Consider the following 57671-nt stretch of genomic DNA (forward strand, 5'->3'; position numbering starts at 1 on the left):
GTATCCGTCTGATTTCAGGAAACGGCAGATATAGGGCAGGTACTTGTCATCGGTCCCGAAGTAGGTGTACGAGTCAATGACCAGCACCACATCAAAGTATTCCTCGGGGAAAGGCAGGGAGCGGGCATCGGCCTGGAGCGGAAACACTTGGTCTTCCAGGTTTTCTTCCTGTACCCGTTTGTAGTTGGCCGTGGCCGTGATGGCTTCATCCACGGCCCAGACCTGCACCCCAAACTCTTTGGCCAGGAAAATGGAGCTGGCCGCCTTGCCGCAGCCCAGGTCCAGCACGCGCATGCCTTTCTGCAATGGAATGAGCGAGGTGATGCTTTCCAGGTTGAAGAGCACGTTCTCGCCCATGGAATGCTCGCGCACCCATGTGGGGTCATATTGGGTACTGCGGGGGAAATGGTGTTGTATCTGGTGTTGGGCGGCGTCCATGGAACAGGGAATTGGTTCTGCAGACTTTACGCGCAGCCAAGTTCTAATGTTGAGTAATTGCTTTTCATGGGAACTTGACAAGCCATTTCAAAGTCTGTTCCCCTTCAAATTAATTACTTGAAGGCAAAAAGATAAGTCCTTGGCTTATGGAGCCAAGGACTTATAGATGTTCATGAATCAGAAGGAGTAACCAAACCTACCTCTTCATGACCCTTAGGGTTTGCACCCCTTGTTTAGACTCCAGGCGTACAAAATACAAACCTGCTGCCGTCTGCTTATCTACCCATTTAACCTGCATGATTGATTTAGCCTTTGCTTTACCTGTGGTGAGCGTTTTAACCAAGGTGCCGTTGGCACTATAGATCTTTACACTATATTCTTCATCCTGGGCAAAAGCAAATTCAATCGTAGCGTCATCAGTGAATGGGTTAGGATATACCCGTAAAGTATTGCCGGATCCACTTTGTAATCCCGCTTCACTTACTGCCGAGTTGATAGCGGAAACCGTAGGAGTAGTGGGGGTGTTAATGGTGATGGTGTAATCTTCGGCCTCGCCATAAGAGATAGAACTACAGGCATCGGTGCTGGCCAGGATGGCGTTGTAGCGGCTTCTAACCCGCATTTGCCTTGGACCTGCTACGGCGGTGGTTGGAATGGTGATGGTGGCCGTTAAAAGGCTTGTTGTTGCGGAAGAGGATTTGTACACAAACTCGCCCGCATCATTGAAATCCCTGTCGCCATTGTAATCTATCCAGACGCCTAGTCCCTGCGGATAAGCCGCCCCTGACTGTACTTTAAGCGTGTAGGCTTGCCCCGGCGTAACGGCGGTAGTATAAGTTCCTGAAGCAGGGTAGATGGTGTATCCTGTTGCAGTTCCGCCGCCGCAGCCTGAGTTGTCGTTCACTAGGGTGTTAAAGCTGAAGTTGTTGATGAAATCCCCGTCTGAGCAGCCCATGGTATAAGTAGGGGCACAGCTGGTAATTGTAACCGAAACAACGGCTGAAGTGGTCACCTTGCCCAGGTTATCAGTTGCTTTGGCTGTAAGGGAATAGGTGCCCATGGCTACTCCAGACCAACTGTAGGAATAAGGGGCGGTAAGGTCTTCGCGCAGTTTGGTGGTTCCAACATAGAATTCCACCTTTGACACTGTTCCATCTGGATCTGTGGCGTTAGCCGTGATGTTGATGGTGGCTTGTGCAGAGAAGGTAGCTCCGGCGGTAGGTGAGGTGATTGATACAATAGGGCCCGCATTTCCGGCAACGGTAATAGATCTGGCAGAAGAAGTAGTAGCCTTCCCTTGATTGTCTATTGCTTTGGCGGTGATGGAGTAGGTGCCAGCCGCAGCCCCGGTCCAGCTGTAGGAGTAGGGGGCAATCAAATCCTCGCCCACCTTGGTAGATCCAGCATAGAACTCCACTTTGGCTACCGTGCCGTCAGGGTCTGCGGCGTTGGCGGAGATGGTAACAGTTGCCGGAATGGTGAAAATGGCTCCGGCAGCTGGCGCAGTCAAACTGACAGTAGGAGCGGCATTGTCTGTAACTATTATAGATACGGCAGCTGAAGTAGCAGTTGCTCCTATGTTATCAATGGCCTTGGCGGTGAGGGAATAGGTGCCAACAGTTGCTCCCGTCCAGGTGTAGGAGTACGGTGCTGTCAAATCCTCGCCCAGCTTGGTTGTCCCGCGATAGAACTCCACTTTGGCTATGGTCCCATCAGTGTCTGCGGCGTTGGCATTAATGGTGATGGTAGCAGGAACGGAGAAAGTTGATCCCGCTATGGGAGAAGTCAGGCTTACGGTAGGAGGAGTTGTGGTCTTCACCGTGATTGATTTGGAAGATGAAGTAGTAAACTTGCCTTGATTATCTGTCACCCTGGCGGTGAGGGAGTAGGTGCCAGCGGCAGCTCCGGCCCAGCTGTAGGAGTAGGGGGCCGTGAGGTCTTCACCCAGTTTAATAGTTCCTGCAAAGAATTCCACCTTGGCTACCGTACCATCTGGGTCTGCAGCGTTGGCGGTGATATTGATTGCGGCCGGGTTAATGAAAACAGCTCCTGCTGCCGGTGCGGTAAGGCTTACGGTAGGAGAGGTATTAAAGCTTATTGAAATGGTGTAATCCTCAGCCTCACCATAAGCAAATGAACTACAGGCTTCGGTGCTGGTGAGGGTGGCATTGTACCGGCTTCTTACCCGCATCCGGGTTGTACCTGGGGTTGCCGTAGTGGGGATGGTGACGTTAGTGGTTAAAAGACTGGTAGTGGCTGAGGGTGAGCCGTATATAAACTCGCCCGCATCATCAAAGTCCTTGTCTTGGTTATAATCAATCCAGACGCCAAACCCCTGAGGGTAAGATGTTCCAGACTGTAGTTTAAGGCTATAAGCTACGCCTTTGTTTACAGCGGTGGTAAAAGTGCCGCTAGGGGCGTAGTTAGTGTATCCGGTTGCGGTTCCGCTGCCACAGCCAGAGTTGTTGTTTACCAAGGTATTGAAGCTAAAGTTGTTTATGAAATCCAGACTAGAACAACTTGTGGCATATAGAGGAATGCAGTAGCTGGAGGAGGCGATGGAGTAGGAACCCAGAGAGCCATAGTCAGAGTTGGCGCCCAATGATCCGGTGCCTCCATCAATGGATAGGTAATAGGTTCCGGCTGCTAAGGTCGTACTCAGGGATGCTGCAAGGGTAGAAGGATCGGCAGTTGCTACTACTGTGCCGGCAGAGTTACGGAGCGTAAGTGAGATGTCCAGGTTAGGGTGGCTGGGATCAGGACTCACGGTAAGGGCTGTCAATCCACCAGGAGAAGTAAAGGAAAAGACATCCACATCGGTGCGGGTGGAAATGACTCCTTTGTTATTATCCGCAAAAACATCTCCGTTGGTTCCTACAACCAACGGGGTAGCTGTTGTAGAGGTGTTGCCATGGTCATCTAGGCGGTAGCCAAAACCATTTAGGGTAGATATTTTAGATAAGTCATCTTCTGTGTTGTTGGCATAGGGGTATTCGCCTTTGCTCCACTGCACTACTGGTACATAGTACCCTGCCCCCATCACGGGCGCCCAGGAGCCTTGTCCCTCAAAATAACCTTCAACCGGGTTGGTTCGGCCATCATGTGATAACTGAAGCGTATGTCCGGCTTCATGGGTACCTGCCTCTCCGGCCCCCTTTATGCTAGTATTCCACACAAAGCAAGGTGTTTCACCGTAGGAGGTGCCTGCCCAGGTAAACGAACCAACGTAAGCCGCGCCTCCCGCATTAGGGTAAAAATAGTTTGTAGGGGTGAAGATCACCCGCATGCGGCGATTAGCGGGAACGCTATTGAAAACGGCTTCACTAGTGGTCACATTGAGGGCGAAGGGACGGAAATCTTCACTGATCAGTTTCCATGCCTCAGTTATTTCAGCTTCGCTCAGGGTAGAAGGCGCTGCCACAATGGGGTTGCCGCTGTTGAAGTTTGAGTTCCATAGGGTGTTGGAAACGGTTTGGCCATCAAAGTCAAGGTACAGCACTGCTCCGGCTCCAGGCAGACTTTGAAGGATGGGAACGGCGGTTGCAACCGTGGGTGCTTGGGCTGGTTCAACCCGCCCCTTTTCCTTTCTTTTCTCATCTTTGGGTATGCCCACACAGAGCACCTTGTCTATGTCTTCTTCTGTCAGGTAAACTGATCCATCTGGAGTGGAAGAATAACGGAAAAGCCTTTTTTCCTCCCTCATGATGATGGAACCAGAAACGTTGCGACCGCTCACGGCCAGGTTGAAACTACTGTATCTTGAGTCAGAGACTTCTCCGTAAAATAAGGAGGCAACCCCTTCCAACTTACTTGATTTCAATTTAAGTGTTAGAGGTTTGCCCCCTGGAAGTAGGTGGCTAACCTGGGCGCCAGGTGTCCCTGAGGTATTGGCTTGTTGCGCCTTTGTCTTATAAGTTGCAGCTATATCTTTTAATTTTCCGATATAGATGGGCGCCTGAGCGAAGGCAGAACTTGTGACCCATGTAAATAGCAAAGTTGATAGAAATAGATAGAATTTTTTCATAAATATTTAGTTTAATTAAAAAGGGGATTGTTTATTATTTTAGGTAATTCTATTCAGTGCTAAATAAATGAGTATGTGGTGAGATGTTTTATGATTGTATGTTAACTATTGCTGTTTTTGTTTTGAGGTAAAGGTTATAATGGTGTAGTAAATTGAGTCTATGTGAATAGACTTATGTTGATGTTTTTTTGTAAGAGTTGCTTTATTAAATAAGGTAATAGTGAGATTTGTAATTAGGAATGTAGTTCTAATTGAGTGTGTTGATTTTGTTTGTTGAATTGTAAGGATCTTATTATGAAAAGGTATAAGACTGTATTGTATTCTTTGATTGGCTATTATGTGCTCATTTCTTTAAGCTGTACTGCCTCTGATAGTGCAAGTGTTTCCAAAGCGAATGAGCCAAAAACCGCCTCCCTTATGGGTACTTGGGTGGTGATAGAACAAGCAAATACCCCGCTGTCTATCTTGCCTCTCTGTAAGTCTATTAAACAAGGGGCTATTTTTAAGTTTTCTCAAGACAAACTTGAGGTATATGTTTCTGGTTCAGGAAATCCCTGTGATGTTTTCCCATTCAGAGTTAGTGGTAATACCATCAGTTACTTTAAAAATGATATGGTTTGGGTGTGTACCTATCAGTTAAGTTCAGATAGTTTAAAGTTGATTTCTAATAATTTTATAACTCCTGATAATCCAAAAGAAAAATCATCAGATGCTCTGTCTGAAATTGCGGTGGTTCTTAAAAGAAAATGAAAATCGACTTTGGTTAGGTGATGCTTTGATTGTTTGTGTTTGTCCTGAAGGTTTGTAGTTTAATTGTTTTTAAAAGGTAAGTTAGGTGTTGATAAAATTTATTAATTAAGTGGATTTTTGGATGAATAATGTTGTAAGATGAAAATAAGAATTGTTGTATTGTTTTTGTAAACAGCGGCGCTAATGAAGGTTTTCATTCTTGTAAATAGTGTTGCTAATAGTGAATAAAATTGTTGTAAGCGGCTTTGTTAATATCAAATAAAATATGTATCTGTGTTGAAGTGTTTTAATACTTGTTCCGTAAAAGGCAAAAGGATTCAAGGGTTACTTAGATGTAGTAACCTTTCTGGATGCTCTAGCAAAATTATAAATGTTATTGATAATGGGTCAAATTTATCTTGATAAAGTATAATATACAATACTTACTTCTTTGTATATTGTAGGTTATCACTTACCTAACTCTAGCAAAGGAACTTTACAAATGATCCTAAGATTGATTTTCTGACAGTTCAGTTCCCAAGAAGATTTAAGAAGAGGGAGAAATGCTTGTCCCAATATCTTGGAGTTAAAGGCTGTTTAAACAGGGTTTCTAGCAGTTTTTGTAAACGGCTTTCCACGATTTATGACAGGGGCTTTGATTCTCTGGATTTAGGGGAGTAGAGAAGATATCTAAGTTTTGCTCTGTGAATGTCTATTCTTTATTCCCTCAGTTTTGTGCCTGTATTCTGGAAAACAGACGCAAAACGCTTCCGCTAAAGGAGCAAACAACCATTAATAATCAGCAATCAGTTTCAGGCGTACCGCTGCATCTGCTCAGAAGGGTGGACCAGCACCCCGCCGCCGTCTTGTTTAGCGGCCTCCAGCATGGCTTTGGCTACAGTCTGGGCGTGGATAGCTTTGTACTTGCGCAGCGGGCCATTGAACAGGAAACCCGCTCCCTTCATGAAAACTTCGGCGGCTTTCTCGCCCAGCCTTAATTCCTGCCGCTCGCCTAAGAGCAATGAGGGTTGAAAGATGTGCACGGCAGTAAAAGGCAGCTTTTTCACATCCTCTTCCATCTCACCTTTCACCCGGTTGTAGAAGATACGGGAATGGGCATCTGCACCCAGCGCGGAGACTACCAGAAATTGGGTGGCGAAGTGGGAGGAGGTGATTTTGGCCAGGTTCACCACGTAGGTGTAGTCTACCTGCCGGAACTTCTCTTTTGAGCCTGCTTTTTTAATAGTAGTGCCTAAACAGCAATATACGTCATCGGCGATGAGGCTGTGACGGTGCTTCTCCAGATTGTCAAAATCCACGATGATCTGCTGCAGTTTGGGGTGCTCTACGTCCAGTTTCTTGCGGCCCACGGAGATTACCTTGTTGTAACGTGGGCTTTGCAGCAGCAGTTTGAGGCAGTGACTGCCTACCAGGCCGCTGGCACCAGCAATAAGAGCAGCTTTGGCAGATACCATATCTCCGGGTTAGGTTTTAAGGGCTCTTCTGAGCACTTGGTAGTCAAGGTAATATAGCACCTTAACGGAGAAACTATTCAATTGTTTAGCGTGCAGGGTGTTCCTGAGGTTCAGGAAGTAATCGGGGCGGTCTGGCACCGTGCTGTCATAGATGGCGTTTTTCCAGACCACGCTCACTTCACTGCCCGGGGCAAAACGCCAACTGTAGACCAGGTCAATGTTGAAGGCGTTGAAGTTACGGGCATTGGCAGAGGGAGAGGCCGGGCGGTAATCCAGCGGGCGGCCATTGCCGTCTTCCTGCAGCAGGTAATACTTGTCAAATGTGGCGTTAGACCAGTAATGGCGCATGTTGAGGTTAAGGGCGGTGCGGGCGTTGAAAATGTAGGTGCCCGTAAGGGTGTTGCTTACGGTTCTCACCTTGCGGCGACCAAAGAAAATGCTGTCCTGTACCCCGTTGCCGGCAAACCCGAACCCGCGTGGGGTGTCATTGTAGCGGACGCCGTACACTAACTGCAAGTGGTCATTGACCCGTACCCGGGGGCTGATGCCAAGCCATCTGTCCATTTCGCTGTACTCAGGAGCCCAATAGAAACCAAAGTCCAGGTCTACGGCCAACTTCTTGCGGTAGTCGCTGGAGATGTATGAATTTACCTCCCACCCGGCAGGTTTGCGCCATTTCTGATCAGGAACCCCGTCTTTGTAAGAGCGGGGCTCAAAGTAGTCGTAGCCGTCTTTGGGCAGCCAGACAATGGTGTACCCAAACGAGATGAAATTTTTGGTGGTGGCATTGGTCTCCAGGAAATACGCTAGCTGGGTGAAGGCAGCCGGCTTGTAGAGCATGCGGTGCTGCACCCCCAGCGCGTTGTAGGCGTTGTTCAGCTTCCAGAAGGGCTTGTAGAAATTGTAGGCCACTAAAGCCTGTGACTCGCGGGAGTTGTTGTTGTCAAGGTAACCCAGGTCGTTGATGTCATAGGTGTGGTTCTCGGCGATATGCCTTAGTCTGAACTGGAAATTTCCGCTGGTCTTGCCAAAGGTGGCCGAGTAGGCGTGACCCAGTTCCACCTTGTCGGTGCCTACGGGGAGTTCTCCTTTGTTGTAGTGCTGACTCAGGTTCCCCGATAGGTTAAGGGTGTAGGAGTTCTTCTTGTTCGTGAGCTTGGTCATGAGGCCCGTCACGTTGGCGTTGTAAAAACCACTTCCGCGGGTCACGTTGGTGTTGGTGAACGTCACAAAGGAACTGTTCTTCAGGCTTTGGTCCAGCACCAGCACGTTGTAGTTCGTCACCGGATCGGTGAGTACCCTGAACTCCTCATTCGTCAGCCCGCTTCTGAGGGTGGCGTAAGTGTTGCGGGTCACGGCGTTGAACAAGCCAATCCCCAGGCCTTTGTTTGTTCTGCCGGATATTTTGGTGGCGTTGACCAGGCTGGTTCTCTCGGGGTTTTCCACTACTTCCACCTGTTCGCCGTAGCGCTCCTTGTCATAGGAGAGGTTGTAATAATTCATGGGCTGGGCCCCTATGCGGCGCGAGTAGAAAAGCCCGGCTTTGTTGAAGAGCTCGGTGCCCTCGGTGAAAAACTGCCGGTTTTCGTTAAAACGCACCTCAAACGGAGATAAGTTGAGCACCTGCGCATCTGACTGGGTCTGCCCGAAATCCGGTACCAGGGTCATGTCCAGGGTAAAGGCGTCGTTGATCCCGTATTTGATGTCCATGCCGCCATTGACGGTGGTTTTGAGGTCTTTTTTGCCGGGCTGGTCCTCCGGAAAATGGTCTACGTAGCCTGACAGATACGGCATCAGGGACAAGCGCAAAGGAGCCTTGAGGCCGGTGATACCGTGCGCCTCGCCAAACTGGTTTATCCAACCCTGAATAGAGCTGTCCACGAAATTCCAGAAGGCTTCTTCTTTATACCTACGGGTAGAGCGCCAGAAGTTAATGCCCCAGGTCTGCACGTCTTTTTTAGGGAAACGGATGGCTGAATACGGAATGCGCAGCTCCACGCTCCAACCCTGCGGATGGCGCGCCACGGCGCTCTGCCAGACGGCGTCCCAGGAGGTTTCGTTCCCGTTGCTGGTGGCCTTGAAATCGGTCTGCACGCCGGCGGTGGAAACCTCAAACCCAAAGGCGTTCTGCTTGTCCAGGTAGGTGTCAAAGTACACGCCAAACATATCAGCGTTCACCTGGCCGCCATCGCGCTGGCTCAGCTGGGAAAGGATGGAGTCTGGGGCGGTGTCAAAGAGGATGGCACCCACGTACACGGCCTCATCGTCATACAGCACCCGCACCTCGGTCTGCTGTTTGGCAGGTGAGCCGTTGGCGGGGGCCATCTGGGTGAAGCCGGTGGCGGGTTCTGTCTGTTTCCAGATTTCTTCGTCTGGAAGGCCGTCTAATTTGGGTGGGGTAGCAGTTCTGACTGCGGTGATTTGCTTTGTGACTTTTGGAGCCTGGGCATAGGTGAAGAAGGTGCTGCAAAGACAAAGCAAAAGCAGACAGACGTATTTCATGGTTTTATGTGAGACAGGTTGTAGAAAGACAGATCAGGAACTAACCAAAAGACTAATGCCATCTGGCAATAGTTGCACCTCGCCACGTTTATATAAGGCACCAATGGCTTTTTTGAAGGTTTTTTTGCTCATGCCCAGTGTCTGGTAGATGAGCTCCGGGCTGCTTTTGTCAGTGAGCGGAAGGCGGCCGTTCTCGGCGCGCAGACGGGCCAGGATGACCTCAGAAGCTTCCCGCACTTCGTCATAGCCTTGCTTCTGCAGGCTCACGTCTAGCTTGTTGTCTTCGCGCACTTTCTTGAGGTAGCCCTGGGTGTACTCGCCGGGCGTGAGGCTGCGGAAAACCTCGTTGCGGTACAGCATGCCCAGGTATTTGTTGTTCACGATAACCTGGAAGCCCAGCGCCTTTTCCGGCCCGATGAGCAGCTGCACCTCGTCGCCTTCTTCCAACTCAATGGGGTCATAGTTCAGGAAAGGGCCCAACTTGGTGGAGCCCACCAAGCGGTCTGAGTTCTCGTCAAGGTACACGTACACCAAGGCCCACTGACCCACGTGCAGATCCTCGTGCTGGTTGCGGTAAGGCACAAACAGGTCCTTCTCCAGGCCCCATTCCATGAACGCCCCGAAGTTACTCACGTCCCGCACCTGCAGGCAGGCAAACTGGTCTACTTTGGCTTTCGGTTCCAGGGTGGTGGCAATAAGGCGGTCCTCCGAGTCGCGGTACACGAACACCGAAATCATGTCGCCTACCTGCGCGTCTTCTGGTACGTACTTGCGGGGTAGCAGCACATCGCCGTCCTCAGAACCTAAATACATGCCGTGTTCTAATTCGCGGAGGATCTCCAGAAAGTTATAATCGCCTAAATGCAGCATACCAGAAGTGGGTTAAAACTTGAAACAAAGGTAGAAAATCTATACGGCACCTATCAAGCGTTAGCAAAACTTTGTCTCGGGAAATCCGTTTAGGGGCAGTTTCGTTAAAAACAGGCTAAAAGCAGGTGGAGTTTAATGGAGGAATATGGCTAGCAGATGATAACGCTCTGGCCTTTGGCGGATGCAGGGGCACCTCTTGTGGGTGCCTTTTCTTTGTAGTTTCAGCTTATTGGGGAGGACACGCGGGAGACAAGGCGGTGCCTGGTCTCTACATCTGTAAATACATCTTCTCTGGTTCAAGTTTTCAACTTGGGCCCATCATGGGCTGGAGTTTGCAAATTCAGGGAGGCGATAGCCTCAAACCGGGTACCCCGATTCAGAAGTTCCAGGCGTCATTCCACAAGGAACCCACCCCTGCCCCTCCTAGGAGGGAAATCCTGGATATCGTCGTTGTTAGTATTAGCACCAACGACCAATATTCTTCAGAATGCCTTTTTGCCGTTTAGAGCCCGATTTTACAAAACCAAGCCCAAAACAGATTACCAGTACTGCGACGGGGAGTAAATGCTGCGGCGGTTGCGGAGCATGAGGCCCAGCACCAGTTCATGAGATCCATAGCTCACTTGACTCAGCCCTGAGGTGGTAAGGTCATAGGCGTAGCCCAGGTGAAATTTGTGCTTGTACTGGAAGCCGGCCGTGAGCACCGCCGCATCCTGCAACCGGTAAGAGCCACCCACCCAAAACTGATCTCGCCAGAAGACCTTCGTGTTCAGATCCACGGATAGCGGACTAGGAGATGCGTATTTTACCACCACTGAGGGGGTCACGCTCAGGAAACTGCTCACGGCCAGCCGGTATCCGGTATGCCCGAAGAAATGCCGCTGCTGTCTCGCTGGTACGGTAGACCGCGTCTCCCGGAAACTGAAGGGGGTGGGTAGAATCTGGGCCACGGAAGCGCCCAGGTAAAAACGGGAGCTGTAGAGCAGCGCGCCCACCCCAATGCTGGGCAGCAGGCGGTTGTACTCATCGGCGTTCATGACCGGGTCTCCGGCGGTGCCGAAGGAAAGCATCTCGCGGTTCAGCCCGAACTGGGTGAACCCCGCTGCCACCCCGGCTGCCAATTTTAGGTGAGGGGTGAGCGGCTGATGGTAAGCGTAAAGCAGCTGCACCTCGGTACGTTTAAGGCCTGCGGCTTTGTCAGCCTGCATCAAAATGCCAATGCCGTGGTGCGGACGCGTTTTCTGGGCGTTGTTGCGGTACTCGGGTCGCCATTGGTTCTTGAACTTGCCCTTCACCGCGTTCTGGGGCCGGAAAGTAGTAGGCGGACTCAGGTAATCCATGCGGGCCAGGGGCATGTGCGCGCTCAGGTAATAGGAGGTAGGCGCCCCCTCCAGGCCCGTCCACTGGTTCCTGTAGCCGGCCCGCACGTCCAGATAATTGTCGGTGCCGCTTACGGCGGGGTTCAGGAGCAGCGGGTTGAGCATGTACTGGCTGTAGTGCGGAATCTGCTGTGCCAATCCCGAGAGCGGGAGACAGAGCAGGAAAAGCAGGAAGTAGCTGTTCTTTCTCATAGGCTCTGGGCTTAGCGCAGAATAGTGAGCGGTCCGGTGATCTTTGGCCGCCCGTTGCTTGGGTCAATAATGTAGTAGTAAGCGCCAATGGGCAAATCAACGCCGTTGCGTTTGCCATCCCACGGGCTGGGATAACCGCGCGTGGAGTACACCTGCTGGCCCCATCGGTTGTAGATCTCAATATTGATGTGCGGGTAATCCTGGATTCCTTCCAGAACCCATGTGTCATTGGAGCCGTCGCCGTTGGGCGAGAACGCCGAAGGGATTTGCAGCCGCTTGATCACCGTCACCACCATGCTGTCCACGTTGGGGCAGCCCGCCACTGAAACTGTGCTCAGATAATAGGTGGTGGTCACCAGCGGAGAGGCCACCGGGTTCCCGATGTTCTGGTTGCTCAGGTTGGTGTTTGGAGACCAGGTAAGTTGACCTTCCCCGCTACCTTCCAATTTGATGCTCTCGCCTTCAATGAGCAGGATGTCCTTGCCGGCATTTACTTTGGGGGTAGGCTGCAGTTTGATTTCCACTTCATCTGTAGCGCTGGCGCAAGGACTGTTACTCACTGTCCAGCGGAGCGTGTAATCGGTGCCCAGGTTGCCGGTGAAAGTAGTCTTAGGGCTGGCCGGGTTGGCAAAGTTTCCGCCGGTGCCCCGCACTACCGTCCATTGGCCCGTGGCCGGTGCCGGAATATTGGCCTCCAGGGTGACGGTGGTGAATCCGCAGAGCAGTTGGTCCGGGCCTGCTTTCGCCACCGGTGCCGGGGCAATGGAAACCGCTTTGCTGATGGTATGGGTGCAGCCCAACTCAGAAGTGACCGTGAGTTTGACCTGGTAAGTACCGTCCCGTTCATATTTGTGCGTGGCGTGCTGGGTTGCCGCCGATGACCCATCCCCGAAGTCCCAGACCCAGCCGGTAAGCTGGCCGCCTGCCAGGCTGCTCATGTCCTGGAAAGAAACCGCATCCGCGAGGCAGCCCACGGTGGGCGAGAAATCGGCTTTGGGGGTTGGGGAAACGGTGATGGTGGAAGTGAAGGTCTGTTCGCAGGAGTTGGCCCCTTTCACCGTTAACCCTACCGTGTAGGTGCCGGGAGCCGTGTACAGGTGCGTAGGGCTGACCTCGGTAGAAGTAGTGCCATCCCCGAGATCCCACCGGTAGGTGAGGGCGCCGCTGCCTCGGTCCTGAGTGGTGTTGGTAAAACGGGCTGGCGTACCCTCACAGACATTGGCCACTGTAAAGCCAGCCGCTGGGTTGGGCAAGACCACAATGGTTTTGGTAAGCGAAGCCTCGCAGACAATCCCCGACCATATCCGCAGTTGCACCTGGTAAGTCCCCGGTTTGGCGTACTGGTGAGTGGGGTTTGTTTCCTCAGACGAAGTGCCGTCGCCGAACGTCCACTGCCGCCGGATGATCTTCCCGAAAGCGATGGTGCTGGCATCCTGGAAAACCATGCCCTGCTCCTGGCAGAAAGAAGAAGCGGTAAACCCCGGAACCGGCACCGCGCCGCTGATGGTGTAAGTATGCGAGACGCTGTCCTGGCAGCCTTTACTTGACGTCACCACCAGTTTCACCGTGTAGTTTCCCTCGGCGGTATAACGGTGGCGGGGTGCGGGCGCCGTGGAACTGGTGCCATCGCCAAAATCCCAGCGGTAGGTCATGGTGCCAGAGGCCAGGGTGGATTGGTTTACAAAAACCGCTTCGTCCTTCACACAGAGATCGGGCAGGGTAAAGGCGGCTACGGGCCGGGGGTGGATGACTACCGTCTGCTGCGTGGAATCCTGGCAACCCTGGTCTGAGAACGCTTTGAGTTTCACGGTGTAGTTGCCCACTCCGGCATAGACATGTCGCGGGTGCTGCTCCGTGCTGCGTGGGGTGCCGTCCCCAAAATCCCATTCCCAGCGTACTACCTGTCCCTGCGCCACCGTGGTCTGGTCCTGGAAAGCCATGGATTCTTTGTCACACGTTTGGGAGGCGCTGAAGCGGGCCGCCGGCGGGGCAAAAATGGTGACCTCCCTGGTGGTGTCTGCGACGCAGAAATTCTGGTTCGTGACGGACAGGGTGACTTTGTAGGTGCCGGGGGCTTTGAAACGGTGGGCCGGATGCTGCTTCCGGGAGGTGGTGCCGTCCCCAAAGTTCCAGCGCCATTGGGTGATGCTGTCGCCGGTGGTGACTTTGCTTTGGTCTGTGAAGCGGGTGCTATCATTGGCGCAGGCCACTGCATAGGAAAAACCTGCCTCGGGGTTGGGCAGAACCTCTACCTCTATATTAGTGGAATCCTGCGAGTCACAGTCGTTGCCGTTTGATTTGGTAGTGACCAGGGACACATTGAACTTGCCGGCCCTGGGGAAAGCGTGGGTGGGATTCTGCTCCCTGGAGGTGGTGCCGTCCCCGAAATACCATTTCCAGGCCAACGGCTCATACACGGCAAATCCCTTGAACCGGATGCTGCGCCCCTCGCAGATACTGTCTGAGGCTACCGTGATGTTTTGGTTCAGGTTGGTCACATTCGCGCCCGCCGAGTAGGCGTAGGATTCCACGTTCCCAAGTCCGTACGCAATGGCGTTGAAGCCCTGGTCTGCCGTAAGGGTGTGGTTCCCCGAGGACACCGTGTTTTGGGCGTAAGAGTAGGCGGGATTGGCGGGAACAGGTGTGAATGCCACCGGCTGCCCGTCTAACCGGAAACTCCCGATATCCGCCGTTTTCATGGTCACATTAATGTAATGGCTGGAAATCTGGAAGAAAGGCGAAGAGTACAGCGTGATGTTTTTGAGGGTCTGTTCCACCGGGTTGATCAGCACCATCTCCGGGTCGCTGGGCACATCGTCGCAGAGCTGCGATTTGGTGTACTGCGTCACCTGCACCGGTTCTGAGGTGGTGATATAATTGGCGATGGAGTTCTCAAATTCATGATACTGACCGCTGTTTTTGGTCACAGATTGGCCATTCACCGTAATAACGGTGTTGTCTTTAGAGGCTAATACCCGGTAAATGTCTCCCGAGGTACGGCTCTTGAAGGGCGCGGTCATGAAGTTTTTGCCCCAGGCGCTCACCGGGTAAAGCTGCTGGTACAGGTTATCCCCGCTGAACTGGCCGGGGCAGGTGTAGGGCTCCGGAATAGCCGTGTAAGAACTGCCTGAGAAAACCGCAATCCGTTTGCAGGAGCCTATACCTGAATCAATCGACTCTACCTTGGTGCCGGTAAGGTCTCGCAGGGAGCGCACCTGGTATACTTCACCTTTCATCAAGGGCCGACTAGGGGAGAAGGGCTTTCCGGCGGGTTGGCCGCCCAGGGTCTCGGCGGTAGGCGTGATCTCCAAGGTGGTGTTGTCTTCCAGGGCCACCACCATGAGCTGGGAGGCCGCCCGGGCATCCAGGTACTGGGTTTGGTTGTAGCCGATGGCGTAATAGGAGCGCCCCAGGGTATTGGCCGGCAACACCAGCGTGGCCCCGGATTTATTCAAGTGGTAGATATGTGAGTACACCACCACCGGCTCTGTTGAAGTCACGTGTATGGCCTTGTTCTCAATGATCTCGCTGGAACCCACGTATGCCACCGAGGGGCTCACCGGAATGACAGTAACGGAGTTGGCGGAAACCTGGTGCGTGGTGGCGGCTCCTGCGCCAACGGTTACCTGTACCGTGGTGTTCACGTCTGAGGTGACATACAGGTTCATGCTGGAGATGCCCTGCGGTGGGTTCGGGCCAGACTCATTCTGGATGTGCGCCATGTACCCCACCCAAAAGTCCCGCCCTTTGTTAGAGGTGACTTGGGCTACAGAACAGAAGGCGCAAAGAAGCAGCACTAACAGGCAGATGCTCCAGCGTAGATGGGGGTAAAATCTCAATTTCCAGCGCTTTTGAATTTTAACCACGTTTTCAGCCTGTTTTTTGCAAAACGGACCATATTCTCAGATTAGGTCAATATAAGCTTTTTATAGTTATATTGTTTATGCCGGGTGTTAAATTCAAAAATGATTGGAAGGAAATGGCTGAAATTTACCTGAATTCGGAGATCAGGGGTTGGGTGAAGCGCAGGTCATTGAATTCATAGTACTGCCGGGTGGTCTGGAACAGTTTGAAATCCTGCTGGTTATTGACCAGGGGCAGACGCGGGTAATACCCCAGCAGCACCTGAATGGTGTTAATAGGCAGGAACTCGTTTCTAAACCGCAGCCCCATGCCAAATCCGGTATAAGGCTTTTCTTTCAGGGGTGATTTGTTCTGGATGCTGGTAAGCCAGGCCAGATCTGCGAAACCAATGATAGCCAACCGGAAGCCCAGCAGCGTGAGGGGGGTGAAGAAGTTGGTCTCGTAGTTAAGGACGAACTTGCGGTAACCCCGCACGGCCCCTGAACTGAACCCCCTGATGCCGTCTTCCTGGTCAATGTCCAGGGCAAACAGATCGGGGCGGCGCATGCCCAAGGAGGCGCGGTTCCACAGGAAATGCCGCCAGCGCCAGTTCCTGAGGCGGTACAGGGGCGTGAAGTACAAAGCCTCTGAAGTGAGCACGCCTTGCTCCCAGGAATTCTGATACCGATAACTGCCGTACTCCAGCCCTCCGTACAGATAACCAAAATTAGGCTGGTATTTGCCGAACGCGGCTTTCACCCCCAGGTACATCCGGTTCTTCTGGGCACCGTCCTCAAAGCCTGCCGTAAGCGCGATCAGGTTCCCGGCCGGGATATCCTCGGTACGGCCAAACCCGAAAAGGTATTGGTCTTTGTAGTATTTCCTGAAACTGAAGCCAAAAGCGGTAAGGTAAAGGCGGGCACTTTGGATAGTGGGGCCGCTGCCCTGGGTGTATTGGATGTTCATAAACCGGGCAGCCGTGATAAGCCGCGTGGGGTTGTCCATGGCCAAGTCATAGGACTTGAGCCGGAAGGCACGCCCGATCCAGAAGTCCTGGATATTATAGTCCAACGGGATGTGGTTGATGACCTGACCTTCCCCGCCCTCGCCGTTTTCTCCTTCGCCTTGTTCGTAATAATCTGGTATAAGGGTCTGGTACCAGGCCACAGAAGCCCCGCCCGCATATTTGGTATCGGTGGAGAAGAAGTCCCTTCTAAAACTAAGGCTCTGCTGCTTATAGTAATGGGTGTTCTGGTAGAGCAGTTCCGCTGAGATAAAGGTGTGCGATATATTGGGGATGTAGTAGCTGCCCAGGAACTGCCAGGTCTGCGGCTCAGACAAACCAAAGCGATAGTTCGTTCTGAACTGGTGCCCGATGCCCATGAAATTGATGTCCCGCAGGCCCAGCCGGGTACCCGAGGTGCTGGCCGAGCCCGAGCCGCTGATACTGAACACGTCTTTGGTGACAATGACTACGTCAATGCTGTCCTTGGTGGAGGTGGAGTCATTGACCAGCACCCGGGCATCTAAAAGGTAGTCAGTCTGGCGCAGCAAACGCTCAGATTCTGACAAGTCCAGGGGCTCCAGCAAATCGCCTTCCTTGAAAAGGATCTGGTTCCGGAGCAGGTTCCGTTTCGTGCGCATGTGCAGGGCATTGCCCAGGCGCTCCAGGCTGTTATCGGGCAGGGCCAGGGTATCGTTGATAGAATAGCCAAAGGCATCCAGCCTTTTGAAATAGATACTCCGGACAACTTTGTAGTTGTGTTGCGCATGGGTAGCCGGCAGCAGGGTGTTTTCCACGGGCCCCTCAATCCGGCGCGGTTTAAAGACCACCAGGGCTTTTACGGCCCGGCCAAACAGCGTTTTCTTCTGGCTTATGCGCTTCAGGGACTGCAGGAACTGTTTGTTATCAGTGGTGTCTTCCAGTGGCGGGTAGAGGGAGGGTTGCGTGGAAGGAGGGGAGACCACCTGCGCCTGTGCACAAACGCAGCTGAACCATCCTGCCATCAATAGCAGAAATAGCATTTGTGCGTGCACAGAAAATCTTGCGGCTGTCTTCATACCCTATTACCCATCCCTAAAATACGGCAAATTCTGCTTAGAACCACAATAGCGTCATTTTTGCTATTTATATTAGCTTTATCCACACCCCTGTTGATAAATTGTGGCTAAAATTATTAGTTATTTAACTCCATGAGCTGTAACTTGCTAACGTATTCAATGATTTAAATAGCATAACATATGCAGACTCCGCTTCTAGAAAAACTAAGTATTTTGGCAGATTCAGCCAAATATGATGTTTCCTGCTCTTCCAGCGGCGGTAAACGCAAAAACGAGGGCAAAGGATTAGGCAACGCCGAGGGCATGGGTATTTGCCACAGCTATACCGAGGATGGCCGTTGCGTGTCTTTGCTAAAAATATTGCTCACCAACTTCTGCATTTTTGACTGCGCCTACTGCGTGTCCCGGAAAAGCAACGACGTGAAGCGCGCCGCTTTCACGGTGCAGGAAGTGGTGGATTTGACCATCAATTTCTACCGCCGCAACTACATAGAAGGACTGTTCCTGAGCTCGGGCATTTTCAAGAACGCAGACTACACCATGGAACGTCTGGTGCGGGTGGCCAAGAAACTGCGCCTGGAGCATAAGTTCAACGGCTACATCCATCTCAAAACCATTCCGGGCGCGAGCGAGGAACTGGTAAAGGAAGCCGGCCTCTACGCCGACAGGCTGAGTGTGAACATTGAGTTGCCCACCGAGGAGAGCCTGCAGTCTTTGGCGCCCGAGAAGAACTTCAAGGAGGTGCTCACGCCCATGGGCCATATCAAAGACCAACTGGTGCTGGTGAAGGAGGAAAAGAAGCTGTTCAAGTCAACACCTTCCTTCGCGCCGGCCGGGCAGAGCACCCAATTGATTGTAGGCGCTACCGCCGAGACTGACCGCCAGATCATGACCCTCGCCGATGGCCTGTACCAGAACTTCAACCTTAAGCGGGTTTACTACTCAGGTTACGTGCCGGTTGTCACGGACAGCCGCCTGCCCATCATCAGTACGCCGCCCATCATCCGGGAGAACCGGCTGTACCAAGCCGATTGGCTTGTGCGGCTCTACGGCTTCGGGGTGAACGAGCTGCTGGATGAACAGAACCCGCAGCTGGACCTTCAGATTGATCCCAAATTGGCCTGGGCCTTGCGCAACCGGCACGTGTTCCCACTGGAGATCAACACCGCCGATTACGAGATGATTTTGCGGGTACCCGGCATCGGGATTAAGTCTGCGAAGAAGATAGTGGCGGCCCGCCGCTTCTCCCACCTCACGTGGGAGCACCTGCGTCAGATAGGCGTAGTGCTGAAACGGGCCAAATATTTTATCACCTGCGGAGGGCGCAGTTTGGAGACGAGAGAATGGGACGAAGAAGCCATCCGGAGAAGAATCATTTTTGGGGAGAAGGGGAGCCGGGCCAGCCTGTGGGGCAGCCAAATGGACCTGTTTCAGCAAGCGGGCTAGAAAGCCAGAAGCCTGAAAACCTTCCTCCGCACAAGAGAAAAAGAATTGTTTTTGTAAAACCTCATAGATCATTAACCATTATGCCAACAGTAGCCAACCGCCAGACCGTAGCCCCAGTATCTTTCCGTTGCAAACTCAGCACCCTGGTACCGTACCTGCGTCAACTATCGGCCCAACGCCACGAAAACAACGGCCGCCGCTCCTCTGTGCGCATCGCCTCCTAACCAGTTAAAAGCGCCCATGCATTTCTATACCTATGACGGTTCCTTTGAAGGCCTCCTGACGGTGGTGTTTGAAGCGTATGAGCGTAAAGAATGGCCTACCCAGATAGGCCGCGAAGGCGAGGCGCCGCCCGGTATTTTCGCGGAGCACCATTTTGTGCCTACCCAAGAAGACAAGGCCAAACGCGTTTGGGAGGGTTTGGGCAAAAAGCTGTCAAAAGCCGCCTGGGAAAACGTGTACAAAGCCTACCTCTGGGAACAGTCCGGCTTTGAGATGCTCATCTTCCAGTTCGTGCGGATGGTTTTCTCAAGTACTCAGGAAGGAGTTGAAGAAAACTTTTCCGAGCCCTGCGTGCAGAAAATGGCGGCCGTGGGCAAGCAGATGTTCCGGGAGAAGCACCGCATGGAAGCCTTCATCCGGTTCCAGCGTACGCAAGACGGTCTCTTTATCGCGCCCATCAGCCCGGACTTCAACGTGCTCCCCTTAGTGGTGTCTCACTTTGAAAAGCGCTACGCCGATCAACACTGGCTTATCTATGACGTGCGCCGGCAGTACGGCGCGTATTATGACCTGCAGAGCGTACAAATTGTCTACCTGGAAGATGCGCCCCTGGGTCTCCGGAAAGGACAGCTCTCCCCCGAGATACTCACTTCGGTAGAGCCCTTGTACCAGCAACTCTGGCAAGTCTACTTTGATCACGTGAACATCCCCGAGCGGAAAAATCAGAAACTCCACCTCCGCCACATGCCCAAGCGCTACTGGAAATATCTCACTGAGAAAAAGCCCCGGATGCAAGCCCACCAGCCCATCCAAAACAAGCAAGTCCCCACCGCCATGCCCAGACTAAAAGCTTAAATCTTTGCCTTTTCCATTTCGGAGCTGTTATAGTAAAAACGACTTAAAAGCGCTGCTTTACATCTAGTTTTCCTTATTGCTTCTTTTATCTGAAAACTTTGGTTGAGGCTCTCACCTCATGGCAGTTGCAAACTGCCGATCATTTTAGGTCCAAGTCACAGACTTGAACCATGTATAATGACAGATTGATACGGAAAAAGGCACCTGCGGCAGGCCGGGGCGAAGGCCTACAGTGAGGCCGAGGCCCGGCCTGCCGCACGGATGAACTGTTCAGGTGGCAGTGGCCTGCGTGGACTATGGAACAGATAGCTTTAGCCAGGTGGTACCTTGATTGAAGCCTCACTGTCCGAGCGTCAGCGAGTTTGAGGCTTCTTGATTCTTTTGGTTACTTTTCTCATCAAGGAGAAAAGTGACAAACGCCCGCAGAGCGCGGCTGCAGTAATGAGGCTTTGTAGGCAGGCGGTAGGAAGTAATATCTCCTAAGTGGTTTTAAGGCTAACGCCTCACTGCGGTTGTAAACTGCAGGCTATGGTAGGTCCAAGTCACAGACTTGAACCAGGGATTGAGGGAGCACGCAAACCACCATTTCAAACGTTTTCACCCGGTTTACCGGAAAATACCCCAGAAACACTATCTTTGCTCTTCCATTGACAGCACCAGCAGTTTTGGGTACCTCCGCAAAGAAAAAGAACATCGTCATTTTCGCTTCCGGCTCCGGGAGCAATGCCCAGCGCCTGCTGGAGCAGTTTGAAGACCACGCGCATATTGAGGTGGTGGCCCTTTTTTCCAACAACCCGGAGGCGTTTGCCTTGCAGCGGGCCCAGAATTTTGGCGTGCCTACTGTAATCTTTGACCGGGCGTCTTTGAAGGCGGGTGATGTGCAGGCGCAGGTACAGGCCTACGAGCCTGACTTGATTGTGCTGGCCGGTTTCCTTTGGCTATTGCCGGCTGCCTTTGTGCAGGCTTTCCCCAACAAGATCATCAACATCCATCCGTCGCTGTTACCCAAGTTTGGCGGCAAAGGCATGCACGGCCAGCACGTGCACCAGGCCGTGATAGATGCAAGGGAAGCCCAGACCGGCATCACCATCCATTACGTGAACGAGCATTATGATGAGGGCGCGCCCATTTACCAGGAGTTCTGCGCCGTGCACCCCGATGATACCTGCGAGACCCTGGCGGCCCGCGTGCTCACCTTGGAGCACCGGCACTTGCCCCGCGTAGTGGAGGAATTGCTCACGTCCGGCAAAAACAGCCCCGAAACGCCCGCAGCCTAACCCCGAAGAAAGAGATGAAGCGACTGACACGGCCCTTTCTCCTGCTCTCACTGCTGCTTACGTGTCAACTGCGGGCCTTCTCTGGTCTGCTCTGCCCTTCTAATTCAATTAGAGATAATACTAAGTCCCAGTCTGTGAAATTGGGAGACAGTCTTGCTGTGTCCAGGCTTTTGCTGGGCCAAAGCCTGCCAGTTCCTTTCAGAACCTACATTTTCTAACTATATGAATTCCGTTAAAATCAAATCTGCCCTTATCTCGGTGTACTACAAAGACGGCCTGGAGCCGCTGGTGCGCGAGTTGCAGAAACAAGGCGTTACTTTTTACTCCACTGGTGGTACCCAGACGTTCCTGGAAGGCCTGGGCGCTGAGGTGGTGGCCGTAGACAGCGTCACTGATTACCCGTCTATCTTCGGGGGACGCGTGAAAACCCTGCATCCAAAGATCTTCGGGGGAATCCTGCACCGCCGGAGTCATGAGCAAGATCAGCAGGAAGTAGAGCAGTTCGAGATCCCGGCGTTAGACTTGGTGATTGTAGACCTGTACCCATTTGAGGAAACTGTGGCTTCCGGAGCTTCAGAGGAAGACGTGATTGAGAAAATCGACATTGGGGGGATTTCTTTGATCCGCGCCGCGGCCAAGAACTTCCAGGATGTCTTGATCGTGTCTTCGCGCGAGCAATACGGTGAGGTGGTAGGGTTGCTACAGGCCAAAGACGGCAGCACCGAGCTGGCCGACCGCAAGCGTTTCGCGGCCAAAGCCTTTGACGTGTCTTCGCACTATGACACCCACATCTTCAACTACCTGAGCAAAGAGCAGGACCTGGCCCCGGCCTTCAAGCAGAGTGAGCGCACGAGTCAAACCTTGCGTTATGGCGAGAACCCGCACCAAAAAGGATACTTCTACGGCGATTTAGAGGCTCTTTTTGAGAAACTGAACGGAAAAGAGCTGTCCTACAACAACCTAGTGGACGTAGACGCCGCTGTGTTGCTCATGGCTGAGTTTGCTGACCAACCGGCTGTGGCCATTCTGAAACACACCAATGCCTGTGGCGTGGCCGTGGCTGATTCTCTGCACCAGGCCTACGTGAACGCACTTGCTTGTGACCCAGTATCGGCGTTCGGGGGCGTGATCATAGTGAATAAAACCGTGGACCTTGCTACCGCCGAGGAACTGAACAAACTGTTCTTCGAGGTGCTCATTGCGCCGGGTTTTGACGTCGATGCCCTGGAACTGCTTAGATCTAAGAAAAACCGCATTCTGCTGCGCCAAAAGCCGGTTCAGTTGCCAAGTAAACTGTTCAAAACCCTCTTGAACGGCGTAATTGAGCAAGACAAAGATCTGGCCATTGAAACCGCCGCCGACTTCAAAACCGTGACTCAGCGGGCTCCATCACCGGAAGAGGTGGAAGGCCTGGAGTTCGCGCTTAAGGTTTGCAAGCATACCAAGTCCAACACCATCGTGTTGGCACGTGGAAACCAATTGCTGGCCAGCGGTGTGGGTCAAACCTCAAGGGTAGATGCTTTGCGTCAGGCCATTGAGAAAGCCCGCTCGTTCGGGTTTGATTTGCAAGGTTCGGTGATGGCCTCAGACGCGTTCTTCCCGTTCCCTGACTGCGTGGAGATCGCCGCCGAAGCCGGAATCACCGCCGTGGTGCAGCCCGGAGGTTCTATCAAAGACAAAGACTCCATTGATGCCTGCGATGCCCGTAACATGGCCATGGTCATGACTGGCGTGCGCCATTTCAAACATTAATCCTATCCTAAAGGAATATTCCAGAAGCCCGGCCGTTCTTTGGACAGCCGGGCTTTTTGCTTCCCGTTGAAAAGTCCAAATGCCGATTTAACCTGTTTTCTAAAAAACAACCATAAAACTTTGGCATAGGGAAACGAAAGTTAGGGTGATATAAGCTTTTCCGGATAAGGGCGGGCAGGAGGTGAACCCGGGTATTTTTCTAGGGTAACTGTGTCGCGCAGGAGGAGAGGGTAGGGTTCATTGGTGTAGTGTTGACCCTGAGCGAGTTAATAGCCATTCGTTCTGAGGTATAGGCACTGCTTGTTTGAATTGTACTAGTCGCCGATGTTATATGAGTAGGAGATAGTAAAATTGTATTATGGCATTACAGAGGAAAATGGTGGTATAGAAAGAGAGCGGATGCTGGTTTTCTGAGGTACATTGCGCTACAGGACGGGCAAACCCCGAGAGGAGGGAAGTAAAACAGCCATGTTTTTGGGCTCTTTTCAGGAAAAAAGACAGAAAACAGAACTGTCTCATGCTCAAGCGTAATTATTAGCGGGAAATACGTAATTTTGCGCCATTATAGTACCTGGTTAAGTAAATAAATTTCATATATAGCATTCTAACGGTGAGTGCACGACTGACAAATAATGGGATTATTTAATTTTTTCACATCTGATATAGCCATTGATTTGGGTACGGCCAATACCCTTATCATTCATAACGATAAAATTGTAGTTGACGAGCCTTCCATCATCGCCCTTGACCGGAGAACCAACAAGGTGCTGGCTGTGGGCCGCGAGGCGCAGCAGATGCACGAGAAAACCCATGAGAACATCAAGACCATCCGTCCTTTGAAAGACGGCGTGATCGCGGACTTCACTGCCGCCGAGATGATGATCAGGGGTTTGATCAAAATGATTGACAAAGGCAAAAAACGCCTGTTCCAGCCTTCTTACCGCATGGTGGTGTGTATCCCATCTGGGATTACCGAGGTGGAGAAACGCGCCGTAAAGGACTCTTGCGAGCACGCCGATGCCCGTGAGGTCTGGATGATCCAGGAACCGATGGCGGCAGCCATTGGGATCGGTATTGACGTGGAACAGCCCGTGGGTACCATGGTGGTAGACATAGGAGGCGGTACAACTGAGATTGCCGTGATCGCTTTGTCCGGGATCGTGTGTGATCAGTCTATCCGGGTGGCCGGTGACGTGTTCAACAAAGATATCCTGGACCACATGCGCCGTCAGCACAACCTGTTGATTGGGGAGCGTTCCGCTGAAAGAATCAAAATAGAGGTAGGCGCCGTGCTTACGGAGCTGGACAACCCGCCCGCTGACTTTGAGATCAGAGGTCGCGACTTGATGACCGGTATCCCTAAGGTAATTAAGGTGACCTACCAGGAAATCGCCATTGCGCTGGATAAATCGGTGTCTAAGATTGAAGAGGCCGTGCTTAAAGCGCTGGAGATTGCGCCACCAGAACTGTCCGCCGATATCTACGACAACGGCATCCACCTGATTGGTGGGGGCGCCTTGCTCAGAGGGCTTGACAAACGTCTGGCCGCCAAAACCAAATTACCTATCCACATTGCGGAAGATCCGTTAAGAGCCGTGGTGCGGGGCACCGGCGCGGCCGTGAAAAACATTGATGGTTTCCGCAACGTGCTGTTGAGCTAAGCACACGCGCCCATGCGGAAACTATTTATTTTCATCTTCCGGATTAGGGCTTTCCTGGTGTTCCTGCTGTTAGAGGGCGTTTCCATTTACCTGCTGTACCGGAGCAACACCTACCACAGTGCGGCATTCTATCAGTCGTCTAACTATTATGTGGGGCGTGTGCTGGAGATCCAGAGCCAGGTGGCTGATTATTTCCGGCTCACGGAGGTAAACCAGGCGCTGGCGCAGGAGAATGCCCAGTTACGGGCGCAGCTTACCCAGATTCAGGAGCAGAAACTCAACGACAGCCTGGGTGTTCTGAAAGACTCTGTGTTTGTGCAGGTCAGGGCCCGGGATCCGAAAGACTCACTTCAGGCATCGCGCGACTCACTGGAAGAACTGGTGTTCACCTATAGGCCGGCCCGGGTGACGAGTAACTCCGTGCGGGGGCTAAACAACCACCTGGCCCTGAATGTAGGCTCCGATGCCGGTATTAGGCCCGGGATGGGCGTGCTCACCGCCAACGGGATTGTGGGCCGGGTGAAAGCAGTCTCCAAGCACTATGCCACGGTGACCTCGCTGCTGCATTCCCAGACCCTGATCTCCGTGAAACTGAAGCGGAACAAAAGCCTGGGCTCCATCAAGTGGGATACGGAAAATCCCGAGACCGCCAGCCTGCACTATATTCCGTTGAGCGAGAAAATCTTTAAAGGAGATTCTGTGGTGACCTCTGGTGCCGGGGGTATTTATCCGCCGGGCATTATGGTGGGGCGCGTGATCAGTGTGCGCAAGGAGCTGGATAAAAGCTTTTACACCATTGTGGTGCGCCTGAGCGTGGACTTTGAGAAACTGTCTTACGTGTACGTAGTGGAAAACAAACGCAAGCCTGAGTTGGACAGCTTGCTGGTACAGTCAGGCATAACCGAAGAGAATGAATAGTTTTAGGTTCATACACTTAGTCCAGTTTGTGGTTTTGATGAGCCTGCAGGTGCTGCTCATGCGCAACCTGGTGCTGTTTGAGACCGGGTTCTGTTTTGTGTACATCGGGTTTATCCTGTTCCTGCCCATTGAGATGGACAAGGTGCTGCTGCTCTTGCTGGGCTTTGTGTGCGGGTTCACCATTGACCTGTTCTATGACACGTCTGGAGTGCACGCGGCTGCCACGGTACTCATGGCCTACCTGCGGCCCTCCATGCTGAAACTGCTGACGCCCCGCGATGGCTATGAGGTCTCTGACCATGCCAGTTTGCCTTCCATGGGGTGGCGCTGGTTTCTGACCTATGGCATGGTACTTATCTTTGTGCACCACTTCGCCCTGTTTTTTCTGGAGCTCAACGGATTTAAACTGATCGGATTTACGTTAGCCAAGATAATAGCCAGCACATTGTTCACCGGAACGGTGCTGGTGATTTTTCAGATGTTATTTTTTGAGCGAAGAGCACGAGGTTTTAGATGAAGTACTTAGAAAGCCGCAAATACGTAATCCAGGCGATTTTCATAGCCATAGGAGCGGTTTATCTCATCAAACTTTTCTACATCCAGGTTCTGGATGACAGCTATAAAACCGCCGCCGAAAGCAACGCCATGCGCCGCGTGGTGCAGTACCCGTTCCGGGGGCTGGTCTATGACCGCCACGGGAAACTGCTGGTGGAGAACACCCCGGTGTATGACCTCATGGTGGTGCCCAAAGAAGCCAAAGCCATTGACACGCTGAAATTCTGCCAATTGGTGGGCATCTCTCTGCCGGAGTACCGCGAGAAAATCACCGCGGCCAAGAAGTACTCCTACGTTAAGCCCTCACCGTTCCTGCAACGCCTCACTAACGCAGAATTTGCCGCCATCCAGGACAACTTGGTGGACTTCCCTGGTTTCTACATCAACGCCCGTACCGTGCGCGGCTATCAGCATGGCAGTCTGGCCCACGCGTTGGGGTACATTGGGGAGATCAGCCCGCGGCAGTTGGAGGACACCACCTACCACGGTTACCGCCAAGGCGATTATCTGGGCATCAGCGGCCTGGAGCGTCAGTATGAGCAGTTTCTCATGGGTAAGCGCGGGGTGAAATACACCATGGTGAACGTGCGCGGCATTGAGAAAGGATCCTTCAAGAACGGCGAATATGACACCCTCTCGGTAGCGGGTAAGAACCTGGTTACCACCATTGACCTGGAACTGCAAAAATACGCCGAGTTGCTCATGTCAGGTGGGAAAGTGGGCAGTATCGTGGCCATTGAACCCAAGACCGGCGAGATCCTGTCACTGGTATCGGCGCCGTATTTTGATCCTTCGCTGCTGACCGGGAAAGAGCTGGGCAACAACTACATGAAATTGCTGCGCGACCCCACCAAACCGCTGTTCAACCGGCCTCTCATGGCCACTTATCCGCCGGGCTCCATCTTCAAGCTAGCGCAGGCCTTAATCGCGATGCAGGAAGGTGTGCTGACCCCTGAGACCGGGTACCCATGTAACTGGTCTTTGGTGAAATGCTCACACCGGCACCCATACCCGGCCAACCTGGGCATTGCCATTGAGCAGTCCTGCAACCCTTATTTCTACCAGGTTTTCCGCTCGGTGGTGGCGCGGGGCCGGTCTCGCAATGTGTATGAGGATGTCCGGCTGGGCCTGGATGAGTGGAATAAGCACATCAAAAGTTTCGGGTTTGCCGGCAATCTAGACATAGACCTGCCCGGCGAGAAAAAAGGAATGATGCCCAATGCCCGCTTCTATGATCGTATCTACAAACGCGATGGCTGGAAATTCCCCACCATTTACTCTGTCAGCATCGGGCAGGGCGAGACGGGTGTAACGCCGCTGCAGATGGCCAACTTTGCCGCCACTATTGCTAATAGGGGTTATTACTACAAGCCGCACATTGTGCGCTCCGTAGGAGAAAACGGGAAACCGCTGCCTGAGTACTCCGTGAAAAACTACACCTCCGTGGACCCAAGGCATTTTCCGCCGGTGATTGACGGAATGCAGTTGGTGGTGGAGAACGGAACCGGCCGGTATGCCAGCCTGAAGCACATTGGCGTAGTTCTATGCGGCAAGACCGGTACCGTGCAGAACCCGCACGGCAAAGACCACTCGGTATTCATTGCCTTCGCTCCCAAAGATGATCCCAAGATCGCGATTGCGGTGTACGTGGAGAATGCCGGGGGAGGGGCCACTGCCGCCGCGCCCATGGCCAGCCTCATGATTGAGAAATACCTCACTGATACCGTGAAGACCACTTACCGCAAGCGCTGGGAAGCAGACATGATCAACGGTAGTTTCTACAAATGGACCGATTAGCAGACATCAAATGCGGACCTCCTACAAAATAGCCAATAACATAGACTGGGTCACCATTGGGCTGTACGGCCTCATGGTGACGCTGGGCTGGATGAACATCTATGCCGCCGTCTATAACCCTGAGAACGTCACCAGCATCTTTGACTTCACGCTTAACTCCGGGAAACAACTGGCCTGGATTGGTACCTCCGTGATCATCATCATCATGCTGTTTGCCATTGACTACAAGGCCTATGACTCGCTGGCATACGGGATCTACTGGTTCGTGATTTTGATTCTGTTGGGTACTCTGCTTTTGGCTTCGCCGATTAAAGGGTCCCGTTCCTGGCTCGTGATCACGGAATCTGTACGCTTGCAGCCCGCGGAGTTCGCGAAGTTTGCCACGGCGCTGGCCGTCTCAAGGTTTATGAGCGGTATTAACCTGCGGCAGCAGAACTGGAAAGATCAGGCCAAGCTGGCGGGATTGGCTTTGTTGCCGCCTATCATCATCATTCTCCAGAACGAGACCGGTTCTGCCCTGGTGTTCGCAGCCTTCACCCTGGCCTTCTTCCGCGAGGGGATGTCACCTTTGATTCTGATCATTGGTGCGGTGGCCGTGTTCGTATTTGTGCTCACGCTTTTGATTCCGCAGTGGTACCTGGCGGGCATCGTCACTGTGCTGATGGGTGCTTACCTCTGGCTCAACTTCCACCGGATTAAGCGGTATCTGCCTACTTACATCAGCATTTGGGCGGCCGTCCTGGTCATGGTGTTCAGTGTAACTTACTTCATTGACAACATCCTGCAGGAGCACCAGCAGAACCGCATCAAAGTACTCGTGGACCCCGAGGTGGATCCTCTGGGCGTGGGCTGGAACGTGACGCAGTCCAAGATTGCCATCGGTTCCGGTGGGTTCTTCGGGAAGGGTTTTCTGGAAGGCACGCAGACCAAATTTGACTTCGTGCCGGAGCAAAGCACCGACTTTATTTTTTGTACAGTGGGCGAAGAACACGGCTGGATTGGCAGTCTCATCATTGTGGCGCTCTTCATGGCCCTGCTCATCAGGATCATTTACGTGGCGGAACGGCAGCGCTCGGTTTTTGGGCGTACCTACGGCTACTGCGTGGCTTCCATCATCTTCTTCCACTTTTTGGTGAACGTGGGCATGACCATCGGGCTGGCCCCGGTAGTGGGAATTCCGCTGCCTTTCTTCAGCTACGGCGGCTCATCGCTATGGTCGTTTACCATCCTACTGTTCATTCTGCTGGCCATTGACGCGCACCGCAAACTGGATCTGGGCCGAGGGTAATTGGCGTATCAGGTAGCAAGTATCACGTAGCGAGATTGGAACCCGTTTCGGGGTTGTTTTAGAAAAAACAGCTTTAGAATGGAGGGCTGCAGACGCTCGCAGGACCTGCGAGCGTCTGCACAGATAAAGCGATGTTCTTCCTCTCTAACGCAAAACGCCCGCCTCTGTAGAGAGGCGGGCGTTTTGCGTATGTTTTTGTGAAAACGGGCGGGAAAGGCTTAGGCGAATTTGCGTTCTATGAGCCTGGTGAGTTTCTGCACGTGTTCTTCTTTGCGGCTCCAGTTGTATTTGCTGGCTACATCGTGTTGCAGGTACTGTTTGGCCTGGTTAGGGTTGTCGTACTCGTCCAGTTGCTTGATTACGGCATGATAGGCCATGTTATCGCCTTCAAACAGCTCGTTGATGAATGAGAACCGCTGGTTAATTGAAATAGCTTCTTTCAGGGATCCTATTTTCTGGTCCTGCTGGCGGTCGGCCATGGAAGGGACTACGGGCTGCTTCAGGCGATCGTTTAGGTTGGGTTTTTGCTCGGTTTGCAGGCGCTCGTTCAGTCTGGGCTCGGGGTTCAGCGTGGGCTGAAAACTAGGCCGCGGCGTACTTGCTACGTGTGTACTCACGGCTGGCGCTGGGGCAGGAGCCGGGGCGGGTACCAGGGTAAACAGCTCGTCTATCAGCAAAGGCTGCAGCTCATTGAATCTGGCCACTACCTCGTTCACGGTGGTGCGCTCAGCCTCGTGCTCAGCCAGGAAACGGCTCAGCCTGGGTATAATCTGGTAACGGTCAACCTCGGTGCCGGAGAGCGTGTCCAGGAAACGGCGGTACAGGTCTTTGTCAATGTCCTGGTACTTGAGGGTTTCCTGCAGTTTGGATACGGAAAGGTCGTCCAGGCGCATGAATTTTTCCTCAAAAACCGCCTCAGGCTCTAGTACAGCACGTAAAGTATCTTGGATGGCCTTGAGCAGCAGCGGCTCAAAGTGCGGGCGTTTGATGGAGATCTTGCGGGACAGCACGTTCATGAACTGTACCAGGGCGTCTTTCACCTCGGGGTGTTCAAAATCAAAGTACGGGCTGCGCAGGTTGGCCATCTCATGGTTCCAGAGCGTGAGCAGCTCTCTGATCATGTAGAGGTTCACCTGTTTGATAGGGGTAAAGGAAATCAGTTGTTGGGCAGTAACGTTCTCATGATGAGCAAAATGTTCTTCGCTGAGGCGTTGGGCAAGGGCCTGGCTGTACTGGGCCAGGCGTATTTGATTATATTTGTCTTTCATTGGAGGAAGCATACGCTCGTAAATATAGCGAAATATGGCCGAATTAACGGTTTCTAATCTGGGCGGAATTGTGGTGAACGTAGCCCAGGGGCAAACGGTTCTGGCCGCACTGCAAGCCGCCAGAATTGATTGGATGCACGCCTGCGGCGCCAAAGGACGCTGCACTTCCTGCCGCATGGTAGTACTGGAGGGCGCGGAGAACCTGGCCCCGGATACCGCCCCCGAAACCCGTTTCCGCAACAACGGCCGCCTCAAACCCAATGAGCGCCTCACCTGCCAGGCCACCCTCACCGGACCCGTCACCTGCCGCGTTCCCCAACAAACGAAACTCCCGCACATTTCTTATACCAAGTGAGTGGTTGAATGATTGAGAGATTGATGGATTGGATGATTGATTTGAAGATGTAGAAATTTGAAGATGTCAGATTGAGCCAAGGATTATTTCCAAATCTTCACATCTTCAAATCGACTAATTCTCTCATTCCTTCAATCTGTTAATTATTCAATTTTCTGAAAGCCAATGTATTGGATAACTGTGTGGAAAAATTGTTCATTAGGGAAGGGGATGGGGCTAGTACCTTCGCATCAGTTAATGTGGGTATGGCCCCAGTTTTTGGAAGGGATAGCACATTAGCACCTTTAATAATTAGCACATTAAGTTATGTTCATAGAACCCCGGGTGGGAAACCGCCAGCAGGCCCAGAGAAGAGGTTGGATTGAAGTGATTTGCGGGTCTATGTTCTCGGGGAAGACCGAAGAATTAATCCGGCGGCTCAACCGCGCCAAGATTGCCAAGCAGTGCGTGGAGATCTTCAAGCCGGCCATTGACACCCGTTACCATGAAATTGACGTGGTCTCGCACAATGCCACCTCCATCCGTTCTACGCCCATTCAGTTTGCCAATGATATGCTCTTGCTGGGCAGCGGCTGCGATGTGCTAGGTGTTGACGAGGCTCAGTTCTTTGACGAGGCCATCACCGAGGTTTGCGTGCATTTGGCCAACACCGGCGTACGCGTGATAGTGGCCGGCCTAGACATGGATTACCTGGGCAAACCCTTCGGGCCGATGCCGGCGCTCATGGGGGTGGCCGAGTACGTGACCAAGGTACACGCCATCTGCGTGCAGTGCGGTGACATCGCCTCCTACTCCTTCCGGAAAGCCGCCTCTCAGGAGAAAGTCCTCCTGGGCGAAACAGATTCCTACGAGGCCCGCTGCCGCCACTGCTTCCAGGAAGGCCTCAAGGGAAACTACTAGAGAGAGTCCTGAGTCTTAAGTCCTGAGTTCTAAGTCAGGATTTTGAAAAGCCGTTTTACCTCTGATTTTCTGAAAACAGGGGTAAAACGGCTTTCCGGTTTTAATGACAGGTAGCATTTTCAAGAATACCGCTTTAAGTTTTTTTTATATTAGCAGAAATGAATTTTCTGGAGTGGTGATAAAAAGAATACTTCGTGTTGCAGTAGCAATTATTCTTTCTGCTTTAATGGAAGCAATGTTGCTAATTCACTTTGCCTCTGATTTTATTTCATCGCTTTTGCCTGGCTGGCACACTACAGTTTATCACTCCATTAAGATAAATTACCTGCTCTTTTTTGCCACAATCATCCTTCCTTTTTGTCTTCTTTTACTGGCAAACATGAGGTGGTTGAAATATGTCTTTCAGAGGTGAATCTCCGCTGGCGCGAGCTTGTAGCTCATGCCTTCTGTTGTGAGCTAACTCATACTAGGAACAGAATGAGTTAGCTGAAATACCTCCACCTTGGCCTGTCCCCTGACAGGACAACGCATGTTTTTACTTTATCATTACTTCGGTCTGTCAGGGGACAGGCCGAGGAAAAGGTAATCGAAAGCCTGGGATCAGAAATACGTGCGGACACGAGCTGCAAGCTCGCGCCAGCGATGAATCTGATTCTGTAGGGGCAATCCCTTGTGGTTGCCCAGTTACGATTGCCGCTCTATTAGGTCAACCACAAGGGATTGCCCCTACACCAACATAATCACGCCTATCTGGTTTGAGGCTGTTTGTGTCAAATCAGCCTCAAAACGCCAGATAAATTTTCGTGAAAACCAACCCAGCCCCTGCTTCTTTTGAATAAGCAGGAACAATCGTTACATTTAGTAATCCAATCTAACAAACAACCGCTTACCTTATGAAAAAGAGGTTTCTAGCCATTCTGGCTCTGTGCTGCGCAGGCAGCCTGGGAGCCATGGCCCAAACCCAAACTCCGCTCTGGCTCAACACCCCGGCAATTTCGCCCGATGGCCAGACCATTGTCTTCAGTTACAAAGGCGATCTCTACAAAGTAGCCGCGGCCGGCGGAAACGCGACGCCGCTCACCATGCACGAAGGCTACGAATACATGCCGGTCTGGTCACCAGACGGGAAATCCCTTGCCTATGCCTCTGACCGCTACGGCAACTTTGACGTGTTTGTGATACCCGCGCAGGGTGGCGAGAGCAAGCGCCTCACGTTCCATTCTTCCCCAGACCTGCCGTCAGATTTCACGCCCGATGGGAAAAGCGTGATTTTCTCCTCGGCCAGGGTAGACGCAGCCTCCAATTCCATGTTCCCGTCGGGGGCTTTTTCTGAGTTGTACAGCGTGTCTTTGGGAGGTGGCCGCAATGCCATGTTGCTGACCACGCCCGCTGAGGCGGCCCGCTACAACGCCGCCGGCGATGTGCTGGTGTACCACGACAAGAAAAGCCCTGAGAACAGTTTCCGGAAACACCAGACTTCTTCCACCGCCCGCGATGTATGGGCCTACAACACCAAAACCAAGCAACACACCAAGCTCACCGATAACGTGGGCGAGGACCGCCAACCGATTTTATCAGCCAACGGCCAGGAGATCTACTACCTGAGCGAGCAGGTGAACGGCACATTCAACGTGCGGAAGATGAGTCTGCAGAATCCGAAGCAGAGCGCGGCGGTCACTAATTTCAGCAAACATCCGGTACGTCACCTGAGTGGTTCTAAAGATGGCGTGCTGTCGTTTACTTATAACGGCGAAATTTATACCTTAAAGCCGGGTGCGCAGCCGCAGAAAGTGGCCATCCAGCTGTATTCAGACATCCGCTCCAACCCCGAGACCGTACTGCCCATCTCCGGCGGTATGACCGAGATGGAGGTGTCGCCTAATGGCAAGGAAGTGGTGTTTGTGAACCGGGGCGAAGTGTTCGTGTCATCAGTGGACGGGGGCATTACCCGCCGCATTACCAGCACCCCCGAGCAGGAGCGCAGCGTGAGTTTCTCGCCCGATGGCCGCAAAATCCTGTACGCCAGTGAGCGCAACGGCAGCTGGAACATCTATGAAACCAGCCTGGTGCGCAGCGCCGAGCCTTATTTCTACGCTTCCACGGTTTTGAAAGAAGAGCCCGTGATTGCCACTGCCGCCGAGGAATTCCAGCCGGCGTATTCACCCGATGGCAAGGAAGTGGCCTACTTGGAGGAGCGGGTGACCCTGAAAGTGGTGAACAAAGCCAGCAAGCAGGTGCGCACCATCTTGGGCAACGCCAACAACTACTCGTACTCAGACGGCGACCAGTATTATGAGTGGTCCCCAGACAGTAAGTGGTTTTTGGTGCAGTACAACCAGCCCAAGCAGTGGCTGAGCGAAGTAGGCCTGATTTCGGCCAGCGGCAAAGGCGAGGTCATCAACCTGAGCCAGAGCGGCTATTATGAAAACAGTCCGCAGTGGATGATGGGGGGCAAAATGATTACCTTCTACTCTAACCGCGAAGGTTTGCGCGGCAACGGCAACAACTCCGGTACCGGCGATATTTACGCACTCTTCACCACCCAGGACGGCTTTGACCGCTTCAAACTGAGCAAAGAGGATTTCACTTTGCTGGAAGACCTGGAGAAACGCGAAACTGCGGCTGGTGGAACATCAACTGAGAAAGCTGAACCCAAGAAGAAAGGCAAAAAAGGCGAAGCTGCTAAACCTGCCGCTCCGGCCGGTATGACGCTGGAACTGGACAATCTGCCCCAACGCAAAGCCCGCCTCACTGCTACCTCTTCAGACTTGGCTGATGCCGTGGTCACCGACAAAGGCGACCGGATGTTCTATCTGAGCCGCTTCGAGAAAGGCTATGACCTGTGGGTGACCAACCTGCGCGACAATGACACCAAACTGCTGGCCAAACTGGGTGCCCGCGGTGGCGACATGGTCATGAGCAAAGACGGCAAGAACCTTTTTGTGTTAACCGAAGGCAAGATCCTGAAAGTAGACACTGAGAACGGCAAACAGGAAACCCTCAAGGTAAACGGCGAGATGAACCTCAACGCCGCCGCCGAGCGCGCCTACATGTACGACCACGTGATCAGGGAGCTGGAAAAGAAATTCTACGTGAAAGACCTGCACGGCGTAGACTGGAAATTCTATACTGACAATTACCGCCAGTTCCTGCCGCACATCGTCAATAACTACGACTTTGCCGATGTCCTGAGTGAATTGCTGGGCGAACTGAATGCCTCGCACACCGGCGGAAGGTACAGCCACCGTGCTACTAATCCAGATGCGACGGCTTCTTTGGGGCTTTTCTATGATGAGCAGTACACCGGCAAGGGTCTGAAAGTGAAGGAAGTCATCAACCTGAGTCCGTTTGACCGCGCCAGCTCCAAAGTGAAACCGGGCGTCATCATCGAAAAAATTGACGGGCAGCCCATTGAAGACAACACCGATGTAGACCAACTCCTGAACCGCAAATCAGGTAAGTACACGCTGGTGTCTTTGTACAACGAGAAAACGAAGCAGCGTTGGGAAGAGACCGCCAAGCCTATCTCGGCGGCAGACCTGAGCGAGTTGCTGTACCAGCGTTGGGTAGACAACCGCCGCAAAGAAGTGGATCGTTTATCAGGCGGACGCTTGGGTTATGTGCACATCAGGGGCATGAACGATGCCAGCTACCGCACGGTGTATGAAGACGCTTTGGGCAAGAACGCGACCAAAGAAGCTTTAGTGGTTGACACCCGCTCCAACGGCGGCGGAAACCTGCACGATGACCTCATCAGCTTCCTGAACACCAAACAGTACGCCGAGTTCATCCCGCGCGGCCAGAACCTCTCAGACGAGCCCCGTAACAAGTGGACGCGTCCGTCCATCGTGGTGATGAACGAGAGCAACTACTCAGACGCGCACATCTTCCCGGTTCTGTACAAAGAGCTTGGCATCGGGAAAACCGTGGGTATGCCCGTGGCCGGAACCGGTACCTTCGTGTGGTGGGAAACCCTGATTGACCCAACCATGGTCTTCGGGATTCCGCAGGTAGGCTACCGCACCCTGGGTGGCGGCAAGTTCCTGGAGAATTCCCAACTGGAGCCAGACTACCTCGTTGCCAATGACCCCACCCTGGTAGCCCAGGGCCGTGACCAGCAACTGGAGAAAGCCGTGGAAGTGCTGCTGAAAGAGTTGCCTGCGAAGAAGTAATTCTTCTAGAATCAATGAATAATCAGAAGCCCTGCCTTGATGGTGGGGCTTCTTCGTTTTTAAGCTATTTTGGAGAAAAATGACTGAAAAGGGAAGTAGATGAACATAGAATGGGAAAACTTCATTTGGGGACTTATCCTCTCGATTGCTGGAATCATATCCATGTTGATTTGGTATTCAAATGAAAAAGTAACCAGGGCTCAATTCACAAAATCAAATGTTCAACTGATTTCTGCTGGATTGATGGGCATTGGGTTCGGGCTTTACTTCATCCTCAAGGCATTATAACAGACCTGCCTTTATTTACTAGGCTTCCTAAAAAACAGGTAAAAAACGCAATGCCCTTTTCACGTATAGCCTGTAACACCAATTTGTAGGACCATGGCTATTGTGCAGAACAACATCACCGTTTTCGGGGAAGAGATCATTGACCAGAGCGCTATCGATCAGTTGAAACGCTGCGTGAGCGAAGAAGACATTGGCGTGCTCACCGCCGATGCGCACTACGGCTACGCGCACCCCATCGGCGGAGCCGTGGCCTACAAAAACAAGGTTTCGCTGTCTGGGGTGGGATTTGACATTGGTTGCGGAAACAAAGCCGTGCGCACCGACATCATGGCCTCGGATGTGAAGATTGGAAGGGTGATGGATGAAATCGTAAGCACCATAGGGTTTGGGGTAGGTAGACCTAATCCCAAGCGCATTGACCACCCGGTGCTGGACCACATCAATAAAGCCGAGTTCAAACCCCAGCGCGAAATGCGGAAACTGGCGGTAGAACAATTAGGCACCGTGGGCAGCGGAAACCACTTCATTGATTTGTTCGAGGATGAGAAAGGCTTTCTGTGGGTAGGAGTCCACTTCGGGTCAAGAGGATTTGGGCATAAGACAGCCTCCGGGTTCATCGCGCTCTCGCAGGGGTTAAGCTTTTTTGATAAAGCGAAGGAAGGCTCTATGGATGCACCGCCCATCCTGTTTGACATCGACTCTGAGTTGGGCCAGGATTACATTGCCGCCATGTCGTTGGCGGGCGAGTACGCCTACGCGGGCCGCGATGTGGTGGTGGAGAAAGTGTTGGGGATTCTGGGCGGAAAAGCCACCGAGGTCATCCACAACCACCACAATTTTGCCTGGTTTGAGAGGCACCAGGGCGAGGATTACTGGGTGGTGCGCAAAGGCTGCACACCGGCGTTCCCGGGGCAGAAGGGGTTTATTGGCGCGAACATGTTTGACAACTCGGTTATCATTGAGGGCGTGGAAAGCGAATTGTCCATTAGAGGTCTTTATTCCACGGTGCACGGGGCCGGACGTTTGCTTAGCCGCCGTGCTGCGGCCGGTAAAACCAAATGGATCAGGGACAAAAAAGGCGTGAAGCGCAAAACCGTGGTCTCACCGGGTCTGGTGGACTTTGACGCCGTGCAGCAGCGCATGAAAGCCAAAGGCATTGAACTGCGCGGCGCCGGGGCCGATGAAGCTCCTGAGGCCTACAAAAAGCTTGAAGACGTCCTCAAATACCAAGGTAATACCATCAAGGTGCTGCACACGCTTCGTCCGCTGGGCGTGGCCATGGCCGGCGAAGATGTTTATGATCCGTACAAAGATTAAGCACCATTTCCGGTATTTCAGCGGCGAAACTGTGATATCCGATTCTCGTCTGTTTGGTGAAAATCAGGTCTGAATCGGATATTTTATTTAGACAACTGTTTTGGGTTATTTTCCTGAAAATAAGCAGAAAATAGCAGTATCAGAATTGTAGGGGCAATCCCTTGTGGTTGCCATTGCGTTGGCCTCCGCAGTGTTGGTTGTTGGTGATAACTCCAACAACCAACACTGCGGTTCTGGCAAGTTCAGCAAGAAACCAGATGAATCCAAAATCAACCGCTGCTTACTACTTTCCGGTTGGGTCAATCATAGGGGCAAAGGAGTGGTAGGGGCTTTCGGCGAAGCCGGTGTTGCGGGTTACGGGCAGGCACTCGGGGTAGTTTTTCTGCACAAAGTCTACCAGTTTTTCCCGCACAAAGCAGCGCAGGTCAAAGGCGCTGGAAGAATCGGCGGCACTCACCAGCACCCGCAGTTCCAGGGTTCTTTCCTTTGACTCGGTGACTTGTAAGATCCCAACCCGGCCATCCCAGAGGTGCGTTTCCTTCAAAACCCGCGCGAGTTCCCCGCGGAGCGCTTCTATGGGCGCGGTGTAGTCAAGGTACAGGAAAACGGTGCCCAGGAGCTCAGAGGTAGTGCGGGTCCAGTTCTGGAAGGGTTTTTCAATAAAATAGTTGATGGGCAGCACCAGTCGGCGTTGGTCCCAGATGCGGAGCACCACATAGGTGAGGGTAATCTCTTCCACCCGGCCCCACTCGTTCTCCACCACCAGCACATCGTCAATGCGCAGGGGTTGGGTAAACGCAATCTGGAACCCGGCCAGCAAGTTGCCCAGCGAGCGTTGGGCGGCGAAACCCAGGATAACCCCCGCAATCCCCGCCGAGGTCACCAGACCGGTCCCTATTCTCCTTACCGTTGGGAAACTCATGAGTATGAGGCACACGGCCAGGAAGACAATGAGAATGATGACCACGCGCCTTACAAACTGCAACTGCGTGAAGAGGCGTCGTTCCCTGATGTTGTCTGCTTTGTCCAGCTGGTGTTTTTTCCGGACCTGGTACTGCACCACGTTCACCCAGCCAATCAGGAACCAGGCAAAGGCGCAGGTGAGCAGGATCTCCATGATGCGCCGCACCATTTCAAACGCCGTTGGGGTGAGCGGCAGCAGGGGCAATGCGCCGGCCAGCAGCAGAAGCGGAAGTAAGTAGGAGAGTGGTTTGCTGAGTTTGGCTAAAATGGCTTCTACCCAGATATGCGGAAACCAATGCTGGTAAGCCGACAAGACTTTGATGATCAGCCATCTGAGCACCATGCCCCCAATGAGGGCACCCACTACCACGCCGGTGCCTTGCAGTAGTTGGGGAATATGATCAAGGGCGAAGTGCCTGAGCTGGTCAAACACTTTCTCTGTTCTTAACTGTTCTAGCATTCCTTTGATCTGAAACTACAAGTTCCTGTTTACCCGCTATCCGGTAAAAGGGTTACCTGGTCCTTCTCCAAAGCCAGGCAGGCCAAAGGAAATAGCGTTTTCCATATGTTTTAACCAATCTGCCGGTAAAGGAGTAAAAAGAGCCGGGTGCCCTCGGAAAAAGTGGACGCAGGCTGCTGTGTCCTAATCCAACTATGAAAGTGGTTCTTTTCTCCGGCAGGATGCCCCACATACCATAAAACCATACACTATGCCTAAAACGATCATCATCTCCAACCGGCTTCCCATTAAGGTACAGCGTACCGATAACGGTTTGTCTTACGAGACCAGTGAAGGCGGTCTGGCAACGGGCTTAGGGTCCATCTATAAAACCGACGACAACATCTGGATTGGCTGGCCGGGCACTTTCTTCAATGATGAGGCCGAGCAGGAGCAGGTTACCAGGGATCTCTCTGGGCAAAGCATGCACCCGGTTTTCCTCACTGAGGCCGAGATCAGGGATTTTTACGAGGGATTCAGCAACGAGACTCTGTGGCCTTCTTTCCATTACTTCAGTCAGTACGCCGTGTATGACGACACCTTCTGGGAAGCCTATCAGCAGGTGAACCGCAAGTTCTGCCAGGCTGTGATGGAGCGTGCCGAGCCCGGTGACACCATTTGGGTGCATGACTACCAATTGCTCCTGCTGCCGCAGATGGTGAGGAAGGAGGTCCCTGAGAGTACCATCGGGTTTTTCCAGCACATCCCGTTTCCGTCTTATGAGGTGTTCCGCCTGCTGCCCTGGCGCGAGGAGATCCTCAAGGGAATGCTGGGCGCCGACCTGGTAGGGTTCCATACCTTTGACGATGCCCGCCACTTCCTCAGCTCGGTGAGCCGCATTGTGGGTTTGACTTCTTCTCAAAACCTGATTGACAACGGCCATCGGCAGATTATGGTGGACGCCTTTCCTATGGGCATTGACTATGAGAAATATGCCTCCCTGGCCGCCTCAGAGGAAATGAAGGAAAAGCTGAATGAATACCGTGAGGCGCTGCATGATCAGAAGGTGATGTTGTCTATTGACCGGCTGGATTACTCCAAAGGAATTCCGCAGCGCCTCAGAGGGTTTGAGTTGCTGCTACAGGAGCACCCAGAGTTCCGAGAGAAAGTGACGTTGTTTATGCTGGTGGTTCCGTCCCGCGACCAGGTAGAGCAGTACCGCGAGCTGAAAGAAACCATTGATGAATTGGTGGGCCGCATTAACAGCTCTTACCGCACCATCACCTGGAACCCCATTCAGTACTTCTACCGCTCTTTCCCCTTAGAGGAACTTTCGGCGCTGTATGCCCTGGCAGACATTGCCCTAGTGACGCCCATGCGCGATGGCATGAACCTGGTCTGCAAAGAATTTGTGGCCAGCAAACTGGACCAGAGCGGCGTTCTGATTCTGAGTGAGATGGCCGGTGCCGCCAAAGAACTGTCAGATGCCATCCTCATCAACCCCAATGATTTAGGCGCCATGGTGCTGGCCATGCAAGAAGCCATGGTCATGCCCGAGGAGGAGCAGAAACTTAGGATGCAGCACATGCAGGAGATCTTGAAGCAGTATGATATCCACCACTGGGTAAGCATTTTCATGAACCGCCTGGACTACATCAAGATAAAGCAGATGAGCCTGGCCACAGAATACCTGTCTGAGGATGAGCGTGACGATCTTCTGAAGGCCTACAAAAAATCAGGTGAGCGCATTCTCTTCCTAGATTATGACGGCACCCTCACCTCGTTCCATAACAACCCCAAGCACGCCAAACCAGACGGGGAACTGCTGCAGGTATTGGGCTGCCTGGCCCAGGAAGAAGGAAACAAAATCGTCATCATCAGCGGGCGCGACCGCAAGACCCTGGAGGAATGGTTGGGACATCTTGAGGTAGACATTATTGCGGAGCACGGCGTCTGGGTGCGCGAGCACGGCCAGGATTGGAAAATGCTGCACCACCTCACCAGCGACTGGAAAACCGAGATCAGGCCCATCCTGGAACTGCTGGTAAGTCGCACCCCCGGCTCGTTCATAGAGGAAAAGGATTTCTCCCTGGTGTGGCACTACCGCAAAGTAGACCCGGGCCTGGGCGAACTGCGTGCCCGCGAACTGCACAACCATTTGCAGTACCTGGCCTCCAACATCAACCTGCAGGTCATGGAAGGCGACAAAGTTTTGGAGGTGAAAAACGTGGAGGTGAACAAAGGTCTGGCCACCCTGCGCTGGCTCGAAGAACACCCGCATGATTTCCTCCTGGGCATCGGCGATGACCGCACCGATGAAGACATGTTCCGGATCATGCCCAAAGAAGCCTTCACCATTAAAGTAGGCAGCAAGCGCTCACTGGCCCGCTTCAACCTGAACAACACCGTGGAGGTGCGCAAACTGCTGCAGTCGCTTTGCTCCTGAGGAGATTGCTGATTGTTAATTGCTGATTGTTGGTTGCTTTTTGAAAAAGAGGCTAGAAGCAGAAACCTACCACCCCGCCCTGCGGGCACCCCTCCTGATTCAGGAGGGGAGTTTTTGGCTGCCAACGCTATAGCGCTAGCTCCAAAGACCTCGCAGCGTCCGGAGGTCCTGCGAGCGTCTGTGTCAAAGGCCATTTCAGCCCTGTTTTCAGGAATTCAGCCCTAAAACACTGCAAAAGAGAAAGGCTCACCAATCTGGTGAGCCTTTCTCTTTGGTAGGTTAAAAACCGTTATAACAGGAACGATGGTTTGTCCAGGCGTTTGGAGATGCGGTAGGCGGCATTCAGCAGACCCACGTGGCTGTAGGCCTGCGGGAAGTTACCCCATTGGCTTCCGTCTTTGGAGTCTACGTCTTCGCTGAGCAGGCCCAGGTGGTTCGTGTATTTGAGAATGTTCTCGAACTCCGCGGTAGCTTCCTCCAGTCGGCCTACGCAGGCCAGGGCCTCAATGTACCAGAAGGCGCAGATGAGGAACGTGCTTTGCGGCACCCCAAAGTCATCGGCGTGTTTGTAGCGGTAGAAGAGCCCCTCGGGGGTTTTAAGTTCTTTCTCCATGGCAGCCAGGTGCGACTTAGCCCGCTCAGAGGCAGGGTCAAGGTAGTGCATCATGATAAGCTGCAGGGTACTGGCGTCCATGTGGGTTTTCCCAATGGCCTGGGTGTACACGCCCTGCTCAGGGTCAAAGCACTCCTCAATTTTGGCCGCGGCTTGGTTCATCAGGTCCGTAGCCACTTTGCCCAGTTCCTCATCGCCCATGTAGCGGGCGGCGCTGGCCGCCGCCGATGCTCCGGCCCAGTGGAACAGGTAGGTGTAGCAATGGTACTGCGCAAAATCGCGGAACTCCCAGAGGCCGGCATCCGGCTCGTGCAGGGTCTGCTTTATCTTGTCCAGCGTCTTGTAGATCAGCTTCTGCGACTCAATGCGCTCAGCGTCGTTGAAGCGCCGGTCAATGTAGAGCGGGAGCAAAGCCACCAGAATCTGGCCGTAGACATCGTTCTGGATGTGGGTGTAGGCATCGTTGCCTATGCGCACGGGTTTGTTGCCCAGGTAACCGTCTAGCTCCAGCTCAATCTCGGTGAGTTTGCTCTGCGCACTGATGGAGTATAGCGGCTGGTAGCGCTGCGTGTCTTTGGCCGTGATGTTGGCGATGAAGTGGAAGTACCGCTCCATTTCCTCAAAATGACCGATGTTGTTGAACGCATTGAGGATGTAGTAGGTGTCGCGCATCCAGCAGAAGCGGTAGTCCCAGTTGCGGCCGCTACCGGGGTGCTCGGGCAAGCTGGTGGTAGGCGACGCGATGATGGCGCCGGTGTCTTCGTACTGGTGTATTTTCAGGGCTAACGCAGAGCGGATCACCTGCTCCTGGAAGAAGTTGCTGATGCTGGTGTTCTTCACCCACATGCGCCAGTAGCGCGTGGTCTGCCGCAGGAACTCCTCAGCGGTGCTTTCCAGATTGGCCTCCAGCGGGGCGCCGTAGGTGAGCACAAAATACAGCGTCTCATTCAGCACGAAGGGCTGGTCTTCCAGGATGTAGCTAAGGGAGGCGTTGGTGGTGAGGCGCACTTCCTCGTCCATTCCCAGGAACGCGATGTGGTTGCTGCTGCGGCGGCGCTTGAGTTCCAGTTGCCCGTAGTTACCCACAGGCCTGCAAACCGCGCTGATGCGGGGCGACCCGGTCAGCGGTTCCACTTTCCTGATGAGCATCAGGGGTTTGTAGTAGCGCTGGTGCTGCCGGAAACGCGGAGCGAAATCGGTGACGCGGTAGGCGCCATCCGCGCAGGTGATCTCGGTGCACAGAATGTTGGTGTTCTCCACGTAATACTGGTTCGAGGTGAAATCCTCGGCATCTGGTTTAAGGGAGAACTCGCCGCCTTTCTGCCGGTCCATCATCGGGCCGAAAACAAAGCTGCTGTCAAATCTGGGCCAGCAGAGCCATTCAATATTGGTGTCTTTGTGGATGAGGGCCAGGTAGGCGCAGTTGCCAATTAGCCCCATGTCATAGGTATGTTTCGCCATACTTTTCTGCGGATAGGTGATAGCCAGTGAATGTCTAAGGTTACATGTACCGGATTAGAGGTATAGAGGTTTCCTTATTTTTACCGACCCCGCAAAGAGGCGCCGTTCTGGGCTTATTTCCTGAAAAACAGCCATAAAACAAAACCTGCTTTCCTGCCTTCCATCTGGCGGAGTAGTCACAGAAAAGCAGGGAGTAGGGCAGGAGAGGCCAGAGGAGAATTTCTTACTGCATCCTTTCTAACTGCTCCGCGATGGATGCAAAATCAGGCCGATGGGTTGGCGCCGGGTGCATACAAATTTGTTTCAGCTGCCAGAGTTCTGCCACGCAAGCATGATGGGCATCTTCCGGCGCTAAATGGTCCAGCAGATCTTCTAAGAGACATCCGAAGGCCCTTACTTCAATCTTTTCCAGAGCAGTGGCTTTCTGTGCGTCCGTTTTGTCATACAGCGTAGCCGCCCCAAAATCACCAAACAGCGCATGGCCTGATACATCTACCAAAGTATTATGTGCGTACAGGTCGCCGTGCATGATGCCGCGGGCATGCAGATGCGCCGCCGCCGAGGCAATGCCCCCCGCAATACTCAGGGTTTCCTGCAAAGTGAAAACGGTTCCTTCTGGGTAGACATCGCGGGTGCAGGAGGCAAAACTGGGGGAGCCCCCCAGGTTCCGGTAACCCGCCGGGATGAGTTCCAGCACCAGTCCCTGCTTCAGCGCTGGATGCTGCGTGATCTTACCCAATACCTGCACCAGATTAGGATGTGATCCGGCGGCCATGCAGGCCTGCATCTCGTCCTCAGGCAAACCGTCGCTGGTGACTTCGCCTTTGAACACCTTTACCGCTACGTGCGCCGGGGCATCATGCGCCTTTGGGTTTGGCCAGTGGGCCCTTGAGATCACCCCCGAGGCGCCTTCGCCCAGCACATCCTCTAGCACCAGCTCCTGCCAGGCAATCTCCTCCAGTTCCTCCATTTGGTGGTCGTGCTGGTTGCATGGGTTCCCCGAGATGGCTAGCCAGGACAAACGCGGCAAGGAAAACAGCCATTCCGGAAGCTGGGTGATCTCGTTGGCCGAGATCCGGAGCAGTTCCAGGTTCTGGCAGGCCGCCATTTCCTCAGGAAGACGGGTTAGCCTGTTACCCGCCAGCATCAGTTTCTGCATGCGGACGCATTTGCCAATGGAGGCCGGTAACTCCGCAATCTGGTTGTTGGTTAAGATGAGCCAGCGGGTATTCACCGGAATGGCATCTTCGGCAATATGCCTGATCTTACACGCCTTAAACCCAATCATCTTCAGTTGCGGGCACTTTGCCAATACTGCCGGGAACTCAGCAAAGTCATTCTCAGAGAAGAACGCGATCTTCAGGTTTGTGAGTTGGGCAAACTCCTCCGGCAGGTGCGTTAAGCGATTGCCCGTAAGGTCCAGGATCTCCAGAGTAGCAGCGAGGGTTAAGATTTCCAGGGGAAACTCCGTCAGGTCACAGGATAGCTTCAGTCTTTTTGCCCCGGTCAGTTCGCCGGCCTGTAGTTGGGATAGGGTGTGCATTGATGCGCGGGTTTGAAGCGGTGAAGGTAGGGATTGATTTTGGATGCTGCTGTCAGTAGCGGCCTTCTTGCTTTCTTTTAGTTCCTTTTACTTTTCCAAGCCCTCTCTTTTCTGGTTCAAGTTTTCAACTTGGACCTACCATGGTCTGCAGTTTGCAACTGCAATGAGGCGCCAGCCTCAAACTCGAATTGCCCTCTGCTTGCCTGTTAATTCAACGCTTTCACTTTCCAATATCTGAGATTCTCCCCTTGAGGGGAGATAAAGAGGGGTGTTTACACCTGCCGATCTTCTTGCAGATCCTTTAAAGAGCAGTTACTTCCTATTACCTTCCTTACCAAGCCTCAAGGCTGCAGATGCGTTCTGCGGGCGTTTGTCACTTTTCTCCTTGATGAGAAAAGTAACCAAAAGAATCAAGAAGCCTCAAACTCGCTGACGCTCGGACAGTGAGGCTTCAGTTCAGTACCACCTGGCTAAAGCTATCTGTTCCATAGCCAACGCAGGCCACTGCAGCTGGAAAAGCCACTGCCTGCACTCGTCGGAGGTTGGGTTACGCATGCGCCCAACCTCCGACGAGTGCATGTTAGCTGCCTTGCTATGGAACCGGTGCAATGCCTTTATCGTCCTGCGGACGGGTGGGAATTGCTGCTGTCCTCTTCTTGTTATAATTGGTTGTAGAATGTAGAGACAAGGCATGCCTTGTCTCCAACGGGTCCTCCGCAATAACCGGCAGCTTCTGGAAACAACCATTAGCAACCAGAAAGGGCACCCACAAAAGGTGCCCTTAAATTTTTTCGTTGCCATTCCATTCTCAACCTCGCCACCGTTATTGGTGTTATCACCAATAACTAAGACTGCTGTTCAACCGCTTTCTGACGCATTCCTAAATTTCCCTCCTTAGAGGGGTAGGGGTGGGTTCATAGGGAACCAGTTCCAAATCAGGGGTTTGCGGCAGGGATGCTTTTTTGGGTGGAGTAAAGAGATAAAAGCTTGAAGCTTTAAGGCTGTTTTCAAAAAAAGAGGGCTAAAAGGGAACACTGGTTTTTGAGAATGCGTTAATGCTGGAGATGATTCATTGGGAGTTGCATAAAAATACGGAGGGTAGACCTCCTAAATTTTTATCTATAAACTCTATTAAATTGATAGGAAAACTTGATTTGTGAAGATCGGTCCCTACCTTTGTGTCATCTTCATTAACAGACAGATACAGATAACAGACTACATGGTCTATTCTTCTCATACAAAGCGAATGCGCTTCTGCTGTTGCAGCTCCTGCTGCTGTTGTTGCTAATCTCTGGCAGTCAACAAATACCTATTGCCTACTCGGGCACCCCAATAATTCAATTTCTTACCTAGTACTTTCTTGCCATGGCCTCTTCAAAACAAGAGCAGGTGTCTCAATTAATACAAGAGACAGAAGGCTTAACCATAGACCAGACGTTAGCGTTGCTGGTCAATCGTTTTCCCAATGAGGTGACTTTCTCTTCCAGCTTCAGCTTTGAAGACCAGGTGATCTCGCATCATATCCTGGAGAACAACTTCCCTATCCGCATTTTCACGTTGGACACCGGCCGCCTTTTCCCCGAGACTTACTCAGTGTGGAGCAGGACCAATGAGGCGTACAATACGCGCATTAAGGCCTACTACCCTAACAATGAGCAGCTGGAGGAGTTTATCCATAACACAGGGCCCAATTCTTTCTATGAGTCTACCCAGAACCGGAAAGACTGCTGCCACATCAGAAAGGTGGAGCCGCTGAAGCGCGCGCTGGCGGGCAACTCCATCTGGATTACCGGTCTGCGCGCCGAGCACTCTCCGGGCCGCGGCGTTCTGCCCAAGTTTGAGTGGGACGAAGGAAATCAGTTGATCAAGTTTCACCCGTTGCTGTACTGGACCACCGATGAGGTGATGGCTTTCATCAAGCAGAACAACATTCCTTACAACAAGCTCCACGACAAAGGCTTCATTTCCATTGGTTGTGCGCCTTGCACCCGCGCTATCCAGCCAGGCGAGGATTTCCGGGCTGGGCGCTGGTGGTGGGAAGACGCCAGCAAAAAAGAGTGCGGCCTTCACGTAACTGAGGAGCAGCCAGGGGTAGCCAACTCATTAGCCAAAATTGTTTAGCATAGCATTTTCAGATTATGTCAGCATATAAATTAGATTACCTGGATCAGTTAGAATCAGAGGCGATTCACATTTTCAGAGAAGTGGCGGGCCAGTTTGAGCGCCCAGCTCTTCTTTTTTCCGGCGGAAAAGACTCTATTGTGTTGGTGCATTTGGCTTTGAAAGCCTTTAGACCCGGCAAGTTCCCTTTCCCGCTGGTGCACATTGACACTGGCCACAACTTCCAGGAAGCCCTGGACTTCAGAGATTACCTGGCGGAGACCATAGGCGAGAAGCTGATTGTGCGCAACGTGGAAGACACCATCAAAGCCAAAGGCCTAACTGAGCAGAAAGGCAAGCTGCCTAGCCGCAACGGTCTGCAGACCTACACCTTGCTGGACACCATTGAGGAGTTTGAGTTCGATGCCTGCATTGGCGGCGCCCGTCGCGATGAGGAGAAAGCCCGCGCCAAAGAGCGTATCTTCTCGGTACGTGACGAGTTCGGTTCCTGGGATCCTAAGTTGCAGCGCCCTGAGCTCTGGAACATCTACAACGGCAGAATCAACAAAGGCGAGAACGTGCGCGTGTTCCCTATCAGCAACTGGACTGAGCTGGACATCTGGAACTACATCCGCCGCGAGAACATTGAGCTGCCTTCCATCTATTTCGCCCATGAGCGCGAAGTATTGGAGTTCGATGGCCGTCTGGTAGCCACCAACGAGTTTGTACAACTGCATGAGTCTGACGTGGTGACCCGCAAAACCGTGCGGTACCGCACCGTGGGCGACATGACCTGTACTGCCGCCGTAGAATCCAGCGCCTCTACCCTGGACGACATCATCAACGAGATCATCGCCACCAACACCAGCGAGCGCGGCCAGACCCGCATTGACGACCGCGTGTCCGAAGCTGCTATGGAAGACCGCAAGAAAAACGGATACTTCTAAGTGAATGAATGATTGAGTGCTGGAGTGAATGAGAGAATTGTTCGGCTCCGCCTCATGAAAGTGAATAAATGAAGAATGTCGGCGCAGCCGATGAAAGATATAGAAAGAGCACCTTGGGGTGAGCCTCCTTTTAGGTCTGTTTTTTAGAAAGCAGGCCGAAAACAGACTCAAGACTCAGAACCCAAGACTCAGAACTCATTGAAAATGGATATTCTAAGATTTTTAACCGCCGGGAGCGTAGACGATGGCAAGAGTACTTTGATTGGGCGTTTGTTGTATGACAGCAAGTCCATCATGGTAGACCAGCTGGAAGCCATTGAGCGGAGCACCAAGAACAAGGAAGAAGGCCGTGTGGACCTGGCTTTGCTCACCGACGGGCTTCGCGCGGAGCGGGAGCAGGGCATCACCATTGACGTTGCCTACAAGTACTTCTCTACGCCTAAGCGCAAATTCATCATCGCAGATACGCCGGGCCACATCCAGTACACCCGCAACATGGTGACCGGCGCGTCTAACTCAGACCTGGCCATTATCCTCATTGATGCCCGCCACGGCGTGGTGGAGCAGACCCGCCGCCACTCCATCATCGTTTCGCTGCTCAACCTGCCGCATGTGGTGGTGGCCGTGAACAAGATGGACCTGGTGCACTACTCGCAGGACAAGTACAATGACATTGTGATCGATTACTCCCAGGTGGCGGCTTCTTTGGGCCTGAAGAATGTGACCTACATTCCCATCAGTGCGTTGAACGGCGACAACATTGTGGAGAAATCAACCTCCATGCCTTGGTACGACGGAGGTTCTCTCCTGAGTGTGCTGGAGACCGTGGAGGTATCAGAAGACATTAACCTCACTGAGGGCCGTTTCCCGGTGCAGTATGTGATCCGCCCTCAGACCGAAGAACTGCCTGATTACCGCGGTTACGCTGGCAAAATCATCAGCGGTATCTACCGCAAAGGCGACAAGGTGGTGGTACAGCCATCGGGTATTGAGAGCACCATCTCGGCGGTTGAACTGGGCGGCAAGGAAGTAGAAGAAGCCTTCGCGCCGCAGAGCGTGGTCCTGCACCTGGCAGACGATGTGGACATCAGCCGGGGCGACATGATTGTGAAGCAGGATGCCCCGGTACAGGTGGCGCAGGAGTTTGAAGTGGTATTGTGCTGGATGAGCAACACGCCGCTGGTACCCAGAAACCGCTACCTGCTGCAGATCAACAGCCGCAACGTGCGCTGTGTGGTGAAAGAACTGGAATACAAACTAAACGTGAACACCCTGGAGAAAGAACTCTCCCCGGTTTCTGCGGGTTTGAATGATGTAGTGAAAGCCACCATCAAAACAGCTTCACCCATTGCCTTTGACACCTACCAGAAATTGAGGGCCAACGGCGGCGCCATCCTTATTGACGAGACCAGCAACGTAACCGTTGGTGCCTGTATGATCACCACCCAAGCCAGCGAGAAGCCTTTCTGGCCCGAAATCTAGAAAACGGCCCTAAAACGGAAGTTCATACCATTGCCGCCGTCGCCCGCACGGGAGGCGGCGGACTTACAAACAAAAGCATGCAAGCAGCGCCACAAAAAGGAAAAGTGATCATTGCAGGTGCCGGTCCCGGCGATCCTGACCTGATCACTGTGAAGACGGTGAAGGCGTTGCGCCAGGCCCAGGTGATTCTGGTGGACCGGTTGGTGAGCGAAGAGATCCTGGAAACGTATGCTTCGCCCTCGGCGGAGGTCGTGTACGTGGGCAAGCAGTGCCGGAGCCAAGGCACCACGCCGCAGGCGACCATCAACGAGCTGCTGGTGGAGTACGCCTTGTTGGGTAAAAACGTGTTGCGCCTGAAAGGCGGCGATGTGTCTATTTTCTCCAACGTGCTGGACGAACTGCAGAGCCTGGTGGCCCACGAGATTGAGTACGAGATCATCCCCGGCATCACCGCAGCCTTAGGGGCGGCGGCCTACGCCGGCATTCCCTTAACGGCCCGGCAGCATTCTACCGCGGTGCGTTTTCTCACCTTCTACACCTATAGCAAACTCACCGATGCCTATTGGCAGGAACTAGCCCAGACGGAGGACACCCTGGTGTTCTACATGTCCAGTGAGCGGCTGGCTGAGGTAGTGGAGAAACTCACGCGTCACGGTATCTCAGAGGAGAAACAACTGGCTGTGGTAGAACAGGCCACTACGCCCCTGCAGCACGTGCAAACCAGCAGTTTGTACGATTATGAAAGGAACCTGGGCGGGAAGACGTTTGTCTCACCTTCGTTGGTAATCATTGGCAAAGTGGTGAACCTGCACCATGAGTTCAAGTGGTTTTCCAACAACCCAACTAGAGAATATTACTTCAAACCGGTCGCTGAACAAGTGGGCTTGGTAGTTCAATAATGTATCTGTCATGTTAGCAGAAGCTAAATTAAAAACCTTCCTGGATCTGGTCCAGCAATCGTCTAAAGAGGAACTGTTGTGGATGAGCGGTTACCTGGCCGGAGTTACTTCTGCCCCTGGGGTAGCCGCCCCGGCCGCTGAGTCTGCGGCTCCTGCCACCAAGCCAGCGGTAGGAAAGGTAACCATCGCGTACGGCACCGAGACCGGCAACTCCAAGCGCGTGGCCACTGATCTGGCGGGCAAAGCCAAGAAAAGCGGCATCAACGCCCGCGTGGTGAGCCTAGACCAGTACCGCCTAAATGACCTGGAGAAGGAAGAATACTTCTTAACCGTCATCAGCACGCAGGGAGAGGGAGATCCGCCGGCCGGCGCCCAGAAGTTCTATGACTACGTGCACCAAACCGATAAAAAGCTGCCCAAACTCAAGTACAGCGTACTGGCACTGGGTGACACCTCTTACCCGCTGTTCTGCAAAGCCGGGGAGGACGTGGACGCGCAACTCCAGCGGCTGGGCGGTAGTCCGTTAGTGCCCATCCAGAAGTGCGACGTGGATTACGAGGACGAAGCCAACGCCTGGTTCCAGAGCGTGCTGCAGACCCTGAACAATGCCGCAGCCCCAGCCTCGGCACCTGCTGCTGCCCCTGCTCCGGCCAAGAAAACCGGTAAGAAAATATATAACGGCACTATTCTCACCAATATCGTATTGAATGACATAGGGTCTAACAAGTCAACGCACCACATTGAGATAGAGGCCGAGGATTTGGCTTACGAACCCGGTGATGCGTTGGGCGTGGTACCCAAGAACCGTCCTTTCACGGTAGAGGCCATCCTGAAGGTGACCGGCATCTCACCGGAGGACAAAGTGACCCACCGCAACAGCGAGTCTACGGTGAGAGAACTGCTGCAGGACAAAGTAAATATCACCTACCTGCCTGAGCGCGTGGTTAAAAAGTACGCTGAGGTGGTGGAGCAGGACATTCCCGCCACCCGCATTGATTTACTGGACCTTTTGAGAATTTACCCGGTAAAAGACGCCGAGCAGTTCAAAGAGGTAATACAGATTCTGGAACCTATCGCCCCGCGTTTGTACTCTATCTCTTCGTCGCTGGAGGCCCATCCGGGCGAGATCCACGTGACGGTAGCCAGAGACGAGTTCAGAATCAACGAGGAGCTGCTGTGCGGCCATTGTTCAGATTACCTTTCTGAGCAGAAAGAAGGCCAGCCACTGGAGTTCTACATCCACAAGAACAGCCAGTTCAAACTGCCGGCTGCTGACAAGGACGTGATCATGATCGGGCCTGGCACAGGAGTAGCGCCTTTCCGCTCTTTCCTGGCAGAGCGCGATGCCACCGGGGCCGAGGGTCGCAACTGGCTTTTCTTCGGGGACCAGCACTTCGCCACCGATTTCCTGTACCAGACCGAGATCCAGAGCTGGTACGAAACCGGTATCCTGACCAAGTTCAACGGCGCCTTCTCCCGCGACCAAAAGGAGAAAGTGTACGTGCAGCACAAGATGCAGGAAAACGCCGACGCTTTCTATGAGTGGCTCTCTTCTGGCGCATACGTGTACGTGTGCGGGGCCAAAGAACCCATGAGCGTTGACGTGGAGAACACCCTTCTGCAGATCATCGGGTTGGGCGCCGGTTCTTCCCCAGAAGAAGCCGCCGTGTACCTGGAGCAACTGAAAGAAGAAGGCCGCTACCTGAAAGACGTGTATTAGTACACTGTTTTCCTGCAAGATCGCGCCAGCGAAAGACATCAATCAAATTCTGTTCTAGGCCTGTTTCCCCGGAATCAGGCCTAAAATGGTAAACAACCCAAACAGGAAACTTCCTGTCATTATTAAGACCGGTTACCATGTCAACTGAGAAAAAGAATCTGTCTCCTATAGAGAAAATAAAAGAGGTGAGCGAAGGCTTGCGCGGCACGCTGAAGGAAAGCCTGAAAGACGAGATCACGGGGGCCATCCGCGAGGATGACACTGCGCTGGTGAAGTTCCACGGCATGTACATGCAGGATGACCGTGACCGCCGTGAGGAGCGCGCCGCCAAGAAACTGGAGCGCCTGTTTTCCTTCATGATCCGGTTGCGCCTGCCCGGCGGCTTCATGACCCCAGAACAGTACGTTGCCACCCACAACATCGCGGGTGAGAACTCCACGGGCGTCATCAAAATCACCACGCGCCAGACGCTGCAGTTGCACGGCATTGTGAAGGCCAAGACCAAGCCCACCATCAAAGCCTTCAACCTGGTGGGGCTGGATTCCATCGCCGCCTGCGGCGACGTGAACCGGAACGTGGTGGCCTCTGCCAACCCGCTGGAGTCTCCGCTCCACGAGCGCATCTACCAGTACGCCGATAGAATCAGTGACTACTTGTTGCCCAAGACCCGCTCTTACTATGATGTTTGGCTGGACGAGGAGAAAATCTACAACAAGGTAGAGGAAGAGGACCCTTTGTACCAGGACCGCTACCTGCCCCGCAAATTCAAGATCGGGTTGGTGATTCCGCCTAACAATGACTCAGACGTTTTCGCGCAGGACCTAGGCCTCATCGCCATCATTGACAACGGGGAACTGAAAGGCTTCAACCTGGCGGTGGGTGGCGGTCTGTCATTTACGCACGGAAACCCGGAAACCTACCCGCGCCTGGCCACCGAGATCGGCTTTGTGAGCACCGAGGAATCTGACGACAAGCTGTTCAAGGCTGTGTATGAGGTCCTGACTGTGCAGCGCGATTTCGGGAACCGGGCCGACCGCAAACTGGCCCGCCTGAAGTACACCGTGGACAACATGGGCTTGGACGTTTTCCGGGCAGAAGTAGAAAAACGTGCAGGATTCGCTTTGGAGCCGGCCCGGGCCTTTGAACTGAAGACTCGCGTTGACCACTACGGTTGGGCGCAGAGCTACACCGGCCTGTGGCACTACACGGTGTTCGTGGAAAACGGGCGCATCACCGATCTGCCAACCGCGGCCTTGAAAACCGCCCTGCTGGAGGTAGCCCAGACCGGCAAAGCCAACTTCCGGTTCACCTGTAACCAGAACGTGATCCTCAGCGACATCACTGATGAGCACAAAGCCGAAATTGAGCAGATTCTGGTAAAACACAGCGTAATCCCGCACACCGAGGCGGCTTCACTGGTGCGCAAGAACTCCATGGCCTGTGTGGCCCTGCCTACCTGCCCGTTGGCTTTGGCCGAGGCCCAGCGGTACCTGCCGGAGCTCATCACCAAGATTGACGGCGTTTTAGCGAATCATGGTCTGCAAGATGAGGAAATCATCATCAGGATGACAGGCTGCCCCAACGGCTGCGGCCGGTCTGTGTTGTCTGAGATCGGGTTTGTGGGCACGGCTCCGGGCCACTACAACCTCAACCTGGGCGGCGATGAGCAAGGCTACCGCCTGAACAAGCTCTACAAAGAGAACCTCAATGAGGCGGCCATTCTGCAGGAACTGGATGTGTTGTTCGGGGCCTTCAAGCAGAACCGTCTGGCGGGCGAGCGCTTTGGTGATTTCGCTTACCGCACACTGGTCAACTAACATTTTCGCAGCCCTGTAAGGATTTGCAGGGCTGCTGCCAGACTCTCCGTCTCATTCTCTGCCCAGGCAGGTTTGCGTTTAGGGGCTACTTTGAAGGAAGTAGCCCCTAAACACGGATTAATAATCTTAAACCTGATAGGTTTACTTGAGATTACATTTATATTTGATTAAGCTACTATTTTGGGTCCTCCCGAAGAAACTAAAAAGATGAACTCCACCGCTGCTATAAAAGAGCAAAACGAACTGTTCCCGGTTTTCCTGAAGCTGGAACATCTGCGCGTGTTGGTAGTGGGCGGAGGCAACGTGGGCCTGGAGAAACTGACGGCGCTGCTGCAGAATTCGCCCAAAACCACCATCAAAGTGGTGGCAACCCAGTTTAACGAGGCCGTTCTGCAGCTGGCCCAGGAACAGAACAATATTTCCCTTATCCTCAAACCCTTCAGCCCGGAGGATCTGGACGGGGCCGATATTGTGATTGTGGCCGTGAACGACCGCGCAGTCAGTCGGGAGATCAGCCTGGAAGCCAAGCGCCAGGGCAAACTGGTGAACGTGGCAGATACGCCCGAACTCTGCGATTTCTACCTGAGCTCGGTGGTCCGGAAAGGTAACCTCAAGATCGCCATCTCCACCAACGGCAAATCGCCCACCATGGCCAAGCGCCTGAAGGAGACCTTCAACGAGACGCTGCCCGATGAACTGGACGAGGTGTTGGACAACATGCAGTCCATCCGAAATCAACTTTCCGGTGATTTCTCGGCCAAGGTGACCCAGCTCAATGATATCACCAAGGTGCTGGCCGTGAACGAAAGACCCGCTCCGGTGGCGCCGCGGCGGCCGGAAAAACCTTGGAAAAAGATCGCCTCCGGCGCGGCTCTGGCCTTTTTCTTCATGATCCTGGGCCGGTTTGTGTTCTCGGCTATTACGTTTGACGAGGTTTCCGCCTTTGTGGGGAACATTGAGCCGATTTTCTATTGGATGGTTTTTGCCGGGTTCCTGGCGCAGATGGTAGATGGTGCTTTGGGCATGGGCTACGGCGTTACCAGTACCACTGTATTGCTGTCTTTGGGCGTTAACCTGCCGGCCATTAGCGGGAGCATCCATACTGCCGAGATTTTCTCCAGCGGGATCTCGGGCTTCAGTCACTACAAGTTCGGAAACGTGAACCGGAAACTGTTCAAGGTCCTGTTGGTGCCCGGGATCATAGGCGCTATTGTAGGAGCTTGGCTTCTGTCAGAAATAGGGGAGGAGTACGCGAACTATGTGCGGCCTATTCTGGCGGCGTACACGCTGGTGCTGGGGGCCAGAATCATCTACACGGCGTTCAAGAAAAACAAGGAGCGCAAAAAGATCAAGATGGCTGGGGTGCTGGCCGGGGCTGGCGGTTTTCTGGATTCCTTCGGGGGAGGCGGTTGGGGACCTTTGGTGACCAGCACGCTCATTGCCAAAGGCCGCACGCCGCGTTTTGTGATTGGGACGGTCAGTATCACGGAGTTCTTCGTGACGTTTGCCAGTGCCTTGACGTTTTTTGCCATGCTGGGCCTGAGTCACCTGCAGGTGATTGTGGGACTGGTATTAGGGGGCATGTTAGCGGCCCCAATTGCGGCCAGATTAGTGGGAAAACTGCCCATGAAAACGATGTTCATTGCGGTAGGAACACTGGTGATTATCTGGAGCCTGCGCATCCTATTAAAAGCCGCAGGATTGTTCTAGAAAAGAGATGGACTAAAAAGCGCTTGGGGCCTGTTTTCATGAAAACAGGCCCCAAGCGCTTTTTAGTTTGGAGTGATAAATCTAGACGGAAAGAATGGTGCCGGAAACCGGGTTTTCTTTCTGCACTTCTGCGTACCAGGCTGTGAAATGCTGAGAGATCTTTTGCCCTTCAATGATAAAGCCATCATGGCCGTAGTTGGAATCGATCTCCACGTAAGACGCGTTGGGCAGGTGCTGGGCTAGGAACTGCTGCTCCTGCACGGGGCACAGGATATCGCTGCTGATGCCAATAATCAGCGTTTTCTGGCGTATTTCTGCTAAAACAGGCTCTAAACGGCCGCCCCGTCCGCGGGAAAGATTGTGGCTGTCCAGGGCCTTGGTCAGGAACCAATAGCTGTAGCCATTGAAGCGGTTCACCAACTTATCGCCCTGGTAATTCAAATAAGAAGACACGCGGTAATTGTCTAGTTTCTCAGGGTCTGGGTCGGTTTGGTTCTGGGCCAGGATGTGATAATTGCGGTAAGTGAGCGTACCCAGGGCTCGGGCTGCTTTGAGGCCTTTACTCCCCGCGGTAGGGCTGAGCTCTCCCCAGGTACCGTCGGCTTCCAGCATGAGGCGTTGCGTGGTATGGATGCCTATGCTCCAGGTGCTTTCAGCGGCGGCGGTAGCCAACAGAAACAGGTTCTCAATGACCTCAGGCTCTGCTACCGCCCATTCTAGAACTTGGAAGCCACCACAGCTGCCTCCTGCCAGAATATGGATTTTCTCTAGCCCCAAATGTTCGCGCAGCAGGATGTGCGCCCGTACCATGTCACGGATGGTGACCTGCGGGAACGTGTTGTAATAAGGTTCCCCGGTCTGGGGATTTGTGCTCAGCGGACCGGTGCTGCCGTAGCAGGAGCCCAGAATGTTGACGCAGACAATGAAATGCTGCTCAGGGTCTATGACTTTACTTTCCCCCACTATACCATCCCACCAGTCCAACACATTGGAATTAGCGGTAAGCGCATGGCAAATCCAGACCACATTGCTTTTATTTGCGTTCAGCTTACCAAAGGTGTGGTAAGCGATTGTGATTTCCGGAAAAGTTTGCCCGCCTTCTAATTCAAAAGGTTGGTTATATTGGAAATAATTCATGTAGTACCTTTAACTTTTGCAAAGTAAAGGCCTACAGGTGTAAAACCGTAATAAAAATGATAAGAATTGAGATGAACCGCGTATGCGGAGACTATGGTTTTGAGGCCAAAGACGCGAACGGACACGTAATCACCACTGATACCAGCCCCGAGAGCGGCGGCGTGAACTTTGGCGTACGCCCCATGCAGATGCTGCTGATGGCCCTGGGCGGCTGTGCCGGCATTGACGTAGCCATGATCCTGAAAAAGCAGCGGCAGGAAGTAACCGGCTTTAAGATGGATATCTCCGGTGAGCGCGAGAAAGGCAAAGAACCCTCCCTGTGGACGAACGTGCACGTGGTGTTTGAGTTGCAAGGCCCCATTGACCAAGGCAAAGCCGAGCGTGCCTGCGAACTCTCTATCATGAAATACTGCTCCGTAGCCGAGACCCTGCGCCGCGCCGGTGCCCAGGTTACCTATGAAGTGCGCGTTACGGCGCAGGTAAGTTCTGCGTCTTGAGTTTTTCAGGAGCGTACAGAAGCGAAGAAATGTAGCGGCGTTACACCGTAACGCCGTGGTACTATGAAACGATAATGCCACATAGAGAATAGGCCTTGCTACACCGTAGGAAGAAGCTTCTAGTAGATTTGAGGCTGTGTTGGTACTTGGGCACCACGGCGTTACGGTGTAACGCCGCTACAATGGCCAGCCATTAGCACATTAAAAAATTAGCACATTAACCCATGGAATACCATCCGCTTACCAAAGCCATCAGAATACAGACCGAGCGTACGAATGAGATGGAGCATGCCACACCCATGTTCCTGACCAG

The 57671-nt window shown here is 53.1% G+C and carries 38 protein-coding genes (2 of these 38 only partly in view); 25 read left to right on the forward strand and 13 right to left on the reverse strand.

Features of this window, described 5'->3' with window-relative positions:
• Both J3P35_RS05970 and J3P35_RS05975 read right to left on the reverse strand, forming a co-directional pair.
• A protein-coding gene (locus J3P35_RS05970) for an SAM-dependent methyltransferase (protein ID WP_210463427.1) crosses the window boundary here: on the reverse strand, positions 1-438 show its 5' portion. 348 nt of this gene lie to the left of the window's left edge; the window shows 438 of its 786 coding nt (coding positions 1-438); it begins with the start codon at positions 436-438; its stop codon lies beyond the left edge, outside the window.
• 196 nt (positions 439-634) lie between these two features.
• Positions 635-4258 (reverse strand): Ig-like domain-containing protein, encoded by a 3624-nt coding sequence (locus J3P35_RS05975; RefSeq protein WP_210463428.1) that lies wholly within the window; start codon positions 4256-4258, stop codon positions 635-637.
• Between the two features lie 498 nt (positions 4259-4756).
• On the opposite strand from J3P35_RS05975, the gene J3P35_RS05980 reads away from it, so the two are divergent.
• On the forward strand, positions 4757-5212 hold the full coding sequence (locus tag J3P35_RS05980; RefSeq protein WP_210463429.1) for a hypothetical protein: 456 nt from the start codon (positions 4757-4759) through the stop codon (positions 5210-5212).
• A 791-nt stretch (positions 5213-6003) separates the two neighbouring features.
• Here J3P35_RS05980 and J3P35_RS05985 read toward each other — a convergent pair.
• The 6 genes from J3P35_RS05985 to J3P35_RS06010 all read right to left on the reverse strand — a co-directional run bounded on the left by J3P35_RS05985 (position 6004) and on the right by J3P35_RS06010 (position 17459).
• Entirely contained in the window at positions 6004-6666 is a 663-nt protein-coding gene (locus J3P35_RS05985; RefSeq protein WP_210463430.1) for an oxidoreductase, read from the reverse strand.
• A 9-nt stretch (positions 6667-6675) separates the two neighbouring features.
• Complete coding sequence (locus J3P35_RS05990) at positions 6676-9168, reverse strand: DUF5916 domain-containing protein (RefSeq protein ID WP_210463431.1); 2493 nt, start codon at positions 9166-9168, stop codon at positions 6676-6678.
• A gap of 33 nt (positions 9169-9201) precedes the next feature.
• Positions 9202-10038 (reverse strand): CvfB family protein, encoded by an 837-nt coding sequence (locus J3P35_RS05995; protein ID WP_210463432.1) that lies wholly within the window; start codon positions 10036-10038, stop codon positions 9202-9204.
• A gap of 539 nt (positions 10039-10577) precedes the next feature.
• On the reverse strand, positions 10578-11609 hold the full coding sequence (locus J3P35_RS06000) for a PorP/SprF family type IX secretion system membrane protein (RefSeq protein WP_210463433.1): 1032 nt from the start codon (positions 11607-11609) through the stop codon (positions 10578-10580).
• Between the two features lie 11 nt (positions 11610-11620).
• Positions 11621-15448: a PKD domain-containing protein gene (locus J3P35_RS06005; protein WP_210463434.1), complete on the reverse strand. Its 3828-nt coding sequence runs from the start codon at positions 15446-15448 to the stop codon at positions 11621-11623.
• A 151-nt stretch (positions 15449-15599) separates the two neighbouring features.
• Positions 15600-17459, reverse strand: a complete 1860-nt coding sequence (locus J3P35_RS06010; protein ID WP_210463435.1) for a hypothetical protein — start codon at positions 17457-17459, stop codon at positions 15600-15602.
• 234 nt (positions 17460-17693) lie between these two features.
• On the opposite strand from J3P35_RS06010, the gene J3P35_RS06015 reads away from it, so the two are divergent.
• From J3P35_RS06015 to rodA, 10 genes are all read left to right on the forward strand, one after another.
• Positions 17694-18959 carry a putative DNA modification/repair radical SAM protein gene (locus tag J3P35_RS06015; protein WP_210463436.1) on the forward strand — a complete coding sequence of 422 codons (1266 nt, stop codon included), beginning with the start codon at positions 17694-17696 and terminating at the stop codon, positions 18957-18959.
• A gap of 80 nt (positions 18960-19039) precedes the next feature.
• Positions 19040-19183 carry a hypothetical protein gene (locus J3P35_RS06020; protein ID WP_190300266.1) on the forward strand — a complete coding sequence of 48 codons (144 nt, stop codon included), beginning with the start codon at positions 19040-19042 and terminating at the stop codon, positions 19181-19183.
• A gap of 16 nt (positions 19184-19199) precedes the next feature.
• Complete coding sequence (locus J3P35_RS06025; RefSeq protein ID WP_210463437.1) at positions 19200-20036, forward strand: TIGR03915 family putative DNA repair protein; 837 nt, start codon at positions 19200-19202, stop codon at positions 20034-20036.
• A 665-nt stretch (positions 20037-20701) separates the two neighbouring features.
• Positions 20702-21313, forward strand: coding sequence for a phosphoribosylglycinamide formyltransferase (gene purN / locus J3P35_RS06030; RefSeq protein ID WP_210463438.1), 612 nt, complete (start codon positions 20702-20704; stop codon positions 21311-21313).
• Positions 21314-21535: 222 nt separating this feature from the next.
• On the forward strand, positions 21536-23065 hold the full coding sequence (gene purH, locus J3P35_RS06035) for a bifunctional phosphoribosylaminoimidazolecarboxamide formyltransferase/IMP cyclohydrolase (protein WP_210463439.1): 1530 nt from the start codon (positions 21536-21538) through the stop codon (positions 23063-23065).
• Positions 23066-23697: 632 nt separating this feature from the next.
• Complete coding sequence (locus tag J3P35_RS06040; protein WP_210463440.1) at positions 23698-24726, forward strand: rod shape-determining protein; 1029 nt, start codon at positions 23698-23700, stop codon at positions 24724-24726.
• A 12-nt stretch (positions 24727-24738) separates the two neighbouring features.
• Positions 24739-25644 (forward strand): rod shape-determining protein MreC, encoded by a 906-nt coding sequence (gene mreC / locus J3P35_RS06045; RefSeq protein WP_210463441.1) that lies wholly within the window; start codon positions 24739-24741, stop codon positions 25642-25644.
• Complete coding sequence (locus tag J3P35_RS06050) at positions 25637-26161, forward strand: hypothetical protein (RefSeq protein WP_210463442.1); 525 nt, start codon at positions 25637-25639, stop codon at positions 26159-26161. Before mreC ends, J3P35_RS06050 begins: the two co-directional genes overlap by 8 nt.
• A complete protein-coding gene (mrdA, locus tag J3P35_RS06055) occupies positions 26158-27996 on the forward strand; it encodes a penicillin-binding protein 2 (RefSeq protein ID WP_210463443.1) in 1839 nt (612 codons plus the stop codon). Before J3P35_RS06050 ends, mrdA begins: the two co-directional genes overlap by 4 nt.
• A 10-nt stretch (positions 27997-28006) precedes the next feature.
• The gene (gene rodA, locus J3P35_RS06060) at positions 28007-29284 is read left to right on the forward strand and encodes a rod shape-determining protein RodA (protein ID WP_210463444.1); all 1278 of its coding nucleotides are present in this window, start codon (positions 28007-28009) and stop codon (positions 29282-29284) included.
• 218 nt (positions 29285-29502) lie between these two features.
• Here rodA and J3P35_RS06065 read toward each other — a convergent pair whose 3' ends face one another.
• Positions 29503-30552, reverse strand: a complete 1050-nt coding sequence (locus J3P35_RS06065; protein WP_210463445.1) for a hypothetical protein — start codon at positions 30550-30552, stop codon at positions 29503-29505.
• Positions 30553-30586: 34 nt separating this feature from the next.
• Between J3P35_RS06065 and J3P35_RS06070 the strand changes: the two genes are divergently transcribed.
• The 4 genes from J3P35_RS06070 to J3P35_RS06085 all read left to right on the forward strand — a co-directional run bounded on the left by J3P35_RS06070 (position 30587) and on the right by J3P35_RS06085 (position 37584).
• The gene (locus tag J3P35_RS06070) at positions 30587-30907 is read left to right on the forward strand and encodes a 2Fe-2S iron-sulfur cluster-binding protein (protein ID WP_210463446.1); all 321 of its coding nucleotides are present in this window, start codon (positions 30587-30589) and stop codon (positions 30905-30907) included.
• A 306-nt stretch (positions 30908-31213) separates the two neighbouring features.
• Positions 31214-31807, forward strand: a complete 594-nt coding sequence (locus tag J3P35_RS06075; protein ID WP_210463447.1) for a thymidine kinase — start codon at positions 31214-31216, stop codon at positions 31805-31807.
• 893 nt (positions 31808-32700) lie between these two features.
• Entirely contained in the window at positions 32701-35979 is a 3279-nt protein-coding gene (locus J3P35_RS06080; protein ID WP_210463448.1) for a S41 family peptidase, read from the forward strand.
• A gap of 381 nt (positions 35980-36360) precedes the next feature.
• Positions 36361-37584, forward strand: a complete 1224-nt coding sequence (locus J3P35_RS06085) for an RtcB family protein (RefSeq protein ID WP_210463449.1) — start codon at positions 36361-36363, stop codon at positions 37582-37584.
• Between the two features lie 283 nt (positions 37585-37867).
• Here the strand turns inward: J3P35_RS06085 and J3P35_RS06090 are convergent, their stop codons facing one another.
• Positions 37868-39007: a mechanosensitive ion channel family protein gene (locus J3P35_RS06090; protein ID WP_246849990.1), complete on the reverse strand. Its 1140-nt coding sequence runs from the start codon at positions 39005-39007 to the stop codon at positions 37868-37870.
• 250 nt (positions 39008-39257) lie between these two features.
• Between J3P35_RS06090 and J3P35_RS06095 the strand changes: the two genes are divergently transcribed.
• The gene (locus J3P35_RS06095) at positions 39258-41432 is read left to right on the forward strand and encodes a bifunctional alpha,alpha-trehalose-phosphate synthase (UDP-forming)/trehalose-phosphatase (RefSeq protein WP_210463450.1); all 2175 of its coding nucleotides are present in this window, start codon (positions 39258-39260) and stop codon (positions 41430-41432) included.
• Between the two features lie 289 nt (positions 41433-41721).
• Here J3P35_RS06095 and J3P35_RS06100 read toward each other — a convergent pair whose 3' ends face one another.
• Together J3P35_RS06100 and J3P35_RS06105 are read right to left on the reverse strand one after the other, a co-directional pair.
• A complete protein-coding gene (locus J3P35_RS06100) occupies positions 41722-43506 on the reverse strand; it encodes a glycoside hydrolase family 15 protein (protein ID WP_210463451.1) in 1785 nt (594 codons plus the stop codon).
• A 223-nt stretch (positions 43507-43729) separates the two neighbouring features.
• Positions 43730-45049 carry a leucine-rich repeat-containing protein kinase family protein gene (locus tag J3P35_RS06105; protein ID WP_210463452.1) on the reverse strand — a complete coding sequence of 440 codons (1320 nt, stop codon included), beginning with the start codon at positions 45047-45049 and terminating at the stop codon, positions 43730-43732.
• A 1365-nt stretch (positions 45050-46414) separates the two neighbouring features.
• Between J3P35_RS06105 and J3P35_RS06110 the strand changes: the two genes are divergently transcribed.
• The 7 genes from J3P35_RS06110 to J3P35_RS22325 all read left to right on the forward strand — a co-directional run bounded on the left by J3P35_RS06110 (position 46415) and on the right by J3P35_RS22325 (position 55724).
• A complete protein-coding gene (locus tag J3P35_RS06110; protein ID WP_210463453.1) occupies positions 46415-47170 on the forward strand; it encodes a phosphoadenylyl-sulfate reductase in 756 nt (251 codons plus the stop codon).
• 17 nt (positions 47171-47187) lie between these two features.
• Entirely contained in the window at positions 47188-48096 is a 909-nt protein-coding gene (cysD, locus tag J3P35_RS06115) for a sulfate adenylyltransferase subunit CysD (protein WP_210463454.1), read from the forward strand.
• 204 nt (positions 48097-48300) lie between these two features.
• Entirely contained in the window at positions 48301-49578 is a 1278-nt protein-coding gene (locus J3P35_RS06120) for a sulfate adenylyltransferase subunit 1 (protein WP_210463455.1), read from the forward strand.
• 77 nt (positions 49579-49655) lie between these two features.
• A complete protein-coding gene (gene cobA, locus J3P35_RS06125; RefSeq protein WP_210463456.1) occupies positions 49656-50477 on the forward strand; it encodes a uroporphyrinogen-III C-methyltransferase in 822 nt (273 codons plus the stop codon).
• Positions 50478-50487: 10 nt separating this feature from the next.
• Positions 50488-52197 (forward strand): diflavin oxidoreductase, encoded by a 1710-nt coding sequence (locus J3P35_RS06130; RefSeq protein ID WP_210463457.1) that lies wholly within the window; start codon positions 50488-50490, stop codon positions 52195-52197.
• A 137-nt stretch (positions 52198-52334) separates the two neighbouring features.
• Complete coding sequence (gene cysI / locus J3P35_RS06135; RefSeq protein ID WP_210463458.1) at positions 52335-54014, forward strand: assimilatory sulfite reductase (NADPH) hemoprotein subunit; 1680 nt, start codon at positions 52335-52337, stop codon at positions 54012-54014.
• Between the two features lie 207 nt (positions 54015-54221).
• Entirely contained in the window at positions 54222-55724 is a 1503-nt protein-coding gene (locus tag J3P35_RS22325; RefSeq protein WP_210463459.1) for a TSUP family transporter, read from the forward strand.
• 81 nt (positions 55725-55805) lie between these two features.
• On the opposite strand, the gene metX is transcribed toward J3P35_RS22325, so the two are convergent.
• The gene (gene metX, locus J3P35_RS06145; RefSeq protein WP_210463460.1) at positions 55806-56861 is read right to left on the reverse strand and encodes a homoserine O-acetyltransferase MetX; all 1056 of its coding nucleotides are present in this window, start codon (positions 56859-56861) and stop codon (positions 55806-55808) included.
• 56 nt (positions 56862-56917) lie between these two features.
• On the opposite strand from metX, the gene J3P35_RS06150 reads away from it, so the two are divergent.
• Positions 56918-57358, forward strand: a complete 441-nt coding sequence (locus tag J3P35_RS06150) for an OsmC family protein (RefSeq protein WP_210463461.1) — start codon at positions 56918-56920, stop codon at positions 57356-57358.
• Between the two features lie 224 nt (positions 57359-57582).
• Positions 57583-57671: the 5' portion of a trans-sulfuration enzyme family protein gene (locus J3P35_RS06155; RefSeq protein ID WP_210463462.1), read on the forward strand. It continues 1081 nt past the right edge of the window; only the first 89 of its 1170 coding nucleotides appear in the window; it begins with the start codon at positions 57583-57585; its stop codon lies off the right edge, out of view.

Source organism: Rufibacter roseolus, assembly GCF_017916365.1.
Taxonomy (GTDB): Bacteria; Bacteroidota; Bacteroidia; order Cytophagales; family Hymenobacteraceae; genus Nibribacter; species Nibribacter roseolus.

What these genes read in the sequence shown, in the direction of transcription:
- J3P35_RS05980 (WP_210463429.1), top strand. Translation starts at nt 4,757, where the DNA reads ATGAAAAGGTATAAGACTGTATTGTATTCTTTGATTGGCTATTATGTG.
- J3P35_RS05985 (WP_210463430.1), bottom strand. Translation starts at nt 6,666, where the DNA reads ATGGTATCTGCCAAAGCTGCTCTTATTGCTGGTGCCAGCGGCCTGGTA.
- J3P35_RS05990 (WP_210463431.1), bottom strand. Translation starts at nt 9,168, where the DNA reads ATGAAATACGTCTGTCTGCTTTTGCTTTGTCTTTGCAGCACCTTCTTC.
- J3P35_RS05995 (WP_210463432.1), bottom strand. Translation starts at nt 10,038, where the DNA reads ATGCTGCATTTAGGCGATTATAACTTTCTGGAGATCCTCCGCGAATTA.
- J3P35_RS06000 (WP_210463433.1), bottom strand. Translation starts at nt 11,609, where the DNA reads ATGAGAAAGAACAGCTACTTCCTGCTTTTCCTGCTCTGTCTCCCGCTC.
- J3P35_RS06010 (WP_210463435.1), bottom strand. Translation starts at nt 17,459, where the DNA reads ATGGCAGGATGGTTCAGCTGCGTTTGTGCACAGGCGCAGGTGGTCTCC.
- J3P35_RS06015 (WP_210463436.1), top strand. Translation starts at nt 17,694, where the DNA reads ATGCAGACTCCGCTTCTAGAAAAACTAAGTATTTTGGCAGATTCAGCC.
- J3P35_RS06020 (WP_190300266.1), top strand. Translation starts at nt 19,040, where the DNA reads ATGCCAACAGTAGCCAACCGCCAGACCGTAGCCCCAGTATCTTTCCGT.
- J3P35_RS06025 (WP_210463437.1), top strand. Translation starts at nt 19,200, where the DNA reads ATGCATTTCTATACCTATGACGGTTCCTTTGAAGGCCTCCTGACGGTG.
- purH (WP_210463439.1), top strand. Translation starts at nt 21,536, where the DNA reads ATGAATTCCGTTAAAATCAAATCTGCCCTTATCTCGGTGTACTACAAA.
- J3P35_RS06040 (WP_210463440.1), top strand. Translation starts at nt 23,698, where the DNA reads ATGGGATTATTTAATTTTTTCACATCTGATATAGCCATTGATTTGGGT.
- mreC (WP_210463441.1), top strand. Translation starts at nt 24,739, where the DNA reads ATGCGGAAACTATTTATTTTCATCTTCCGGATTAGGGCTTTCCTGGTG.
- J3P35_RS06050 (WP_210463442.1), top strand. Translation starts at nt 25,637, where the DNA reads ATGAATAGTTTTAGGTTCATACACTTAGTCCAGTTTGTGGTTTTGATG.
- mrdA (WP_210463443.1), top strand. Translation starts at nt 26,158, where the DNA reads ATGAAGTACTTAGAAAGCCGCAAATACGTAATCCAGGCGATTTTCATA.
- rodA (WP_210463444.1), top strand. Translation starts at nt 28,007, where the DNA reads ATGCGGACCTCCTACAAAATAGCCAATAACATAGACTGGGTCACCATT.
- J3P35_RS06065 (WP_210463445.1), bottom strand. Translation starts at nt 30,552, where the DNA reads ATGAAAGACAAATATAATCAAATACGCCTGGCCCAGTACAGCCAGGCC.
- J3P35_RS06070 (WP_210463446.1), top strand. Translation starts at nt 30,587, where the DNA reads ATGGCCGAATTAACGGTTTCTAATCTGGGCGGAATTGTGGTGAACGTA.
- J3P35_RS06075 (WP_210463447.1), top strand. Translation starts at nt 31,214, where the DNA reads ATGTTCATAGAACCCCGGGTGGGAAACCGCCAGCAGGCCCAGAGAAGA.
- J3P35_RS06080 (WP_210463448.1), top strand. Translation starts at nt 32,701, where the DNA reads ATGAAAAAGAGGTTTCTAGCCATTCTGGCTCTGTGCTGCGCAGGCAGC.
- J3P35_RS06085 (WP_210463449.1), top strand. Translation starts at nt 36,361, where the DNA reads ATGGCTATTGTGCAGAACAACATCACCGTTTTCGGGGAAGAGATCATT.
- J3P35_RS06090 (WP_246849990.1), bottom strand. Translation starts at nt 39,007, where the DNA reads ATGCTAGAACAGTTAAGAACAGAGAAAGTGTTTGACCAGCTCAGGCAC.
- J3P35_RS06095 (WP_210463450.1), top strand. Translation starts at nt 39,258, where the DNA reads ATGCCTAAAACGATCATCATCTCCAACCGGCTTCCCATTAAGGTACAG.
- J3P35_RS06100 (WP_210463451.1), bottom strand. Translation starts at nt 43,506, where the DNA reads ATGGCGAAACATACCTATGACATGGGGCTAATTGGCAACTGCGCCTAC.
- J3P35_RS06105 (WP_210463452.1), bottom strand. Translation starts at nt 45,049, where the DNA reads ATGCACACCCTATCCCAACTACAGGCCGGCGAACTGACCGGGGCAAAA.
- J3P35_RS06110 (WP_210463453.1), top strand. Translation starts at nt 46,415, where the DNA reads ATGGCCTCTTCAAAACAAGAGCAGGTGTCTCAATTAATACAAGAGACA.
- cysD (WP_210463454.1), top strand. Translation starts at nt 47,188, where the DNA reads ATGTCAGCATATAAATTAGATTACCTGGATCAGTTAGAATCAGAGGCG.
- J3P35_RS06120 (WP_210463455.1), top strand. Translation starts at nt 48,301, where the DNA reads ATGGATATTCTAAGATTTTTAACCGCCGGGAGCGTAGACGATGGCAAG.
- cobA (WP_210463456.1), top strand. Translation starts at nt 49,656, where the DNA reads ATGCAAGCAGCGCCACAAAAAGGAAAAGTGATCATTGCAGGTGCCGGT.
- J3P35_RS06130 (WP_210463457.1), top strand. Translation starts at nt 50,488, where the DNA reads ATGTTAGCAGAAGCTAAATTAAAAACCTTCCTGGATCTGGTCCAGCAA.
- cysI (WP_210463458.1), top strand. Translation starts at nt 52,335, where the DNA reads ATGTCAACTGAGAAAAAGAATCTGTCTCCTATAGAGAAAATAAAAGAG.
- J3P35_RS22325 (WP_210463459.1), top strand. Translation starts at nt 54,222, where the DNA reads ATGAACTCCACCGCTGCTATAAAAGAGCAAAACGAACTGTTCCCGGTT.
- metX (WP_210463460.1), bottom strand. Translation starts at nt 56,861, where the DNA reads ATGAATTATTTCCAATATAACCAACCTTTTGAATTAGAAGGCGGGCAA.
- J3P35_RS06150 (WP_210463461.1), top strand. Translation starts at nt 56,918, where the DNA reads ATGATAAGAATTGAGATGAACCGCGTATGCGGAGACTATGGTTTTGAG.